The 57,671-nt window shown below is 59.1% G+C and carries 50 protein-coding genes, 4 tRNA genes and 1 pseudogene (2 of these 55 cut by a window edge); 37 read left to right on the top strand and 18 right to left on the bottom strand.

What is annotated here, in order from left to right; translation table 11 throughout:
• Positions 1-593, top strand: the 3' portion of a protein-coding gene (locus tag V6607_RS10295; protein ID WP_256351171.1) for a hypothetical protein. The gene continues 49 nt to the left of window position 1, outside the view; only the last 593 of its 642 coding nucleotides appear in the window; its start codon lies beyond the left edge, outside the window; its stop codon occupies positions 591-593.
• 86 nt (positions 594-679) lie between these two features.
• Here V6607_RS10295 and V6607_RS10300 read toward each other — a convergent pair whose 3' ends face one another.
• The gene (locus tag V6607_RS10300; RefSeq protein WP_023659022.1) at positions 680-1,159 is read right to left on the bottom strand and encodes a hypothetical protein; all 480 of its coding nucleotides are present in this window, start codon (positions 1,157-1,159) and stop codon (positions 680-682) included.
• Between the two features lie 174 nt (positions 1,160-1,333).
• Positions 1,334-2,956: a PLP-dependent aminotransferase family protein gene (locus V6607_RS10305; protein ID WP_102605782.1), complete on the bottom strand. Its 1,623-nt coding sequence runs from the start codon at positions 2,954-2,956 to the stop codon at positions 1,334-1,336.
• Between V6607_RS10305 and V6607_RS10310 the strand changes: the two genes are divergently transcribed.
• The 16 genes from V6607_RS10310 to V6607_RS10385 all read left to right on the top strand — a co-directional run bounded on the left by V6607_RS10310 (position 2,955) and on the right by V6607_RS10385 (position 23,626).
• A complete protein-coding gene (locus tag V6607_RS10310) occupies positions 2,955-3,617 on the top strand; it encodes an FMN-binding negative transcriptional regulator (RefSeq protein ID WP_102605781.1) in 663 nt (220 codons plus the stop codon). The genes V6607_RS10305 and V6607_RS10310 overlap by 2 nt on opposite strands.
• A complete protein-coding gene (locus V6607_RS10315) occupies positions 3,602-4,366 on the top strand; it encodes a sulfite exporter TauE/SafE family protein (RefSeq protein WP_102605780.1) in 765 nt (254 codons plus the stop codon). Before V6607_RS10310 ends, V6607_RS10315 begins: the two co-directional genes overlap by 16 nt.
• An 883-nt stretch (positions 4,367-5,249) precedes the next feature.
• A complete protein-coding gene (locus V6607_RS10320; RefSeq protein ID WP_102605779.1) occupies positions 5,250-6,452 on the top strand; it encodes an EAL domain-containing response regulator in 1,203 nt (400 codons plus the stop codon).
• A gap of 142 nt (positions 6,453-6,594) precedes the next feature.
• The gene (locus V6607_RS10325; protein ID WP_102605778.1) at positions 6,595-7,221 is read left to right on the top strand and encodes a response regulator transcription factor; all 627 of its coding nucleotides are present in this window, start codon (positions 6,595-6,597) and stop codon (positions 7,219-7,221) included.
• Between the two features lie 12 nt (positions 7,222-7,233).
• Positions 7,234-10,860: a transporter substrate-binding domain-containing protein gene (locus V6607_RS10330; protein ID WP_256579832.1), complete on the top strand. Its 3,627-nt coding sequence runs from the start codon at positions 7,234-7,236 to the stop codon at positions 10,858-10,860.
• 193 nt (positions 10,861-11,053) lie between these two features.
• Positions 11,054-11,599: a fimbrial protein gene (locus tag V6607_RS10335; protein WP_102605776.1), complete on the top strand. Its 546-nt coding sequence runs from the start codon at positions 11,054-11,056 to the stop codon at positions 11,597-11,599.
• A gap of 61 nt (positions 11,600-11,660) precedes the next feature.
• Complete coding sequence (locus tag V6607_RS10340; RefSeq protein ID WP_102605775.1) at positions 11,661-12,401, top strand: fimbria/pilus periplasmic chaperone; 741 nt, start codon at positions 11,661-11,663, stop codon at positions 12,399-12,401.
• A 34-nt stretch (positions 12,402-12,435) separates the two neighbouring features.
• A complete protein-coding gene (locus V6607_RS10345) occupies positions 12,436-15,033 on the top strand; it encodes a fimbria/pilus outer membrane usher protein (RefSeq protein ID WP_256579831.1) in 2,598 nt (865 codons plus the stop codon).
• Positions 15,033-16,133: a fimbrial protein gene (locus V6607_RS10350; protein ID WP_102605774.1), complete on the top strand. Its 1,101-nt coding sequence runs from the start codon at positions 15,033-15,035 to the stop codon at positions 16,131-16,133. The genes V6607_RS10345 and V6607_RS10350 overlap by 1 nt, the downstream gene beginning before the upstream one ends.
• 234 nt (positions 16,134-16,367) lie before the next feature.
• The gene (locus tag V6607_RS10355) at positions 16,368-16,916 is read left to right on the top strand and encodes a fimbrial protein (protein WP_102605773.1); all 549 of its coding nucleotides are present in this window, start codon (positions 16,368-16,370) and stop codon (positions 16,914-16,916) included.
• Positions 16,917-16,982: 66 nt separating this feature from the next.
• Entirely contained in the window at positions 16,983-17,717 is a 735-nt protein-coding gene (locus V6607_RS10360) for a molecular chaperone (protein WP_102605787.1), read from the top strand.
• A 77-nt stretch (positions 17,718-17,794) separates the two neighbouring features.
• On the top strand, positions 17,795-20,308 hold the full coding sequence (locus tag V6607_RS10365) for a fimbria/pilus outer membrane usher protein (RefSeq protein WP_102605772.1): 2,514 nt from the start codon (positions 17,795-17,797) through the stop codon (positions 20,306-20,308).
• Positions 20,309-20,351: 43 nt separating this feature from the next.
• Entirely contained in the window at positions 20,352-21,392 is a 1,041-nt protein-coding gene (locus tag V6607_RS10370; protein ID WP_102605771.1) for a fimbrial protein, read from the top strand.
• A gap of 164 nt (positions 21,393-21,556) precedes the next feature.
• Entirely contained in the window at positions 21,557-22,765 is a 1,209-nt protein-coding gene (locus V6607_RS10375; RefSeq protein ID WP_102605770.1) for an EAL domain-containing response regulator, read from the top strand.
• Positions 22,762-23,169 carry a chemotaxis protein CheY gene (locus V6607_RS10380; protein ID WP_102605769.1) on the top strand — a complete coding sequence of 136 codons (408 nt, stop codon included), beginning with the start codon at positions 22,762-22,764 and terminating at the stop codon, positions 23,167-23,169. The genes V6607_RS10375 and V6607_RS10380 overlap by 4 nt, the downstream gene beginning before the upstream one ends.
• Positions 23,170-23,392: 223 nt before the next feature.
• Positions 23,393-23,626 (top strand): hypothetical protein, encoded by a 234-nt coding sequence (locus V6607_RS10385; protein WP_008438825.1) that lies wholly within the window; start codon positions 23,393-23,395, stop codon positions 23,624-23,626.
• A gap of 22 nt (positions 23,627-23,648) precedes the next feature.
• On the opposite strand, the pseudogene V6607_RS10390 reads toward V6607_RS10385, so the two are convergent.
• From V6607_RS10390 to V6607_RS10410, 5 genes and pseudogenes are all read right to left on the bottom strand, one after another.
• A pseudogene (locus tag V6607_RS10390) lies at positions 23,649-23,886 on the bottom strand (DUF6124 family protein).
• A gap of 104 nt (positions 23,887-23,990) precedes the next feature.
• Entirely contained in the window at positions 23,991-24,428 is a 438-nt protein-coding gene (locus V6607_RS10395) for a hypothetical protein (protein ID WP_134326060.1), read from the bottom strand.
• An 81-nt stretch (positions 24,429-24,509) separates the two neighbouring features.
• A complete protein-coding gene (locus tag V6607_RS10400) occupies positions 24,510-24,746 on the bottom strand; it encodes a hypothetical protein (protein WP_083853257.1) in 237 nt (78 codons plus the stop codon).
• Positions 24,747-24,917: 171 nt separating this feature from the next.
• Positions 24,918-25,244, bottom strand: coding sequence for a DUF6124 family protein (locus V6607_RS10405; protein ID WP_134326061.1), 327 nt, complete (start codon positions 25,242-25,244; stop codon positions 24,918-24,920).
• A gap of 324 nt (positions 25,245-25,568) precedes the next feature.
• Entirely contained in the window at positions 25,569-25,697 is a 129-nt protein-coding gene (locus V6607_RS10410) for a hypothetical protein (protein WP_256346977.1), read from the bottom strand.
• Between the two features lie 114 nt (positions 25,698-25,811).
• Between V6607_RS10410 and V6607_RS10415 the strand changes: the two genes are divergently transcribed.
• The 5 genes from V6607_RS10415 to V6607_RS10435 all read left to right on the top strand — a co-directional run bounded on the left by V6607_RS10415 (position 25,812) and on the right by V6607_RS10435 (position 28,881).
• Positions 25,812-26,411: a hypothetical protein gene (locus tag V6607_RS10415; protein WP_134326062.1), complete on the top strand. Its 600-nt coding sequence runs from the start codon at positions 25,812-25,814 to the stop codon at positions 26,409-26,411.
• A 48-nt stretch (positions 26,412-26,459) separates the two neighbouring features.
• Positions 26,460-26,852: a hypothetical protein gene (locus tag V6607_RS10420; RefSeq protein ID WP_134326063.1), complete on the top strand. Its 393-nt coding sequence runs from the start codon at positions 26,460-26,462 to the stop codon at positions 26,850-26,852.
• 124 nt (positions 26,853-26,976) lie between these two features.
• Positions 26,977-27,417 (top strand): TspO/MBR family protein, encoded by a 441-nt coding sequence (locus tag V6607_RS10425; RefSeq protein WP_076016149.1) that lies wholly within the window; start codon positions 26,977-26,979, stop codon positions 27,415-27,417.
• A gap of 147 nt (positions 27,418-27,564) precedes the next feature.
• Positions 27,565-28,464 carry an alpha/beta hydrolase gene (locus tag V6607_RS10430; RefSeq protein ID WP_102605764.1) on the top strand — a complete coding sequence of 300 codons (900 nt, stop codon included), beginning with the start codon at positions 27,565-27,567 and terminating at the stop codon, positions 28,462-28,464.
• A gap of 33 nt (positions 28,465-28,497) precedes the next feature.
• Complete coding sequence (locus V6607_RS10435) at positions 28,498-28,881, top strand: cytochrome c (RefSeq protein ID WP_134326064.1); 384 nt, start codon at positions 28,498-28,500, stop codon at positions 28,879-28,881.
• A gap of 115 nt (positions 28,882-28,996) precedes the next feature.
• Here the strand turns inward: V6607_RS10435 and V6607_RS10440 are convergent, their stop codons facing one another.
• Genes V6607_RS10440 through V6607_RS10450 form a run of 3 tightly spaced genes read right to left on the bottom strand, consistent with a single transcriptional unit; the run spans position 28,997 to position 32,115 of the window.
• Entirely contained in the window at positions 28,997-30,208 is a 1,212-nt protein-coding gene (locus V6607_RS10440; protein WP_134326065.1) for a YeeE/YedE family protein, read from the bottom strand.
• A 22-nt stretch (positions 30,209-30,230) separates the two neighbouring features.
• On the bottom strand, positions 30,231-31,436 hold the full coding sequence (locus V6607_RS10445; RefSeq protein WP_134326066.1) for an arabinose transporter: 1,206 nt from the start codon (positions 31,434-31,436) through the stop codon (positions 30,231-30,233).
• Positions 31,437-31,458: 22 nt separating this feature from the next.
• On the bottom strand, positions 31,459-32,115 hold the full coding sequence (locus V6607_RS10450; protein ID WP_134326067.1) for an O-methyltransferase: 657 nt from the start codon (positions 32,113-32,115) through the stop codon (positions 31,459-31,461).
• Between the two features lie 129 nt (positions 32,116-32,244).
• Between V6607_RS10450 and V6607_RS10455 the strand changes: the two genes are divergently transcribed.
• Positions 32,245-32,883 carry a TetR family transcriptional regulator gene (locus tag V6607_RS10455; RefSeq protein ID WP_102605762.1) on the top strand — a complete coding sequence of 213 codons (639 nt, stop codon included), beginning with the start codon at positions 32,245-32,247 and terminating at the stop codon, positions 32,881-32,883.
• A 33-nt stretch (positions 32,884-32,916) separates the two neighbouring features.
• Here the strand turns inward: V6607_RS10455 and V6607_RS10460 are convergent, their stop codons facing one another.
• On the bottom strand, positions 32,917-34,308 hold the full coding sequence (locus V6607_RS10460; RefSeq protein WP_134326068.1) for an aldehyde dehydrogenase family protein: 1,392 nt from the start codon (positions 34,306-34,308) through the stop codon (positions 32,917-32,919).
• Between the two features lie 104 nt (positions 34,309-34,412).
• On the opposite strand from V6607_RS10460, the gene V6607_RS10465 reads away from it, so the two are divergent.
• On the top strand, positions 34,413-35,288 hold the full coding sequence (locus V6607_RS10465; RefSeq protein ID WP_003214475.1) for a LysR family transcriptional regulator: 876 nt from the start codon (positions 34,413-34,415) through the stop codon (positions 35,286-35,288).
• A gap of 530 nt (positions 35,289-35,818) precedes the next feature.
• On the opposite strand, the gene V6607_RS10470 is transcribed toward V6607_RS10465, so the two are convergent.
• Together V6607_RS10470 and V6607_RS10475 are read right to left on the bottom strand one after the other, a co-directional pair.
• On the bottom strand, positions 35,819-36,028 hold the full coding sequence (locus tag V6607_RS10470; RefSeq protein WP_134326069.1) for a hypothetical protein: 210 nt from the start codon (positions 36,026-36,028) through the stop codon (positions 35,819-35,821).
• A 310-nt stretch (positions 36,029-36,338) separates the two neighbouring features.
• Positions 36,339-37,535, bottom strand: a complete 1,197-nt coding sequence (locus V6607_RS10475) for an amino acid aminotransferase (RefSeq protein ID WP_134326070.1) — start codon at positions 37,533-37,535, stop codon at positions 36,339-36,341.
• A 343-nt stretch (positions 37,536-37,878) separates the two neighbouring features.
• Here V6607_RS10475 and uvrB point away from each other — a divergent pair, with 343 nt between their 5' ends.
• On the top strand, positions 37,879-39,894 hold the full coding sequence (gene uvrB, locus V6607_RS10480) for an excinuclease ABC subunit UvrB (RefSeq protein ID WP_134326071.1): 2,016 nt from the start codon (positions 37,879-37,881) through the stop codon (positions 39,892-39,894).
• A 174-nt stretch (positions 39,895-40,068) separates the two neighbouring features.
• On the opposite strand, the gene V6607_RS10485 is transcribed toward uvrB, so the two are convergent.
• Both V6607_RS10485 and V6607_RS10490 read right to left on the bottom strand, forming a co-directional pair.
• The gene (locus tag V6607_RS10485; RefSeq protein WP_102368517.1) at positions 40,069-41,619 is read right to left on the bottom strand and encodes an MDR family MFS transporter; all 1,551 of its coding nucleotides are present in this window, start codon (positions 41,617-41,619) and stop codon (positions 40,069-40,071) included.
• Positions 41,609-42,655 carry an HlyD family secretion protein gene (locus V6607_RS10490; protein ID WP_008438770.1) on the bottom strand — a complete coding sequence of 349 codons (1,047 nt, stop codon included), beginning with the start codon at positions 42,653-42,655 and terminating at the stop codon, positions 41,609-41,611. The genes V6607_RS10485 and V6607_RS10490 overlap by 11 nt, the downstream gene beginning before the upstream one ends.
• Positions 42,656-42,851: 196 nt before the next feature.
• On the opposite strand from V6607_RS10490, the gene gltX reads away from it, so the two are divergent.
• The 9 genes from gltX (at position 42,852) to V6607_RS10535 (ending at position 48,085) form a co-directional block, all read left to right on the top strand.
• On the top strand, positions 42,852-44,333 hold the full coding sequence (gene gltX, locus V6607_RS10495; protein ID WP_003214464.1) for a glutamate--tRNA ligase: 1,482 nt from the start codon (positions 42,852-42,854) through the stop codon (positions 44,331-44,333).
• A 147-nt stretch (positions 44,334-44,480) separates the two neighbouring features.
• Positions 44,481-44,556 (top strand) — tRNA-Ala (locus V6607_RS10500).
• Between the two features lie 79 nt (positions 44,557-44,635).
• Positions 44,636-44,711, top strand: a tRNA-Glu gene (locus V6607_RS10505).
• A gap of 50 nt (positions 44,712-44,761) precedes the next feature.
• Positions 44,762-44,837, top strand: a tRNA-Ala gene (locus tag V6607_RS10510).
• 80 nt (positions 44,838-44,917) lie between these two features.
• A tRNA-Glu gene (locus V6607_RS10515) sits at positions 44,918-44,993 on the top strand.
• A 184-nt stretch (positions 44,994-45,177) separates the two neighbouring features.
• On the top strand, positions 45,178-45,717 hold the full coding sequence (locus tag V6607_RS10520) for a TetR/AcrR family transcriptional regulator (RefSeq protein ID WP_003214462.1): 540 nt from the start codon (positions 45,178-45,180) through the stop codon (positions 45,715-45,717).
• Between the two features lie 28 nt (positions 45,718-45,745).
• A complete protein-coding gene (locus V6607_RS10525) occupies positions 45,746-46,579 on the top strand; it encodes an alpha/beta fold hydrolase (RefSeq protein ID WP_102368520.1) in 834 nt (277 codons plus the stop codon).
• Positions 46,580-46,629: 50 nt separating this feature from the next.
• Complete coding sequence (locus V6607_RS10530; RefSeq protein ID WP_102606274.1) at positions 46,630-47,079, top strand: thioesterase family protein; 450 nt, start codon at positions 46,630-46,632, stop codon at positions 47,077-47,079.
• A gap of 40 nt (positions 47,080-47,119) precedes the next feature.
• A complete protein-coding gene (locus V6607_RS10535) occupies positions 47,120-48,085 on the top strand; it encodes a tRNA-dihydrouridine synthase (protein WP_003214454.1) in 966 nt (321 codons plus the stop codon).
• A 176-nt stretch (positions 48,086-48,261) separates the two neighbouring features.
• Here the strand turns inward: V6607_RS10535 and V6607_RS10540 are convergent, their stop codons facing one another.
• Complete coding sequence (locus V6607_RS10540) at positions 48,262-48,468, bottom strand: hypothetical protein (protein ID WP_134326072.1); 207 nt, start codon at positions 48,466-48,468, stop codon at positions 48,262-48,264.
• A 162-nt stretch (positions 48,469-48,630) separates the two neighbouring features.
• Between V6607_RS10540 and V6607_RS10545 the strand changes: the two genes are divergently transcribed.
• The 3 genes from V6607_RS10545 to V6607_RS10555 all read left to right on the top strand — a co-directional run bounded on the left by V6607_RS10545 (position 48,631) and on the right by V6607_RS10555 (position 53,119).
• Complete coding sequence (locus V6607_RS10545) at positions 48,631-49,902, top strand: adhesin (RefSeq protein WP_177437394.1); 1,272 nt, start codon at positions 48,631-48,633, stop codon at positions 49,900-49,902.
• Between the two features lie 78 nt (positions 49,903-49,980).
• Entirely contained in the window at positions 49,981-50,934 is a 954-nt protein-coding gene (locus V6607_RS10550; protein WP_218167347.1) for a hypothetical protein, read from the top strand.
• A 220-nt stretch (positions 50,935-51,154) separates the two neighbouring features.
• Positions 51,155-53,119, top strand: coding sequence for a hypothetical protein (locus V6607_RS10555; protein ID WP_134326073.1), 1,965 nt, complete (start codon positions 51,155-51,157; stop codon positions 53,117-53,119).
• A gap of 369 nt (positions 53,120-53,488) precedes the next feature.
• On the opposite strand, the gene V6607_RS10560 is transcribed toward V6607_RS10555, so the two are convergent.
• Entirely contained in the window at positions 53,489-56,794 is a 3,306-nt protein-coding gene (locus V6607_RS10560; RefSeq protein ID WP_102606278.1) for a bifunctional diguanylate cyclase/phosphodiesterase, read from the bottom strand.
• 64 nt (positions 56,795-56,858) lie between these two features.
• Positions 56,859-57,671, bottom strand: partial view of a LysR family transcriptional regulator gene (locus V6607_RS10565; protein WP_102606279.1) — the 3' portion only. It continues 78 nt past the right edge of the window; only the last 813 of its 891 coding nucleotides appear in the window; its start codon lies beyond the right edge, outside the window; its stop codon occupies positions 56,859-56,861.

The raw sequence follows: 57,671 nt of genomic DNA on the forward strand, positions 1-57,671 counted from the left end.
TTGTTTCGCCAACCGTAGAGTCACTTTTACAGCCGTTAGGATTCGAAGTTCAGGGCCCGCTGTCCTGGCTTCGTAGCGTCGATGCTCCGATTCGCCAACTCTTTCGCCTTGAACAGTGGAAAGGCGGCGCGCTAGCGCCGTCATGGGCTCTGTCACTGGACTTCGTTCCCCACCTTTCCGGCAATGAAATCAAATGGCACAGGACGTCAAAATCAGCACGACCTGATCTGACTTTCGATGTGCGCGATCGAGCGTTTGATATCTCATGCAGCTACGGACCTGATGCCATAGCAACCAGCGCACCCAATATCCTCCGGGCTGCCATTCCAAAAGCTGAATCGTTTTGGGACGAGGCTCGTTCGATAGCCGACCTGCCTGGTGCTTTCGAGCGGGTCAAGCAGCATTTGTCGACGGGTGGCCTGGGTTTCTACAACTACATACAACATCCTCTTGCATACGCGTTTGTATTGGCCATGAACGGCAAGCCCGACACAGCCGAAGAAGAGTTTCAACGCTATTCACAGCGTCTTTCAGAGGCGGCTCGAAAAAAACTCCGCAAGCTATTCATTGATGCAGGCGGTCACCTTGGCTAAGCGAGTACGGCTTTTTCAACAGAATCGGCCAGAAGCGGCCGCTCATGACCGACCGCTTCCGCCCCAACGCAGCCATCCGCTCCTGACTATTGGGTTAATGCACCCACGTCATTCACCAGTGTGCGCCAGCCATCCTTTGCCTCCTGCTCCGAGGTAAAGACTTGCACTTTGGGATGCCAGAACGCCCCCTCGATTACGATGCATTCCAAGGTAGAGTCCTGAAACGTAAAGACATAGTGGATAGCATCTTTCATGAACCGCTGTTTGTCGTGTCGAGGATGAATGGCGTTCCTTTGCTCAAGCTCTGCTAACCAAGGCGAATTATCTATTCGATGAATTTGGTAATGCTTTAGGCCAAGTCCAATGAGCGGATGGCCGCCCAAAGCTTCGTCGTTTGGCGAACCGAATTGGATTTTCTTTACTAGCGGAAAATGAACCACAGCTATTTCTTCTCCGGTGGTGTAATACCGTAAACATAGTTGCGTGTCCGTGGCGAACACCACTGGTTCAGGCGACGTACTTGGCTGTGGCCAGGAGTCGAGCAGCACTACGGTCGCTAATGACATGCGGGAACCTGATGAATGAATGGGTTATAAACAGAGTGCGAGAGCGACTCGTTGTCGTCAAACCTTTCTGATCGCGACCGACTGCTTCTGGCCGATTTCTGCCTTTCGTGACAAGCAGCAATCGGCCAATAGCGGTGCATTCGTCCAGAACCAGTTTCCACCCTTAGCAGTCACTCAAGACGACCACTTTTTCTTATTCGCCTTATCTCTACCTTGTAAATTTGCTCGAGTCCGAAGCTCTTTAATCTCCCGAATCACGCTGCCAAGAATGCCGATCCCTTCATGAATCTGCTGCGTTGTCAGGCCGGCATAGCCCAAAATGAGCCCTGCCGGTCGCTCGTATTCTACCGACGTGGGTTCGGCAAACAGCGGCGAAAGCGGATATACGCCAACCCCGCGTTCGAGCGCTATAGCCTGCAACGTCGGCTCATCCTGAGCGCGAAGCGTGGGTAGCGTTAATACGCCGTGTAAGCCCGCCGCCATGCCGGCCAGTTGCCCATATTCCGCCAGATGCTGTTCAAAAGCCTCCAGTAATGCCCTTCGCCGCAGTTCATTCTCCCGCCGCAGGCGGCGAACGTGACGCTCATAGGTTCCACTTTCTATCAATGAGGCGAGCACGTTTTGCTCCCAGCGCGGAGAGTGTCGATCGGTCAGCCGTTTTGCTTCACGGAAAACGTGAACCAACTCGCGTGGAAGAACCAGATAACCCAACCTGAGTTGCGGTGAGAGTGCCTTGGAGAACGTTCCGACATAAATGACGCGAGCATCTGCGTCCATGGATTGCAGTGCGTCGATGGGCCGCTGGCCATAGCGAAACTCGCCGCCGTAATCGTCCTCAATGATCCACGCGCGATGTCGCCTCGCCCAACTCAGCAGTTCGAGGCGACGTGCGACAGGAAGCACCGCCCCCATGGGAAACTGGTGCGACGGAGTGACAAAGGCCAGGCGCACGCGATCACCTTCCGGCAGAGCACTGGTATCCAGTCCAGAGGCATCGACGGGTATGGGCAACGCCGTCGCGCCCGTGGCCTCAAAGCAATATCTGGCCATGCGGTAGCCAGGCTCTTCGAAGACGAATGCATCTTGCGGGTTCAGCAAAAGCCGGGCGCACAGGTCAAGTCCTTGCTGCGAGCCATGCACGACGAGTATTTGATCCGCATCGCACGCCAGACCGCGTGCGCGTCGCAGATAACCTTGCAGCGCATTGCGCAAGCGCTCTTCCCCTTCGGGGTGGCCGTAAGCGAGGCTCGGTTGACGCTTGACTAGTTCGGAACGGTAGGCGCGCTGCCAACCCAGCGCCGGAAAATCCCTGGTAGCGACCGAGCCGTACCTGAAATCGATGCGGGCTTGGGGTGACGCCATGTTGTACGGCTTCATGATGGCCACTCGTTGCCCGTAAAGGGAAAGCACTGGCGGCAGTTCCTTTTGCTGCGCCGAGTCCCCTTGGGCATGCCCGGATTGAGTGCTGATTATGCTCGCTACCGTGGCGGCCTTGCCCACTGATGTCAGGACAAAGCCTTCGGCCGCCAGTTGCTCGTAAGCCGCCGTTACCGTGGTTCGCGACACGCCGAGTTCGGCCGCGATTGCCCGCGTCGACATGAGCCTCGTGCCGGCGGCAAGCGTGCCGTCTTCTATCTGCGCGCGCAGCCTGGCATAGATCCGACGTTGCGCGCCGCGGGAAAATGCATCCGGATTGGCTGAAAACTGGCCCATGGAAAAACCTCGAAACTGGCACTTTCGATGATGCAGGTCGTGGTCGACATTATGGACTCCCAACAATCCGTAGTGAAATCCCATGTACATTCCCGAACACTTCGCAGAGCACCGCCCGGAACAGTTGCACCGAATTATCCGCGACAATCCGCTGGGCATCCTCGTGACTGAGGGTGAATCCGGCATGGATGCGGACCACATTCCCTTTGAGCTCGATACCGGCCACGGAACATACGGGTTGCTGACCGCTCATGTGGCCCGCGCCAATCCTGTGTGGCAACGTTGCGCCGGCGGCACGCCTGTCATGGTGATCTTCAGGGGGGCAGAAGGCTACATTTCGCCCAACTGGTATGCGTCCAAGCACGAAACGCATCGCCAGGTTCCCACATGGAACTACGAGGTGGTGCATGTGCATGGCGTCATGCGCGTGATGTCGGAAGAAAAGCTCCTGCGCCGCACCCTGGCCCAGCTGACTCGCCACCAGGAGTCCAAGGAGATCAAGCCCTGGAAGATGGGCGATGCGCCGCGTGAATATCTGGACGAGATGGTGTCGAGAGTTGTCGGTATCGAGATCGAAATGCAGTGCGTTGAATGCAAGCGCAAGCTCAATCAAAACAAGTCGCACGCTGATCGCTTGTCTGCGATCGCGCACTTGCGCGAGCGCGGGCGCGTTGAGCTTTCTTCGATAATGCTGGCCAACCTTGAGCAGCCGGATCAGGGGGCAGCACCGTGGACCTTGAGTTGACCACCACCACGATTCTGGTGACCTTCGCCGGAGTTTTTTTGATCTGCTTTATGAAAGGTGCCTTCGGTGGAGGCTTCTCCATTGTCGGCATTCCGCTGCTGTCGCTGGTGATGGATCCGCTCACAGCCGGCGGTCTGCTAGCGCCGTTGTTTATCGCGATGGACCTGTTCGGCCTGCGTTACTGGAAGCCATCCACTTGGTCTAAACCCGACCTGGTGCTGTTGTTACCCGGTCTGATTGTCGGCATCGGTGTCGGCTATCTACTCTTTCGCGTCATGGATCACCGCGCAGTCGCCTTAGTGATGGCAGCGGTTACCCTGATTTTTGTCGGCCTCTGGTTCAAGACCGGCGGCGAAATCAGGATCAGCCAGCGCTCATCGCTCAAGGCGGTGTCCGCAGGCGTCACCTCTGGGATCACGACTATGGTCGCGCATTCTGGTGGGCCACCATTAGCGATGTACCTGTTGCCGCTCGGTCTAAGCAAGAAAACCTATGCCGGCACCACCAGCATGTTCTTTACCGTAGGCAATCTGCTCAAGGCAGTGCCCTGGCTGCTGTTAGCCAGGCCCACAGGTAACGTGCTAGGCCTGATGCTCATCTGCCTGTTAGCAGTTCCAAGTGGTGTCTGGCTGGGCTGGCGACTGCACACCAAGCTGGATCAACGCCAGATGTACCTTGCCTGTTACTGCCTGCTCGTAGTCACGGCGGTAAAACTTCTGTGGGACGGCATAAGTGGCTATATCGTCTGAAAATGCCTCACCACTATGAGGCCCAACGTTACGGCCATTATCCGACTGGCTGCCAACGGAATGTTAGCGGTGAATCGCCCCTGATTTCATAGGCGCGTTCAATTGCCTGACTTTTGCCAATTAGCCAGTTATGAATGACGGAAGCGGGTCGGAAGCCGCCTGACCCGACCGGCGGCTTTTGGCCGATTTCTGCCGCTAGTGACGGGCAGCAATCGGCCAAGAGCGGTTGAGCGCAGGTCATGCGCTTACCAGTACAAGGGGCTTGCTCCAGAACGCCGCTACACAGACCAGTCACAGCTTTATCGTGCCTTTCGTCGTATTGACAAAGGTCGATGTTAATCATGAGCGCGCAATCCGTAGCGATCCGACAAACCTTTCTACTAGCTGAAAGCTTTCAACAGAATGGCATCACATCCCCACCATACCAAGGTCGCGCGCATCGAAGGCTTTGTCAGACCTACTTGAAAGGATGTATCAAAATCAGCTAGCACTGGAGGCGGCGCTAATGGAGTTGATACTCCATGCAGAGAAGCAGGGATCAAGCGAGAAGGGCGAAAATGTCCGAGGAGCTTTGCATACGATTAGCGAAAACGCAGGCCACATCAAGCAAGGCTTAGCGAGACTCAGATCTGAAAATCTCTGATGAAAGCAGTTATTGATCTCTCATTGCGTTTTTGAATTGGCCGATTTCGGTCAAAAACATTCACTCTCGCCCCAACCTCAATCGTATCGCCGCCCACCCTAGCTACATCAGGATCCACGAAGTTAACGGGAGCCTTGCTGCTTGGGAAATTTCCTACACAACATAAGGCCATTTCCTTCCTTTACTCAGCCTGCTCACGTCCACTATCAGATTCTTCGTACCTGAAAGTGGTTGATAAGCATGGCCCACCCCCGCGTCCTGGTTCTGGAGAACCAACGATTCCAGCGCAGCGTCTTGATCAAAATGCTTGATCACTTAGGCGTGCGCGATGTGGTTCAAGCGAGTAATGGCGAACAGGCCCTGGAGCAGATTCAGAAGTCAGGTGGTGTCGACATCGTGCTATGCGATCTGGCGGACCGCAGCTTGGATTGCCTAGGCTTCCTGCGGAGCGCTGCCCGGTCGGGCATGGTGCGTGCTGTGGCATTGTGTAGCGAACTAAGGCCGGAGCTTCGCCGCTCCTTGGAGCAGATGGATTCGCTCTCAGGTTTACAACTGCTGGGGGTCATGAAACCACCGGTGCAAATCAGTGCGCTTAGCAAGATGCTTCATCGTTATGCCCATCGACGTGCCCCTCCTGCCCTCCAACCATCGGTCCTGCCTCTGCCCAGTGAAGAGGAGATCCATCGCGGATTAGCACTCGGTGAGTTTCGTGCCTGGTTCCAACCCAAATTTGAGTTGGATACCGGCGAGTTGGCTGGAGTTGAAGCCTTAGCTCGCTGGGAGCACCCCGCCAAGGGCCTGCTACTGCCGGCGGACTTTCTCGCAGCTGTCATGGCCTATGACTTGATCGACCAGATGTTCAAGCAACTTCTGGAGCAGGGCCTGAATCTTTTAGGGGTATTACGTCGGCAAGAGGTGCAACTGGAGCTCTCGTTCAACCTGCATGCTTCCCAGCTCATCAGCGATCAGTTGGTCGAGCATATTCAGTGGGCTCTGGGACAACATGACTTTCCAGGTAATACCTTGATGTTCGAATTGGCGGAAAACGGTTTGCTGGATATTTCGCCACGAATTCAGGACAACTTGCTGCGTCTCCGGATGTTGGGCTGCGGCCTCTCCGTCGATGATTTTGGTATGGGTTTTTCGTCCCTCAGGTTGCTATGCCAGCTGCCGTTCAATCAGCTCAAGCTTGATGGCGAGATTGTCCGAAATATACGCGAGCCTCGCAGCCAAGCGATGATTGCTAGCACGCTAGCATTGGCTCAGTCTCTGGATATGAGCCTAGTGATTGAAGGGGTCAGTAGTCAGCGCATTCGCGACACAGTCACGAAAATGGGTTGTAAGTTTGGCCAGGGGTTTTATCTGGCTCGGCCGATGGAGGGCTACCGGCTTTTGCCTTGGATCGAGGCCCATGAAGCAGGCTTGGAGGCTTCCATCAATTAGTGCTGTAAGTTTTATAAATTTCCTACAATTGAATAGCGTTCGTGTATTTTAAACGACGCGTAGACAGGTCAGTTTCGCCATGGCTTTTACGCCATATATTTTTAGTCAGCGGCTGAATCTGGTGTGTCACACAGGAGCTCCTATGCATAAAGCCTTAGTTGTGGACGATCATCCTTTTATTCGCTCCTCGGTCAAAATGCTACTGACGGGAGAGGGCTTTGAGGTAGTGGGCGAGGCCGATAACGGCGCGGACGCGTTGCAACTGGCGCGGGAACATGAACCAGACTTAATTGTGCTGGACATTGCTATGCCCAAGCTGGACGGGCTGGAGGTCATCGCGCGGATATGTGCCTTGGGTCTCAAGTGTAAGATTGTAGTGTTGACCTCCCAGTCACCGCTGTTCTATTCCATGCGCTGTATGAAAGCCGGGGCCGCGGGGTATATCTCCAAGCTCAACGACCTCAGCGAACTGGTCAAGGCGATCAAGGCGGTAATGGGCGGTTATACCTTTTTTCCCAATTTAGCCAGTAGTTCGGTGCGGCGAAGTGATGCCGAGACCACCGATCTAGAATTGATCCAGAAACTGTCTGACCGAGAGCTGATGATCCTGCAACAGCTGTCTCAAGGACTGAGCAATAAGGAAATCGCTGACACGATGTTGCTCAGCAACAAGACGGTTAGTACTTACAAAACTCGCTTGATCGAAAAGCTCAACGTGAAATCGGTGGTTTACCTCGCCGACTTTGCCAAACGCAATAAACTGGTCTGAATGAGAACATCCTTGCGTAGATGGTTGATGGCAATCGTGCTGGTCGGCACCTTTAACGGCACGGTTCTGGCTGATGGGCCGGTAGAAACCTATCAAGTACTGGGCCGCTCACATGTGGAGGGTTACGGTGCTTCCCTATCGGAACAGGACTGGAGTTGGCTGAGGAGCAAGGGCGTGCTGGTGCTTGGTGCCTCTGCGCCCGACTATGCGCCCTTTGGTATCACCAGTGACGGCCATGACTATGAGGGCCTCACTGCCGACTATGCGCAACTGTTGAGCGAGCTGTTGCGTACCCGCATCGAGGTGCGCCGGTTTGCGTCCCGTGCCGAGGTGATCCAGGCCCTGAAGAATGGCAGCGTGGACTTCTTGGGCACCTCCAATGGCTATGAGGAAGCCGACGCCGACCTGTTGATGTCGACGTCGTACGCCGAGGACCAACCAACTCTGGTCACCCAAGTTGCCAACAGCCAGGCCCTGACGCCGGACCTGGCAGGCAAGAAAATCGCCATGCTATATCACTACCTGCCTCCCGAGGCGGTCAAGGCGTTTTACCCCAAGGCCACCTTGCAGCTCTATCCCTCGACCCTAAGCGCGATCGGCGCCGTGGCGTTTGGCAGTGCCGATGTGTACCTGGGCGACTCCATCAGCGCGCACTACCTAATTAATAAGAACTACCTGAACAACGTGCAGCTCGCTGACTTTTCCCGCATGGAAGTCAGTAACTTTTCGTTTGCCCTGGACCGTAGTAATGAGCGCCTTTTGCGCATTATCAACAGCGCCCTGGCGACGATTCCCTCCGTTGAACGCATGACCATCCTGCGCCGCTGGAGCGCCGGCGGCGCCAGCATGCCAGGACGCACGGTGTTGAACTTCAGCGCCAATGAGCAGCGCTGGATGAATGCTCATCCACGGCTGCGTGTGGCGATCGATGAGACCTACCTGCCAGTTTCGTTCTTCAATCAGGAGGGTGAGTTCCGTGGTATTAGCGCGGATGTGCTGGCCAAGGTCGCCCTGCGTACAGGTTTGAAGTTCGATATTCAGCGCACTCACTCGGTGGCGCAAATGCTCGAGCAGGTCAGGACTGACAAGGCTGACCTGCTGATCTCCCTTACGCCCAGTGCCGCACGCGAAGGGTTGCTGCGTTTTACCCGGCCCTACTTAAACACTCCCTACGTTCTGGTCAGCCGTAATGCATCCGGCAGCCCGGCGACACTGGACGAGATGGCCGGCAAGCGCCTGGCCTTGATTCATGGCAACCCGGTGCGTGACCTGTTGATCGAGCAGTACCCCAACATCATTCTGGTAGACGCGAGCAATGCCCAGCAGGCGATGGCCCTGGTGGCCAATGGTCAAGCGGATGCCGCGGTCAACTCGTTGATCACTGCGCACTACATGATCTCTCGCCAGTACCGTGACCAATTGCGCGTAACCAGCACCGTCGGCACTCAATCAGCGCTCACCGCGTTCGCCACTCCTCGTGGCTCTCTGGAACTGTATTCGATCCTCGAAAAAGCCCTGCTCAGTATTCCTCCGGAAGAAATGGACGAGGTGACCAACCGCTGGCGCAGCGAAATTGCTGTAGATGAGAGTTATTGGCTGCGTAATCGCACGGTAATCCTGGAGGGCTTCGCTATAGCGGCCGTTTTGTTGGTGATAGCTCTAGGCTGGATCGCCTACCTGCGGATGCTGATGCGCCAGCGCAAACAAGCGCAGCTGGCCCTAAATGACCAGATGGAGTTCATGCGGGTATTGATCGATGGCACGCCACATCCGATCTACGTGCGTGACCGCCAGGCCCGCCTGATGATTTGCAACAGCGGCTACCTCTCTGTGTTTGGCGTGGAGCGCGAAGAAGTGCTCGGTAAAACCGTGGTGGAAGGTGTGCTGAAGAATGCCAGCGAGGCAGCGGCTTACCACGAAGACTACTTGCAGGTCATGGAGGAGGGAGTGCCGAGAGTGCAGGACCGCTCCCTGACCATGCGGACCGGCAATGTACTGACCATTTACCACTGGATGCTACCGTATCGTGACAGCGATGGCGTCGTCACTGGCATGATCGGTGGCTGGATCGACATCAGCGAGCGCCAGCATTTGCTTGAAGCGTTGCGTGAGGCCAAGGAAGGCGCCGATGATGCCAGCCGTGCCAAGACCACGTTCCTGGCAACCATGAGCCATGAAATTCGCACACCGATGAACGCCATCATCGGCATGCTGGAACTGGCCCTAAAAAAGGCCGATCAAGGCTTTATGGATCGGTTTTCTATCGAGGTCGCATCCGGAGCCGCCCGGGGTTTGCTGGATCTGATCGGCGACATCCTCGACATTGCTCGTATCGAATCCGGTCGGCTTTCGCTGGCTCCGGAACGCGCCAACCTGCGTGAGTTACTGGAGTCGGTGGTACGGATTTTCGAGGGGCTGGCGCGACAGAAGCAATTGCGCCTGATCCTCGACCTCGACTCCACCGTAAACCGTGATGTGCTGGTTGATCCGCTGCGCTTCAAGCAAATCGCGTCCAACCTGTTGAGCAATGCTATCAAGTTCACCAGCGAAGGGCAGGTGCACCTGCGGGTCGTTGCCGAGCCAAACAGTAATGACGAGCGCCTGGCGGTGTGCCTGCGGGTCGAGGACACTGGGATAGGTATTTCCAATGAAGATCAGCAGCGCCTGTTCAGTCCGTTTGCCCAGGCGAGCAACAACGCACAATCAGCCCGGGGCGGTTCGGGGTTGGGCTTGATGATCAGCCGCACACTGAGCGAAATGATGGGCGGCACCTTGGTGCTCAGCAGTGTGCTGGGACAGGGCACTCAAGTGGAAGTGCGGGTCAGCTTGCCAACCTTAATGACGTTGGAGGAGCCGGCCGCTGCTGATGTAACTCAGCCCGTTACACCACAGGTCTTGAATATCTTGGTAATCGACGATTACCCGGCGAACCGGCTTTTGTTGGCGCAGCAACTCAACTATCTCGGTCACCGGGTTACCGACGCAGAAGACGGCGCCCACGGGCTACGTGCTTGGCGAGGTCAACATTTCGACGTGGTGATCACTGACTGCAACATGCCGCTGATGAATGGCTACAAACTAGCGCGGGCGATTCGGGACGAGGAACTCGCCAGGGGCTTACAACCGGGGCTGATTCTCGGCCTGACTGCCAATGCCCAGCCAGAAGAGAAAGACCGCTGCATCGAGGCAGGGATGGACGATTGCCTATTTAAACCCATCAGCCTCCAGGACCTCAGTGCGCGGCTCGCTCCCCTGGCCCCTGACACTGTGCCTGTGCCCACCGAGGAAGAGCGTCGCGAAACCCTCGACGATATTGACCTGACTAGCCTCGAACAACTCAGCCGTGGCGACGCAGCTTCGATCAAGAGTCTGCTCCAAGACCTCGCAACCAGCAATCAGCAAGATATGTCGCGGTTGATGCAACTGTTTACCCAACATGATCTCCCCGGTCTGGGAGACCTTGCCCATCGGGTCAAGGGTGGGGCGAGAATCATCAAGGCCCGACGGCTAATCCATACCTGTGAAGAACTGGAGACCGCCTGCAAGGGGCTGAACTCGGCATTGCTGACCGAAGCGGTGGATAACTTGCAGCAGGCTATGGAGCAATTGGATCAGCGATTGGAGGAGTATCTGGCTTGACAGCTGACTGACGCGCCTTCGGAAACTTCCTACACGCCCGAGGGATTGGTACTACATGACTCAAAACTCCATGAAAGGAAGATAAACCCGTCGCACACAGCAGATGCTTTGTTTATTCCAGCGCGCATTCAGCACCTGGCAACTCATCAGCGCTTAGCGACCGTGTTTAAAACTTTCCCATTGGAGTTGCACCATGAAAACTAAAGCCCTCACGCTTGCTGCACTGGTTTGCGCTTCTGGCGCTCAGTTCGCCAACGCTGCCGACGGCACCATCAATTTCAACGGTGAATTGGTTAACCAGACCTGCACCATCGCGGTAGACGGCGTGGTCACCCCTGCCGTTGCCACCGTGACCCTGCCAACCATCTCTACCGGCCTGCTGACTGCTGCCGGCCAGGCTGAAGGCCGTACCGGTTTCAATATTCAACTGAGCAACTGTGTTGGCACCGCCGCCACCGCGGCCGCTTTCTTCAACTCCGGCGCTACAGTCGACCCAATCAGCGGCAACCTGAACAACATGACTGGCACCGCCACCAACGTGCAGTTGCAATTGGTTGACGCCCAAGGCGGCGCGGTGATCCAGGCCGGTAACACCAACCAGCGCACCAAGACCACCCGCAACACCATCGACGGTAATGGCGCAGCCAACATGCCTTACGCCGTGCAGTACTTCGCTACCGGCGCCACCACCCCAGGCACTGTGGTCAGCTCCGTGACGTACAACGTCGACTACCAGTAAGCCGCGTTCACGTCAGCGCGCCGCGACCCGGCGCGCCGATGTCGGGCTGATGAGGTGTTTTATGTCCTGTCTGAAAAATCTTTGTCGCAGCGCGTGGTTAGTGCTGGCCACGCTGGTCTGTTCCCAGGCCATGGCCGGTGTGGTGATCACCGGTACCCGCTTGATTTACCCGGCGGGCCAGAAAGAAATCACCGTCAAATTGAACAACAACGGCTTGCACCCCGCGCTGGTGCAGGCCTGGGTGGATACCGGGGACGTGCAGTCCAGTCCTACCAGTTCCAAGGCACCGTTTGTGCTGTCGCCGCCGGTCTCGAGGATCGACCCGAGTAAGGGCCAGAGCTTGCGCCTGATGTTTACGGGGGCGGCACTGCCAACGGGCAAGGAGTCAGTGTTCTGGCTCAACGTGCTGGAAATTCCGCCCAAGGCCGAGGGCCCGGTGGACCTGAATGTGCTGCAAATGGCCTTTCGTTCGCGGATCAAGATTTTCTATCGACCCGACGGCCTGCCGGGCACAGCTGCCGAGGCGCCATCGCAGGTGCAATGGAAGGTTATCCCCCAGGGCCAGGGTTATGCGCTGCAATCATTCAACCCGACGGCGTTTCACGTCTCTCTGGTGGAGTTGACCCTTGCCGTCGGCAACCAGCGCTTTGAGAGCGACAACGGCATGATCAACCCCGGCGAGAACCAGGTGTTTGCCTTGCCGGGCCTCAAGTCGCTGCCAGGTGCCGCTGCCCAAGTGGAGTTCAACGCGATCAATGACTACGGCGCGCTGATGCCGATCAAGCAGGCGCTCAAGCCCTGATCCACCCGCGAATGTTCTAGCGCACGAGTGATTTATGACGACTATCCCACGCCTGGGCCACTGCCCGCAGGTGAGCCGCCGCTTTGCCCTAAATCCGCTGACGGTGCTGATTCTCAAGACTTTGGCCGTAATGCCGGGTGTATGCCTGGCTCCGTTGGTCTGGGCTGAAGACGTGCAGTTCAACGATGCCTTTTTGCCTGAGGACTCTCGCAGCCTGGACCTGACTCAATACGAAAAGGGCAACCCCGTGCTGCCAGGTGATTACCGGGCCGATGTTGCGGTCAATGGCAAGCTGGTCAGTCGCCAGGACATTCGCATCAATGCCGCCGAAGACGGTAGCCATCCGGTGGTGTGCTTCAGCCGTGGCTTGCTGGAGCTCATTGGCGTGGACCTGCACAAGCTGTCGACCCAGGCCACGGCCGAGCTGGAGAGCGGCGCAAGCTGTCTGGACCTGAGCCAATTGATCGAGGGTGCTACGGCAAGCTTTTCGCCTTCCAGCCAGCAACTGGATATCAGCATCCCGCAAATTGCCCTGCGCCGGGATGCACGTGGGTATGTCAGCCCTGAACTGTGGGACCGTGGCGTCACCGCCGGGACCTTGAGCTACACCTTCAACGCCAACCACAACACCACCAACACCGGCAATTACGACTCAGCCTACCTGGGCCTGAACGCCGGTTTGAACCTGGGGGACTGGCGCCTGCGTCATAACGGTTCGTTGAACTGGCAGAAGGATACGGGGCAGAACTACCAAACCCTTAATACCTACGCCCAGCGTGACGTTACCTCGCTCAAGAGCCAGTTGACCGTCGGCGAAGCCAATACCAGTGGCGAGATTTTTGACACCCTGGCCTATCGCGGTGTGCAACTGGGCACCGACGACCGCATGTTGCCCGAATCCCAGCGCGGTTATGCCCCGGTGATTCGCGGGATCGCCCGCACTGCCTCACGGGTGGCGGTGCGCCAGGCCGGTAACCTGCTGTATGAGACGACAGTGTCGCCGGGGGCCTTTGTCATCGACGACTTGTATTCCACCGGCTACGGCGGCGACCTGGAAGTGACCGTCTATGAGGCTGACGGCAGCGAGCAACGCTTCATAGTGCCTTACGCGTCCACCGCACAGTTGCTTCGCCCCGGCACTTCGCGTTTCAACGTTACTGCAGGTGAAACCCGCAATAACTACATCGAGCGCCAGGCCAAGCTGGTGCAAGGTACCTACCAACTGGGTCTGAGCAATATCTTCACCGGATATGGCGGTGTTCAGGGCAGTGATGATTACCGCGCGCTGCTTGGCGGCCTGGCGTTCAGTACGCCGATTGGTGCCATGGGGATCGACTTGACCCAGGCCCAGACCGACCTCAAGAGCGGCAAGGCCAGCGGGCAGAGTGTGCGCATGAGTTACAGCAAAAACATCCTCAGTACCGGAAGTAACTTTGCCGTGGCGGCGACGCGGTTTTCCACCGAGAACTACCTGGATTTCAGCAACGCGATGCAGTTGCTGGATGCCGAGCGCAACGGCCTGGACACCAGCCTTTACGGGCGCCCGCGTAGCCGATTGACCCTGACGGCCAACCAGAGTCTGGGGCCCTGGGGCCAGGTGGCGTTCAGTGGTTTTACCCAGAACTATTGGAACCAGCCGGGACGGGACGTGCAGTACCAGTTCAGCTACAACAAACAGGTACGGCAGGTCAGCTATGGCATCAGTGCCAACCGCAGCCGCATTGGCCTGGGCGAGATGGACAACAGCTTGCTGCTCACCGTTAGCATGCCACTGGAGTTCGGCGGTTCGGTCAACTCGCCGCAATTGTCGGGTCGTGTACTGCGTGATACCCACGGCAGCTACAGCGAACAAACGACTTTAAGCGGCACGGCCGGTGAAGACCGCCAGTACAACTACAGCCTGACCGGCAGCCATGAAGGCGCCAGCCGCACCAACAATACCTCGGTCAACGGCCAGTATACCGGCCCTAAAGCCATTGTCGGCGCCACCGTTAGCCAGGGTGATGGTTATAACAGCCTGTCCCTGAATGCCAGCGGCAGTGTCGTGGCACACCCCAGCGGAGTGACCTTTACCCCTTATCGCGGTGAAACCATGGCGGTGGTCAGTGCGAAGGGGGCTGAGGGTGCCAAGGTGGTGGGCTTCCCTGGCTTGCGCCTCGACGGTCGCGGCAATGCCGTGGTGCCGTACCTGCGTCCTTATGAATTGAACGAGGTAGCCATCGATCCGCTGGGCACGTCCCTGGACGTTGAATTGACTGAAACCAGCCAGCAAGTCGCGCCTCGGGCCGGTGCCGTGGTGGCGCTCAAGTACGGCACCAGTAATGGTCAGGCCCTGCTGCTTAACGTGACCCTGGCTGATGGTAGCCCGCTACCGTTTGGCGCCAGTGTTGTGGATGACCGAGGCGTATCGGTGGGCGTGGTCGGCCAGGGCGGTCAGCTCTATGCCCGGGTGAAGGAAGATGCCCGGCGGTTGTTGATCAGTTGGGGCACGCAAGCGGGGCAGCAATGCTCGTTGCCATTGCCTGCGGGGAAAAGTGACGGCAAGACATTGCGCCAAGTGGATGCGGTGTGTGCGGTCGATCAATTGGATAGTCGCGTTGCCTCAGTGAGCAACGCACGGGAGAGCAGATAATGAAGTGGATAAGGGGGCTGAAAGCCGGTGTGACCGTGATAGGGCTGTCGTTGGTGACAGGGATGGCTATGGCGGATTGCAACTTTTACAGCGATACGGCCCCGATGATTCGCACTCAACCGCTTTTGGGCGGCAATCTTACTGTCGGCAGGGATGTACCGTTAGGTGCGGAGATCTATCGACAAACGTTCACGCAAGTTTCACCCGTCAGGTTCGGCTGCTCACCTGGGATTTACAACATCGAGACCAGGCGTTGGCCGTCTGTCACACCTATGCCTTTGTCCAGTTGGGTGGGTGTTCCTTACGGGGGCAAGGTTTATGAGTCCGGGGTCAAGGGCATTGGCGTCGTTGTCTGGTACGCCGGCAATGCTATGCCCACCTCAACCAGCATTGGTAATTGTGGCAACAATGAAGTTGAGTGTGTGTGGACCATTTCAAACACGCTGACATTTGATCTTTCGTTCATAAAAATCGGTGAGGTCACAGCGGGCACTATCCAGGGAGCCTCGCTGCCGACGGTTTCGCAGAACTGGATCTCCAGCAACAGTCTTGAGGTTATGAGGGTCAACTATTCCGGAAGCATCAACATCGTCTCGCGTACCTGTTTAACCCCGGACGTAAACGTACCAATGGGCACGCATCTGACCAACGAGTTTTCCGGCAAGAACACCTTCACTCAGTGGAAGGATTTCAATATCGCACTGAACAACTGTCCTGCATTCAATGGCTATTATCAGGATACCGGACCGCGTTGGGCGGACGATGGCTCCAGCAGCAATCTTGGCTCACGTAAGAACAACACTCTGCAAGTACGTATTGATCCGACTCTGGCCGCTATCAACCCATCCCTGGGCATCTTAAGCCTTAACCCCAGTGCTCAAGGCAACTCGCCCGCAGCCACAGGGGTAGGCCTGCAAGTTGCTGATAGCCGTGGTTCTCCGTTGTCATTAGCTACGTTGCATGCCAGCGGTATCACCCCTCTTACTCAAGAAGGCGCCAGCTACAGCATTCCGCTCAAAGCCCGCTACATCCAGACCGCAGACAGCATCACCGCCGGCCCGGCGAATGCCACCGCGACCTTCACCATCAATTACTACTAGCCCTTCACGACGTCGCGTTCAGCCGCGTTTCCTGCACCTGGAAACGCCGCCGAAGGCTGGAAAAATCACTGGGAAATTTCCTACAAATCGAATAGCTGCTTCCTACATTTAGTCCTTCCTCCAATTCCGATAATGAACCCGTTGAAGCGAAAAACCTGCCACCGGCAGCGCTACCAACATGAGGTCAAGGCCCCAGCGGGCCGACTCCCTACCACTTATTATCTGGATACCGTTATGAACAAGTTTGCTCTGAAAAGTCTGGTTGCCGCTGTAGTCCTCGCCGCAGGTTCCCAAGCCGCGATGGCCGCCGATGGCGAAATCAATTTCATCGGTAGCGTCACCGATAACACCTGCCCGGTAGTGGTCAGCGACCTGAACGGTTCGGCCGGCGCCGGTGATGTGAGCCTGGGTAACGTACCTGCCACCTCCCTGGCAAAAATAGGCGACATCGCAGGCGGCGGCGCCTTTAGCCTGACCATCGACACGTCGGCCCCTGGCTGCACCGTTGCCGGCAAGAAAGCCGTGGTCAAGTTCCTGTCCCTGAGCGGCAACGCTGGTGCCAGTGGTCAATGGGTTGGCATAGCCCCGGACGCCGGCGCAGCCACCAACGTCGCGGTACAGATCAAGGACGCCCAAGGCAAGGACGTGCAACTGGGCCTGGATTCCTCGCCCTACGCCGACCTGACCCAGCCACTGCGTTTCACCGCCAACTACATCGCTACCGGTGCTTCCACTGCGGGTCCGGCCAACGCCAAGGCAGCGTTCACCATCGACTACCAGTAAGCCCCTCGATGCACAGCCGGGTCAACGCGCTCCGGCTGCCATCCCAACGGCAAGAGGATGATCGACATGAAAGCCTTTCCCTTCAAAACTCTGTCCCTGGCGGCACTGCTGGTTGGTGCGAGCTTGCTCAGCAGCGTCAGCCAGGCCGGCATCATGCTCGGCGGTACACGGGTAGTGTTCGATGGCAGCAAGCGTGACGCCGCCATCACGGTGAGCAACACCACCTCCCAGCCGTATGCCGTGCAAACCTGGGTTAACACCGAGGCAGATGACAACAGCACCCCGACGCCGTTTGTGGCGACCCCGCCGCTGTTTCGCCTCGACCCACGTAAAGAGCAAGTAGTGCGCATCCAGAAGGTGCCGGGCAACCTGCCGGCGGATCGCGAGTCGGTATTTTATTTCAACGCCCAGGAAATCCCGGTGGCGAGTGCCGGCGACGAGAACACCCTGAAGATTGCTATGCGCACCAGGATTAAGCTGTTTTATCGCCCTGTCGGCCTCAAGGGTTCGGTACTGGACACGCTGCCGAAGTTGCAGTGGAGCCTGGTGCAGACGCAGGGCAAGCCGGTGCTGGTGGTCAATAACCCGTCGGCGTTCCATGTGTCGTTTATCGGCGTGAAGGTCAACGCCAGTGGCCGCTCGGTCGAGGTCAACGAGCCGACGATGGTCGCGCCAATGAGCAGCCAGCGTTATTCGCTACCGGGTTTTACCGGCACCAGCGGTGAGGTCGAGTTCAGCGCCATCAACGATTACGGCGGCTACACCGACCCACAAAAAGCCCCGCTGGGCAGCCCCCGCTAACACGCTCCATCCCTTTTACCTGCGAACGAAACCGCGTGCCGCCTGTGTGGTGCGACGGGCTCGTATTGAGTATTGCCATGCGAATCCATATCCCGAGTATCAGCCATTCAAACGTGCCTTTTGCACCTTTGCCGCTGTGCGTTGCTGTCCTGGCCGCGTTTGTCGGCAGCCTGGCGCAAGCGGGGGAGCCTGCGAAGTTTGATTCCAGCTTCATGCAGTCGTTTGGCGGCACCAGTGCCGGCCCTAACCTCGACCTGGACGCGATCGCCAACAGTGGCAGCATCGGCCCCGGCACTTACCCGGTGGCGGTGCGCCTGAACCAGAGCTTCTTTGGCCGCCGCGACATGACCTTTGCCAAGGACGCCGATAGTGGTGACGTGAAGGCTTGCCTGTCTGAAGACTTCCTCAAGGAACTTGGGATCAAGCTTGATGGCTTCGTCACCCCAGGTGAAATCCTGCCGGAATGCGTCAACCTGGAAAGCCTGATTGACGGAGCCTCGGTAAGTTTCGATGCGAGCCGCTTGGTCTTGGATATCAGCGTGCCCCAGATCGCCTTGCGCCGCGATGCCGCCGGCTATGTGGATCCGCAGGAATGGGACCGCGGGATCAATGCCGCAATGCTCAATTATCAGTTCTCGGCTGCGCAAACCAGCAGCGATGCCCGGGGCAGCGGCCACCAGTACAACCTGTATGCCACCGGCGGTTTTAACTATGGCGACTGGCGTTTTCGCTCCAGCTCCTCGTTCCGCCAGGATGACCAAGGCGGCCGCGACTGGCAGCGCAGCAACACCTACGCCCAGCGCGACCTGACTGCCATCAAGGGCACCCTGACCGTCGGTGAAAGCTTCACGCCTGGCGATGTGTTCGACAGCGTGCCTTTTCGCGGTATGCAAGTGGCTTCGGACATGGGCATGTTGCCCGACTCGATGCAGGGTTATGCGCCGATCATTCGCGGTATTGCCGAAACCCAGGCCAAGGTGGAAGTGCGTCAGAACGGGTATTCGCTGTATACCACCTACGTGGCGCCCGGTGCCTTTGAGATCGACGATTTGAACTCGGCCTCCGGCAGTGGCGACCTGGAAGTGATCATCACCGAAGCCGATGGCCGTGAGCGTCGCTTCACCCAGCCTTATGCGACTCTGGCCAACATGCTTCGGGAAAAAACCTGGCGCTACAGCTTCACCGCTGGTCAATACAATGCCGCACAGGGCGGTGAACACCCCGCGTTTGTCCAGGCGTCGCTGGCCTACGGTTTGCCATTCGATCTGACCCTTTACGGAGGCGCCCTCGGCGCAGATTTTTATCGTGCCGGTGTGGTGGGTGTCGGCAAGAGCCTGGGCAGCCTCGGCGCGGTATCTGTGGACGTGACTCAGGCTCAGACCGACATTCCCAACGCGCGGTCGGCCAAGGCGGGCAGCGAGAAAGGCCAGAGCGTCAGCGTGCGTTACGGCAAGGCTTTTGAGACCGGCACATCGGTGCGGTTCGCCGGCTATCGCTACTCCACTGAAGGCTACCGTGACTTCTCCGAAGCGGTAAGCCTGCAACAGCCCAACGACTACGCCAACATCTCCAAGCGCAGCAAGGTCGAGGCAAGCCTCAACCAGGCACTGGACAGCTACGGCTCGCTGTACCTAAACGTGAGCCAGCAGAACTATTGGGGCTCGTCCCGTGTAGACAAACAGATGCAACTGGGCTTCAACACTCAGGTCAAGGGTGTGACCTACGGCGTCTACGCCAGCAAGACCCTGACCGACAACTATGGCCAGAGCAATCAGGTGGTGTTCACCGTATCGATGCCTCTCGGCCAGACCCGCAGCACCGGTACGTTCAGCGTCACCCGCAACAACGATGGCAGCCTTGATCAGCGTGCCGGCATCAGCGGTCGCAATGGCGAGATGACGTACAACGTCGACGCCAACCGCGTGGAAAACACCGGTAACAATGGCTCGGCCCTGATCGGCTACCGCGCACCGTTTGCTCAGTTGGGCGCCGGCGTGAGTGTTGGCCAAGGTTACAAGCAAGCTTCGATCAGCGCCTCGGGTTCGGTACTGGCCCACAGCGAAGGCATTGAGTTCGGCCAGACCCTGGGCGAAACCGTGGCCCTGGTGGAGGTCAAGGATACCCCGAATGTTGGCGTGCAGAACGCTCCGGGCATCCTCACCAACAAGCAGGGCTACGCCTTGGTGCCGTATGTCACGCCGTACCGCAAGAACCGCGTGACAGTGGACACCAGCGAGCTGGACACCAACGTCGACATCGCCGAAGGCGTGACCAATGTTGTGCCGCGTCGTGGCGCCGTGGTGAAAGCCAAATTCGCCGCGAGCCGTTCGGAGAAAGTCGTGCTCAACGTCCGCATGCAAGACGGTTCACTACTGCCGTTTGGCACCACTGTCGAGGACGACAAGGGCACCAGCGTGGGCGTGGTAGGACAGGGTGGACAGGTGTTGCTGTCGGCAGGCGAGGGCAAAACCTACAGCATGAAGTGGGGCGAGAAAGCCTCGCAACGCTGCGAGATTCAACTGGATATCAGTCAGGCGCCGATCACCGATGGTTATCGCGTGATGGAAGCGCTGTGCCGGGTTGCGCCTTGAGCCCCCCGTTCTCTATCAATGACAGCATCTTTGTGAGGTTGTGATGAACAAGTATTTGGCTTTGATCTTGTTGGGTGTTTTACAGATGTGTGTGGGCCAGTTGGCTTGGGCGGAATGCGACATAAACCCTTCGACGCTGACCTACAACGTTGGGGCTTTGTATATTCCCCAGGATGCGCCGGTTGGCTCGACCATTGGTATCCGGAAGTATTCAGTCAACAAAGGCGTAACCTGCACGACCTCCACACTCTTTACCGCGCAGGGAAATGTCTTGAGCGCGAAGGTCGGCAGTGTACCGGTGGCCGTTGGCAAGGGCCTGGGTGAGTCGGTGTACAGCACCAATATTCCGGGGGTAGGCGCCATAGTCAATTACGATGGTGGGGTCGGTTACTGGTGCCGCGTCGGCGATAGCACCTTTCCCATCAGCATTGAAAGCTGTGGTCCCGGAGGGTCTTGGGCGGTCGCGGGCATCAGCATCTTCCTGGTCAAGACCGGTCCAATTGGTGCGGGTAGTCATGACTTCAACGGACTGGAGATCTACTCCTTTGACATCAACAATGGCAGCGGTCCCGAGCGCTGGGCCACCGGCGTCTTGAATGGCAGCATCACCGTAGCCGGCTGTAGCCTGCCCCAGGAGACCGGCAACATCGTTGACGTGCCCATGGGCACCTGGGAGCGCAGAGTATTCAACGGTCCTGGCACCACCACCACTACCCAGAACTTCTCCATCACGTTGAATAACTGCCTGGCCGGCACTTACGTCTCGGGCCAGGCCTGGAACTACTTCCAGGGCAACAACGCCAATATCCGCCTTGAAGGCGTCCGCGGTTCGGCAATCGTTGACGCAGGGAATGGCGTGATGGGTCTCAACGCAGAATCGACCGCCAAGGGGGTTGCCGTACAAGTGCTCAAGCAAGATGGCACGCCGCTGCCATTGGGTGTGGATACCCCGGTAATGCCAGTACGCGACGGTGTTACCACCCTGCAGTTCGGGGCTCGTTATATTCAGACCGCCGGCAGCACCATTGGCCCTGAACCAGGCGTAGCCAACGCTACCGCGAATTTCACGATTACCTACAAGTAGTTCATCTGGTAAACCGCGCCGGACTGTGTCCGGCGCGGTTTTTTTGTGTCTGAAGCAGAAGATCCTTTGGGAAAATTCCTACAAAAACTCAGCCATTTTCCACGCTAATCCTAGAGGTCAATCCTCGAAAATGGGCGTATTCCTTTGTAGCCGAGTGAACCAAAATGCCTAGCCTGCCACTTCGTGTCCTGGTGCTTGAAGACCACCTGTTCCAGCGCTCCGTAGCGGTCAGCTTGCTGAAACAATTGGGCTGCGCCGAGGTACTGGAGGCCGGCAATGGTGTGGAAGCATTGACCCTCTTGCAAGCGGTTGGCTCTGTAGATGTAGTGTTGTGCGACCTGCAAATGGAAGGTATGGATGGCCTTGAGTTCATTCAGCGTGCTGGTACCGCCGGGCAACTGGGCGCCGTCTTGATCAGCAGTTGCATGCCAAGTGATGTGCGTCGCGCAGTGAGGCAGATGGGCTCACTGTTGGGGCTGAATATGCTCGGTGATGTTGCCAAGCCTTTGCACGCAGATATTTTGCGTCAGTTTCTAGAGGCGTATCTGAGCGGGCGGCGGTCCGCGCAGTCCATCCCGGCGTGTGTAGAGGAGGCGAGCGAAGAGCAGGTACGACATGCTTTTATCGATCAGCAACTGGAGCCCTATTATCAACCCAAATTCGATTTGCGGACCGGCGAGGTATTGGGGGTGGAAGTCCTAGCGCGCTGGAATCACCCCACCAAGGGCCTGCTCGCGCCCGCTGTGTTTCTGTCGACGGTTGAGCGTTGTGGCTTGATCGATGAACTGCTGTTCAGCCTGATGCGTCAGGCGCTGAGCTTGCAGTGGCAGATCAGGAGCCAGGGCGCGGCTCTGGACCTTGCGTTCAACCTTCAAGCGAGCCAACTTGCCAGTGTTGAGCTGACGTCGCAGATCAAGCGGATATTGGCGTCAAACCAGACTCCGGGCTCAAGCTTAACCTTCGAATTGACCGAGAGCGGATTACTCGAAGTACCGGCGATGTGCCTGGAAAACCTGATACGGCTGCGCATGATGGGGTGTCGCTTGTCGATCGATGATTTCGGTGCAGGCTTTTCCTCGTTGCAGCGCCTGTGTCAGTTACCGTTTAACGAAATCAAGCTCGACGCTGAGTTCGTCCGTGGCCTCAATGATGAGCCCCGTTGCCGAGCTGTGATCGGGAGCACCCTAGCCTTGGGGAGCACCCTGGGCATGTCCGTGGTAGTCGAGGGCATTGAAACCGCCGAGCAACATCGAGAGCTTTTGGAGCTTGGCTGCACCCAGGGTCAGGGTTACTGGCACGCCCGGCCAATGGACGGCGCCGACCTGCTACGTTGGCTACAGCGAACGGCGCAGGTCGCTAGGAGCCTCCCATGACCAATAAAGCCTTGCGTATCATGATTGCCGATCCGCAACACTTTCAACGTTTGCGGTTGGAGCGAGACTTCAACTACCAGGGCTACTACGCCATAGCACCTGTATCGAGCTTGGAAGAAATGCTAAATCTACTGGAGTACGGCGACAGCGTTTTCGACTTGGTAATGATAAATGCTAGCTTGGCGACAAGCTTTCGATTCAATCTGTTGGCGTTTTGTATGGACCATCCCTTGATCCGGCAAGCCTTTATCTACGACGTGCCGGAGCGGCGACTGGCGAAGCTGAGCACCGAGGTCAAGGGCCGGATTATCTTCAGCTCCGTGCAATTGCCCGAGGGTGTACCGATCAGACGCTTATTGCATACAGTCGATCCGTCGCCCCTGGATGGCACAGTTAGGCAATGACGATGAGACTCTAGCGATACTCAAAATTTCATCTACCCCATCGGTCAAAGCGTGGGCAACCGACAGGCAGCTTTTGGCCGAAACCAGCCCTTTAATTCCCATACCGGTCTACCATGGCCCCCCCGGCAGTGGTTCCACGCGCTACCGACCTCAATCTCAAGGTATCGCCCATGACCTCTTCACCCCGCATCACCCCATCCCGCACCTCATCCGAGGCATCCCAATGAGCATCGACCAAATCAGCCTCCCAAAAGGCGTAGGCCCTCACGCCATCAAGCTCCTCGACGCCATCACCGGTGCTGACACCAAAGAAGACCTCAACCGCGCAGGCGGGAAGGCTGAAGGTTTTGTATTGGGTCTGGAAAGCGCCAAGGCTATCAAAAGCCAAATCGCCGAGTCGCTGTATGTGGCATACGACGACGCGGCGAGTAATCGGTTGAGTGAGTTGAAGGGCTAGTCCCGCTGGACCGCGTTCGGCTTTAGCTTCGAGGTGTTTCGCGGTCCATCAGTTTGCGATCAGCAATTCGCTCAATTCGTTCAGTTGGTGGATGGTCAGTGCCGCATCGCGGTCTGTCCGGTCAGTTCGTCGGACAGCTCGAGCAGCAGGGCACCGACTGAGCAAACGGTTTTGTGTTTGTTGGCTATCAGAATTTCGCTGCTGACGCCGGAGAGTGCGCTGAAAAGGGCGGTCGTCTCTGGGACGGTAGCGGGATTCAGGCCGTGATCAAGAAGGAAAAGAAGTCTGGTTTTTTAATCGAAAAAATAAAGCCCCTTTCTGTTCAGCGTGGTGCCGGGTTATCCAGGCATATCAAGTCATTTCATTACCTGTCGGGCCAGGAAATATCATCAGAATTCAACCATGTTATCCGAGCTGATTTAACTCTCGGATTCTTTAAAAAATCTTCCACCGCTAACCATGCTACATCGGGCTTTAAAAATGAGCCTTCAGGTACGAACTGATCATCACCACAATTCTTAACGACATTAATTTTATTCAGTGTACCCACTGAATAAAACTCAGCGCCTGTTCGTTCTCCGGATATTCGGATGTTGTATCTAACTGAAATACCTAACTCTTTATTCTCTAGCACTGATAGCTCGGACTTGTCACCTTCGTCACTAATATAGCTAAATACTCCATCACCGGACCCTTTCTGCCACTTTGAAGATTGATAGTTCAAGAAGAACTCAGCGTATGCCTGAGGATCTGGATTAATATCAACGTCATGATCAAGAAAGAAGCATTTTAATTCAGGCATAACACGCTCGCTAAAATTGAGTTAGGCAACCATCACATACAGTCTTTTAGAAAAGACGTGAAGTGATTCTGACCACATCAATCAATGACATTTGCGGCTTTGCCATTCACTCCAGCAGTTCTCCGCAACTATATCCGGATAGCCGCGTTCCCTTTCCATATCAAGCGCCACGCTGAATGGCAGGGTAATACAAACCGCCTGGTCTCGAATATTGCAGACCTCAGCCTCGGTAAGAGGTGAACCCTTTCTGTCTTCAGCGGCGGTGAGAACGGCTACGAGGGCTGGTACAAATACTAGGCATAGCGGATCCGCGTCCATGAATCACCTGTTGGGTTTCGACTAGGCCCATTACAACGAACCAGGCGGGGTTCAGCAATGGCTGAATGCACCGTGCGCCTCTCGCCGCGTCGCTGTATATGACATACGACGACGCGGCGAGTAATCGGTTGGGTGAGTTGAAGGGCTAGTCCCGCTGGACTGCGTTGGGCTCTATGCCCGAGGTGTTTCGCGATCCATCAGTTTGCCGATCAGCAGTACGCTCAATTCGCTCAGTTGGTGAATGGCCAATGCCACGTCGCGGTCTTTGCCGGTCAGTTCGTCGGACAGGTCGAGCAGCAGGGCGCTGACGGAGGAAACGGTTTCGTAGCTGTTGGCGATCAGGATTTCGCTGCTGACGCCGGAGGTGACGCTGAAGAGGGCGGTTGTCTCTGGGACTGTCTCGGTGCCGGGATTGAGGTAGTGATCAATGGCGCGCTGGGCAGCCTGGTGGAGTTTTAGATCCGGTTTATTCGGAGGATTCGGCGTTACTTTGAACATGGTGCAATTCCTGAATGGGGCCGACACCCTTTCGCTACTACACAAGAGGGTGGCAGCTGTACGCAGGTTAGTAGACCGGGGAATTACACAAAGCCGGCGCACCCGAAGGCGCCCTACGCACAGCCACCATCAAGCACAGACAGGAACGTCTGATAGATGCAGCTCATGCACTATGTGTAATTGACCCTAGGGCTACTAAACCCGATCACTGAGTTTTCAGCGACCGAGCAACCTTAGAGATGACCAACCAGGTGCACAAGCCGGCGGATTCTGACGCAAGCGTAGGCAAAGGAGCAAGGTGCTACGGCCTACGCAAAGTCTCCTTTATCCCGCAAATGCAACCACCAGCCCATCGGCCTTTACGGTCCATTCACCTTTCAAACCGTGCTCCAACACTTCGGCGGTGGCCGCGAACAATTGCCAGTCGGACGTTTCCGAAATCTGTATTTCCATAAAGTTTCGCCGAAAGGTACTTGTCGTAGAATGTGACAAAACCTGCGCAGCTTTCAAAGGAATGACCCCCTGGCAACGCGCGCAACGACCTGCCGTGCCCGTTATGGAAAACCTATGCGCTCTTATCGCCTGTTGTACGTGTTACTGGCCCTGATCCTCAGCGGCTGCAGCATTCCGTATCAAACACCCGAAGCCCGGCAGCAAATCGAGCACGACCTACAGATTGCCCCCGGTTCGGTGCGGGCCCTGAGCCAGACCAACTGGTGCTACTTGCCCTACGGCTCGGAGAATGGCGGCGATGGCCAGTGCCGTGCCACTCAGGGGCTGGGCGTTCTGGTGGACGATGGCTTGATTCTGAGCACCTATTCCGGTGGCCGTTATCAGCGCTTTATCACACTGCGTACCCGCGATGTGCTGTGCGTGAAAACCTTCCGCAGCCGTGAAGCCGCCGCGGCGTTTTTCGCGTTCACTCGGGCGGGGGCTGCTCAGATCATTCCGCTGACGGCCGAGGGGCAGTTCAATACGCCGGTGAAAATCCAGTTTCTGGATTACCTGCTCGGTGAGAACCAGCCGGGCGATCTGACCACCGACAAGACCTATGTGCGTGAAACCGGCAAAAATGCCTACTCCGTCGGGATCATTCCAGGTACGAAAATTCCGTATGTGTCTGCGGTGGCGGCGACGGAAGTGTTCAATCCCTGTCCGGAAAAGTAGTCGCCGGCAGTAACCCAGCGCGTATGAATCACTATCAAGGAGAGCGACATGGCGGGTGGCGAGATTGGGTGTGGTTCGTTTCAGGGCAGCGACAAGTCGGGGTCGGCCTTTGAGGCGGTGCTGGACGCGCTGCCGTTGCAGGCGCGGGACTGGGTCGAGGCGGCCAGGCAGCAACTGGACTCGGCTGACGTTGTGCTGCTGGAGGTTGATCATGCGCAGGGCTTGCTTCCCTTTTTGAAGGGCTACCAAACACGCTTGATCGCCGAGATCGGCCACGATGATTGGGAGCGGGCCACGCGGGATGAAGCGGCATCCCTTGATGATGTGGCTGCCAAGTGGGGCGTGGGCAAGGGCTGGCGACTTTATTGTGTACGGGATCTGGTGCGTGCTTGTGAGCAGTCGGCGGTGGAGCAGGAGCCTGTTTACATCGCGTTCAGCTAGGGCATCTGTGGCGGGGCACGGAGCAAAGAAAAATACACTTTTTGCTGCGCGGGGCGTCCAACCCTGAAACCGCCGTCAAGGCTTTTATCTCCAGGCAGCTGCTCTCAGCTAAGGACCGGTTATGGTGACGTTGTTTATTTTTCTTCTGGCCTGCGGTGCCGCTGCGAGCACCGGCATCATCTTCAAACCGGGCGACTGGTACGCCACCCTGGTCAAACCCAGCTTCACCCCACCCAACTGGCTGTTCCCGGTTGCCTGGACGATCATCTACCTGCTGCTCGCCTGGGCCGGCTACCGCCTGACTCTGATCCCCGGCAGCGAAATCGTGCTGGCTCTATGGGCTGCGCAGATCGCACTCAACACCCTGTGGACGCCCGTGTTCTTCGGTGCCCACCGGATTTTCGCCGGGATGGTGATCATCACGCTGCTGTGGCTGGTAGTGGCCGCCATGGTGCTGCTGACGGTGCGGCTGGATTTGATCACCGGGCTGATCCTGTTCCCGTACCTGGTGTGGCTGAGCGTTGCGGCAGCGTTGAATTTCTCCATCCTGCGCAATAACCGCTGAGCCTGGCGACGTGGGCAGAGGGCGGAAACATCATTGCCATGATGCCCACGCACACTGGCCAAGGTGAACATCTCTTTCAGAGATAGAGGGAATATCGAATTGGGAACTCACACGCTGTGGCCTGCTGAAGAACATGAACTGGCGCAAATGCAGCGCTTTAACCAGAAGCTCGCCTGGATGCCGCGCTTTCGCATCCGCAACCGCGTGACGCCCCGGGTGATCCAGGCGCTGTTGCGCTCCAGCCAGATGGTGGCCGGCAACAAGTTGCTCAAGCATGGCCTGCAGGCTGAAAGCCGGCGGGTGGGCTCGGTGCCGGTGCGCATCATCCGGCCGAAGGGCAAGGCCAAAGGCGTGGTGCTGGATATCCATGGCGGCGGCTGGGTGATCGGCAATGCGCAGATGAATGACGACCTCAACGTGGCCATGGTGAATGCGTGCGAGGTGGCGGTGGTGTCGGTGGATTACCGGCTGGCGGTGAATACACCGGTCGAAGGGATTCTGGAAGACTGCCTGGCCACGGCGCGCTGGTTGCTCGGGGACTGTGAGGAGTTCGCCGGCCTGCCGGTGATCGTTGTCGGCGAGTCTGCCGGGGGGCACCTGGCGGCGGCCACGCTGCTGGCGCTGAAGCAATCGCCCGAATTGCTGGCGCGGGTGAGCGGGGCGGTGCTGTATTACGGCGTCTACGATTTGACCGGTACACCGAGCGTGCGCACGGCGGGGCGGGAAACGCTGTTGCTGGACGGGCCGGGCATGGTGGAGGCGCTGCGCTTGCTGACGCCGGGCCTGAGTGACGAGCAGCGTCGGCAGCCGCCGTTGTCACCGTTGTATGGCGACCTTGCCGGGCTGCCGCCAGCGCTGATGTTTGTGGGGGAGCTGGACCCGTTGCTGGACGACACGCTGCAGATGGCCGAGCGGTGGGCGGGGTCCGAGGTGTTTTTGTTACCGCAGGCGGCTCATGGGTTTATTCATTTTCCGACGGCGATGTCGGGCCGCGTGCTGGCTTACAGTCGCGATTGGATCACGGGTCGTTTACGCTCGGTTGGTTGATATTGGATTTTTACAACAAGGCCACATGGAAAGATGAAAATAAGAAAGTCGTTCATCGCGTCGCTGGGGATTTTATCGCTGGTTCAAACATCACTGTCCTTTGCGGACAACGCTAACGGGAAAAACATTTATCTGCAGCGCTGCGCCATGTGCCACGGCGCGGATATCAAAGGCACGGGACCCTTGGCGAATAAAAGCAATCCGCCTACGCCTGACCTGACAACGGCTACTTTCAAAAAACGCTTGAGTGATTATCCGGGCGTTATCGTGTCGTCCGTCATTCTTCGTCCAAATGGCGACCTGATTCCCAGAACGTTGCGGGAGAACGGTGTGAAGTTGTCACCGTTCACCTGGAAAGTTCAGGACTTCCGCGATTTGAACGAGTACATGAGCGGAGTGATTTCAAAAAGCCGATGATGCTGCTCGTTCCCACGCTCCGCGTGGGAATGCATCCCGTAACGCTCCGCGTCACCAACAGCGGGACGCAGAGCGTCCCCGGCGGCATTCCCACGCGGAGCGTGGGAACGATCAGTCAGCAACCGCTCAACGCTACCTGCGGACGCTCACCTGCAAAGAAGAACGGCCGCAACCGCACGCCCACGCTGTTGCCGATAAACGCCGCCACCAACCACACCCAGCCATGCAGGCTGCCCGAGGCAATCCCGCTGAAGTACGCGCCGATATTGCAGCCATACGCCAGGCGCGAGCCGTAACCCAGCAGCAGGCCGCCGATCACCGCCGCAAACAGCGAGCGTGCCGGAATCTTCAGGCTTGGAGCGAAACGCCCGGCCAATCCCGCAGCCAACAGCGCACCGAGGATGATGCCGATGTCCATTACGCTGGTAACGTCTTCCCACACCGGCGCCGCCAGGGCCTTGGCATTGCCCGGCATTTGCCAGAACGCCCAGCTGCCTACGTCCACGCCCAACCCGCCGGCAACCTTGGCGCCCCACAGGGCGAACGCCGAAGTGATACCCCATGGCCGCCCGGCCAGTGCCAGGGTGGCGTAGTTGAGCAGGGCCAGGCCAATCGCGCCCCACACCAATGGCCATGGCCCGCGCAGGAAGCGGCGCAGGCCCTGGTGTTCGCTGGTCACGCCGGCTTCGAGTTGCCCGTGACGGCCTTTTTCCAGGCGCACGGTGACTGCCGCGATGATGCCAAATACGGCCAGGCTCAGCAGCAAGGCCGGCACCACGCCGAAGCTTTTGACGATGGAAACCGCCGGGAACGAAGGCAGCGAGAACCACCAGTCGACGTGGTGAGTCGCAATCAACGAACCACAGATAAAGAAGAACAGCGTCACCAGCATGCGCGCGTTACCACCGCCCACAGTGAACAGGGTGCCGGACGCACAACCGCCGCCCAGCTGCATGCCGATGCCGAAAATGAATGCCCCGAACACCACCGAAACCCCGGCCGGTGCCACCAGCCCGACCACGGGCTGGCCGAACAGGGTGCCGGCCCCCAGCGCGGGGAAGAACAGCACCACGGCAATCGCCAGCATCACCATCTGCGCACGCAAGCCCGCGCCACGCCGGTCGGTGATGAACACTCGCCAGGCCGAGGTGAAGCCGAAAGCGGCGTGGTACAGCGTCAAACCCAGTGCGGCGCCGACCACCAGCAACAGCACCTGGCGCGAGCCGACGCTGTTTTGCAGGAAGACGGCGCCGAACAGCAGGATGGCAAACGCCAGCAGGGGCGCGAGCGGCTTGCGCGCAGGGGTTGTAGAGAGGGAAAGGCTCATCGGGTATCTCGGGTGATGTGGGTTAAGGGCGAGGTGGCGAAGTATAAACCTCGCGCTCTGCCACTGGCGCCTTGAAAAGCAACGCCAGCGCCACGATCACCGACAGCGCCACGGCCACCGCGCCCGCCAGGTACACCGATGCCACTCCGGCCACGCCGGCCAAGGCGCCGATCAGCGGGGTGCTGACCCCCAGCGAAATATCCAGGAACGCCACATACGCACCCATCGCCAGGCTGCGGGATTGGGGCGGCGCGCGCTTTATCGCCTCCACCCCAAAGCCGGGAAACGCCAGGGAGTAGCCGAAACCGGTCAGCGCCGCGCCCAGGTAGGCGGTCAAGGCGCTGTCCGCGCCCCAGATCAACAGCTGACCGGCGGCTTCGATTATCACGCACACCAGCGCGACCTTGGCACCGCCGATCTTGTCGGGCAGGTGCCCAAAGAAAATCCGCGCGCCGATAAACGCCAGGCCAAAGGCGGTAAACGCCAATGACGCATTGCCCCAGGCCTTGGTGGCAAACAGCAGCGCGATAAACGCGGTAATCACGCCAAACCCGACGCTTGCAAAGGCCAGGCCCAACCCCGGTACCCACACCGAGCGCAGCACCTTGAAAAACGAGGTGCGCCGCTGGCTGGTGGGCGCAACGCCTTGCGCTCCGGCGACGATGGCCAGTGCCAGCAGCGGAATCACCATGGTCCCGACGGCGATCCCGCTGAAACCCCACTGGCTATTCACCGCCACCCCGAGGGGCGCGCCCAGGGCAAACGCGGCGTAGATTGCGATGCCGATCCAGGCCATGACCTTGCCGGTATTTTGCGGCCCCACCAACCCGACACCCCAGCCCATCGAGCCGGTCACGATCAGGCTTTCCCCCAGCGCCAGCACCACGCGCCCGGCGAGCAACACCCACACCGAGACCACCGGCGACGCCACAAACGCCAGGGACGCGAGGTAGATCAAGCCGGAGCTGGCCGCCACCAGCATGCCCGCGAGCATGGCGCGCTTGGGGCCGCGCATATCGGCAAAATTGCCGGCCCAGGACCGCGACAACAGTGCCCCGGCAAACTGCGCACCGATCACCACGCCCACCACCAGCGTGTCCATGCCCAAGGTGTTGTGCAGGTGCAGCGGCAGCACCGGCAGTTGCATGCCGATGATCAGGAACCCGACAAACACCGCCAGGGTGATGGGCAGTAATTTCAGTACCACTGGGCTTACCAATCCAGACATGAGTTGAATCCTCTGACGGGCATCAGCCCAGGCGAACGGAAAGCTCGACGTCGTCACCGATCGGCACCGACAGGTAGCCGTTTGCTGGCGAACGCACCCGGGCCAGGTAGTCGGGGCAGTAGTCGGTGTTGTCGGCAATGATCAACGCGCCGGGCTTGAGGCGGCTTTCCACCAGGTTCAGCACGTCGCCATACAGCGCCTTGGCGCCGTCGAGCAGCAGCAGGTCGACGCTGTCGGGCAGGCCGTTGGCCAGGGTAACCAGGGCATCGCCTTGGCGGATCTCCACGAGGTCGCTCACGCCGCCTTGCTCCAGGTGTTGCCGGGCGAGAGCGATCTTCGAGGGCTCGAACTCGCTGCTGATCAGCGTGCCGCCGCCGTTGTCCCGCAGGGCGGCCGCCAGGTGCAGGGTGGACAGGCCGAACGAAGTACCGAACTCGACGATGGCCTGCGCTTTGCTGCTGCGTGCGAGCATGTACAGCAGGGTGCCGGTGTCGCGGGAGACGGGCAACCACAGGTCTTTCAGCATGCCGTAGAGTGCCAGGTAGTCGGTCTTGCTGCGCATCAGGCGGTCGCGTTCTTCGTGGGTCACTGTGTTGATGACGGGGCTGGTGGCGGCATCGGCCTGTGTGTACAACCGTTCAATCAGGGCCGCCATCGGGGCCGAGGTAAGCGTATTCATGGGGATGTCCTGCTGCAGGTTGAGCGCCGTGAGGCGCCGGGCTAGTATGCGAATGATTCGTCGCATTTAAAGTATGCGAACAATTCGTCACATTCGCTATTCGCATTCCAACGGCAGCAGGAAGGCCCCATGACCGATCGCCAGACCTCGCAGATTTCCTCACGCAAAGAGCCCAAACAGGCGCGATCCACCGGGTTGGTGACGGCCATTCTCGAAGCGGCTATTCAGGTTTTGGCCAAGGAAGGCGCCAGCCGTTTCACCACCGCCCGTGTCGCGGAAAAGGCCGGTGTCAGCGTGGGGTCGGTGTACCAGTACTTTCCCAACAAGGCGGCCATCCTGTTTCGGCTGCAGACGGATGAGTGGCAGCAAACCTCGCAGATGCTCAGCCGCATTCTGCAGGACGTAAGCCAGCCGGCCCTTGAGCGGTTGCGGGCGTTGGTGCATGCGTTTATTCGTTCGGAATGTGAGGAGGCGCAGATGCGCGTCGCCCTGAGCGACGCCGCGCCGCTGTACCGTGATGCGCCCGAAGCCCATGAGGTTCGCGCAGAAGGGCAACAGATTTTCCAGGCGTTCATGCTGGAACTGCTGCCGCAGGTGCCTGAAGCCACCCGTGCCCTGGCCTGCGATTTGATCGCCACCACCTTCAGTTCAGTGGCAAAGGAATTCTCGGGAAGCCCGCGCACCGAGGCGCAAATCACCGCCTATGCGGACGCCATGGCGGATATGTTCGGTGCGTACGTGACGGTGCTGAACCAGACAACACGATGACCCGCAGGGCGGGCCATCGTTTGCAGCGCTTGCTTAGCGGCGGTTCAGCCACACGGTCTGCGCGTTGCAGAATTCCCGCACACCGAAGTGCGACAACTCCCGTCCAAAGCCGCTCTTTTTCACACCACCAAACGAGACCCGGGGATCGGACACGCTGTAGGCGTTGATAAAGATCCCGCCGGTTTCCAGTTGGTTGGCGATGCTGCGTGCCTTCTCTGGGTCGGTGGTGAACACACTGGCGGTCAGGCCGAACTCACTGTCGTTGGCCAGGGCCACGGCGTGGTCCGCATCGCGGGCGGTGATGATGGAGGCGACCGGCCCGAACAGTTCCTGTTTGAACGAGGTCATCTGGTCGGTGACGTTGGCCAGCACGGTGGGGGCGTAGTAGTTGCCCGCGCCTTCGACTTTGTTGCCGCCCAGCAGAAGGGTGGCGCCTTCGGCCAGGGTGGCCTGGACCTGGCCGTCGAGTTCGTCCCGCAGGTCGAAGCGGGCCATCGGCCCGATGTAGGTCTCGGTGGCGGTCGGGTCGCCCATCACCAGGTTGCGGCTGGCTTCGAGGAATTTGGCGGTGAAGGCTTCCACCACGCCTTCTTCGATGATCAGGCGCTTGGCGGCGGCGCACACTTGGCCGGAGTTCTGGAAACGGCCGATCAGGGCGGCTTGCACGGCTTCGTCGAGGTTTGCGTCGTTGAGCACAATGAACGGGTCGGAGCCGCCCAGCTCCAGTACGCATTTTTTCAGCGCGGCCCCGGCCTGGGAACCGATGGCCATGCCGGCGCGCACGCTGCCGGTGAGGGTCACGGCGGCGATGCGCGGGTCGGCGATGGCTTTGGACACGCCGTCCTTGGTGACGTTGATCACTTCGAACAGGCCATCGGCAAAGCCGGCGCGCTGGAAGGCTTGTTTCATCAGGTACGCGCTGCCCATTACGTTAGGCGCGTGCTTGAGCACGTAGGTGTTGCCGCTGAGCATGGTTGGCACCGCGCCGCGCAGCACTTGCCACACCGGGAAGTTCCACGGCATTACAGCGAGGATCGGGCCCAGCGGGCGGTATTCGATCTGGGCGGTGCCGTTGTCCACCAGGGTGGCTTCCGGGGCCAGCATGGCTGGGCCGTGGGCGGCGTACCACTCAGCGAGTTGCGCGCATTTTTCGATTTCGCCACGGGCCTGGGCGATGGGTTTGCCCATTTCCAGGGTGATCATCTGGGCCATTTCTTCGGCCTGGTCGCGCAGGGTGCTGGCCAGGGCCAGCAGTAGTTCGGCGCGCTGGGCGACGGGGGTATTGCGCCCGTTGCGGAAGGCGTTGATCGAGCGGGTGAGGGCGGCATCCAGCTGCGCCTCGGTTTCGTACGGGTAGCTGGCGACCGTTTCACCATTGGCGGGGTTAATCGACAACGCGTGGGTCTGGGAGGAAATGGAGTTCATGGCACCGTCCTGCGCAGTGAATGGGATGGAGGCCAGCGTACGGGGCTGTATCTTTTTCGGAAACTGAATAATATTAAGCAATACGTTCACGTTTGGAGAATGACTTGGATCTGGTCCAGCTGGAAATTTTCAAAGCCGTTGCCGAGCAAGGCAGCATCAGCGCTGCCGCGCAGCTGATCCATCGGGTGCCGTCGAACCTGACCACGCGGATCAAGCAATTGGAGCAGGACCTGGGCGTGGACTTGTTTATTCGCGAGAAGAGCCGGCTGCGGTTATCGCCGGCCGGGTGGAATTTCCTCGGGTATGCGCGGCGCATTCTCGACCTGGTGCAAGAGGCCCGGGCGACGGTGGCGGGGGAGGAGCCCCAGGGCGCGTTTGCGTTGGGCTCGCTGGAGAGTACGGCGGCGGTGCGCATCCCGGCATTGCTCGCGGCGTATAACCAGAAGCACGCCAAGGTTGAGCTGGACCTGACCACCGGGCCGTCCGGCACGATGATCGAGGGCGTGTTGTCGGGGCGGCTGGCAGCGGCGTTTGTCGATGGGCCGGTGTTGCACGCGACGCTGGAGGGCGTGGCGGTGTTCGAGGAGGAGATGGTGGTGATTGCGCCGTTGCATCACGCGCCGATCACCCGGGGGCGGGATGTGAGCGGGGAGAGCATCTACACGTTTCGTTCGAACTGTTCGTACCGGCATCACTTCGAGCGCTGGTTTTCACAGGATGGCGCGGTGCCGGGGAAGATCTTTGAGATGGAGTCCTACCACGGGATGCTCGCGTGTGTGAGTGCCGGTGCCGGGTTGGCGCTGATGCCGCGGAGCATGCTGGAGAGCATGCCGGGGTTTACGGCGGTGAGTGTGTGGCCGCTGACCGATACGTTCCGGATTCTGAATACCTGGCTGATCTGGCGCCGGGGTACGGTGTCGCAGAGTCTGAACAGTTTTGTGCAGTTGCTGGAAGAGCGTGGCCTGGCCCTGGCATCGTAGCCGTAGCAGCTGTCGAGCCCCGGCGAGGCTGCGATGGCGTCGGCACAGTCGACATTGATGGTGCCTGACCCACCGCTATCGCGGCCTCGCTAAAGCTCGACGGCTCCCACATTTGGTCTTTGTCAGCCGCCAAATTGCAGGGGGACTGCTTGGATCGAGTTGAACCAGCCACACGAGCGCGGACTGAAGGCGGGAGTAGATCCCCTGTGGGAGCTGTCGAGCTTCAGCGAGGCTGCGAAGGCGTCGGCACAGTCGATATTGATGGTGCCTGACCCACCGCAATCGCGGCCTCGCTAAAGCTCGACGGCTCCCACATTTGGTCTTTGTCAGCCGCCAAATTGCAGGGGGACTGCTTGGATCGAGTTGAACCAGCCACACGAGCGCGGACTGAAGGCGGGAGTAGACCCCCTGTGGGAGCTGTCGAGCTTCAGCGAGGCTGCGATGGCGTCGGCACAGTCGATATTGAGGGTGCCTGACCCACCGCTATCGCGGCCTCGCTAAAGCTCGACGGCCCCCACATTTGATCTTTGTCAGCCGCCGAACTGGAAGGTGCCCATGGCCAGCTTGGCCATCAGGGCGCCGGCGCCCAGTTGCACCAGCCACAAGGCCAAACCGCCTAGGAATACGCCGAGGGCGATTTGCAGCACCAGGCTTTTCTGGCGCTTGGCGGGTGGTGGGCGCGGGGTGAAGTGGTCCAGTTCGTCGCGGTCGGCACGCAGGTCCAGGTCGTCGTTTCTCATAGGATACTCAAGGGGAAGGGACTGTCTTGCTGTCAGTCTAGGGGCAGCGGACTGAAAGCAGCGAATTTTTAGGGGCTGAACACCCGCTCTTGAAGGCAAACCACCCACCCTGTGGCGAGGGAGCTTGCTCCCGCTGGGCTGCGCAGCAGCCCCAATTCAGGCACCGCATTCATTCATAAAGTTCACGGTGGCAGGTTTTGGGGCCGCTTCGCATCCCAGCGGGAGCAAGCTCCCTCGCCACAGGGGGCGCGGTTTTCAGAATGAAAAAGGGGAAGCCATTGGCTTCCCCTTTTTTTGCATCACAACAGGCTTACAGCACCTGAACGATGGCCTTGGTCACTGCATCAATGTTTTTCTGGTTCAACGCCGCCACACAGATACGGCCGGTATCCAGCGCGTAGATACCAAACTCGTTGCGCAGGCGTGTCACTTGTTCAACGCTCAGGCCGGAGTAGGAGAACATCCCGCGCTGGCGACCGACGAAGCTGAAGTCGTGGCCCGGAGCAGCCTTGGCCAGGTCAGCCACCATCTGCTCGCGCATGCCGCGAATGCGCAGGCGCATTTCCGCCAGTTCCGCTTCCCACTGGGCGCGCAGCTCAGGGTTGTTCAGCACCGCCGCCACGATCGCCGCGCCGTGGGTCGGCGGGTTGGAGTAGTTGGTGCGGATCACACGCTTGACCTGGGACAGGATGCGCGCGCTTTCTTCCTTGGAGTCGGTGACGATGGACAGGGCGCCCACGCGCTCGCCGTACAGCGAGAACGACTTGGAGAACGAGCTGGACACAAAGAAAGTCAGGCCCGACTCGGCGAACAGGCGCACCGCAGCGGCGTCTTCGTCGATGCCGTCGCCAAAGCCCTGGTAGGCCATGTCGAGGAACGGCACGAGGTTTTTCGCCTTGACCACGTCCAGCACTTGTTGCCAGTCGGCCGGACTCAGGTCGACGCCGGTCGGGTTGTGGCAGCAGGCGTGCAGCACGACGATGGACTGTGGCGGCAGGGCGTTGAGGTCTTCCAGCAGGCCGGCGCGGTTTACGTCGTGGGTGGCGGCGTCGTAGTAACGATAGGTCTGCACCGGGAAGCCGGCTTTTTCGAACAGCGCCTGGTGGTTTTCCCAGCTCGGGTCGCTGATGGCGACGACGGCGTTGGGCAGCAGTTGCTTGAGGAAGTCAGCGCCGATTTTCAGGGCGCCGGTGCCGCCGACCGCTTGGGCGGTGATGACGCGGCCGGAGCTGATCAGCGGCGATTGCTCGCCGAACAGCAGCTTTTGCACGGCCTGGTCGTAGGCGACAATACCGTCGATCGGCAAGTAGCCACGAGCGGCGTGTTGCGCCACGCGAATGGCTTCCGCTTCGGCAACGGCACGCAAGAGTGGAATCTTCCCCTCCTCGTTGCAGTAAACGCCCACGCCAAGGTTCACCTTGGTGGTTCGGGTATCGGCGTTGAATGCTTCGTTGAGGCCCAGGATTGGATCGCGTGGTGCCATTTCGACAGCGGAGAACAGGCTCATTTTTGCGGCAGCTCTATAGAGAGTGGAGGGACGTGTCGCGCTCCAGCCGAATGCACTAGAGCGGTGCACAAACGGGGAGCTAGTATAGAGGCCATCACTGCTCACGGCGACAGCCGAAACGGCTTTTCGGCCAAGTTTTTCGGTTTATTTACCGACCGTTAGTCTTATTGCAACATGGGTGACCAACGGCATGTAGGACGATTGCCTTGAAACCCGTCACATTCGCCTCCACTTCTACAGCTATCATGGTTTTTTCCTGCAACCTGCGCCGAACAGTCGCGGGTCGCGGTCTTTTTCGTCCCCGTTGCTTTTTCCGGCCCCGGGGTGACTCAAGAGGTACGTTATGTCGGATTTCCAGCTAGTCACCCGCTTCGAGCCTGCCGGCGATCAACCGGAAGCCATCCGCCTGATGGTCGAAGGCATTGAGGCCGGCCTCGCGCACCAGACCTTGCTCGGGGTGACCGGCTCCGGCAAGACTTTCAGCATCGCCAACGTGATCGCCCAGGTGAACCGCCCGACCCTGGTGCTGGCGCCGAACAAGACCCTGGCCGCGCAGTTGTATGGCGAGTTCAAGGCGTTCTTCCCGAGCAACGCGGTGGAGTACTTCGTTTCCTACTACGACTACTACCAGCCGGAAGCCTACGTGCCGTCGTCCGACACCTTTATCGAGAAAGACGCCTCGATCAACGACCACATCGAGCAGATGCGGCTCTCGGCGACTAAGGCGCTGCTGGAACGCAAGGACGCGATCATCGTCACCACGGTGTCGTGCATCTATGGCTTGGGCAGCCCGGAAACCTATTTGAAGATGGTGCTGCACGTCGACCGCGGCGACAAACTCGACCAGCGCGAACTGTTGCGTCGCCTGACGAGCCTGCAATACACCCGCAACGACATAGACTTCGCCCGGGCGAGCTTCCGCGTGCGCGGCGATGTGATCGACATCTACCCGGCGGAATCCGACCTGGAAGCGATCCGCATCGAGCTGTTCGACGATGAAGTCGAGAGCCTGTCGGCCTTCGACCCTTTGACCGGCGAGGTGATCCGCAAGCTGCCGCGCTTCACCTTCTACCCGAAAAGCCACTACGTGACCCCGCGCGAAACCCTGATGGGCGCCATCGAGGGCATCAAGGCTGAGCTGGTGGAGCGCCTGGAATACCTGCGTTCCAACAACAAGCTGGTGGAAGCCCAGCGCCTGGAACAGCGCACCCGCTTCGACCTGGAGATGATCCTAGAACTGGGCTACTGCAACGGCATCGAAAACTACTCGCGCTACCTCTCGGGCCGCGAGTCCGGGCAGGCGCCACCTACCTTGTTCGATTACCTGCCGGACGATGCCTTGCTGGTGATCGACGAGTCCCACGTCAGCGTGCCGCAGGTGGGCGCGATGTACAAAGGTGACCGTTCCCGTAAAGAGACCCTGGTGGAATACGGCTTCCGCCTGCCATCGGCGCTGGATAACCGGCCGATGCGTTTTGACGAGTTCGAAGGCATCAGCCCGCAGACGATTTTTGTCTCGGCCACGCCGGGTAACTACGAGGCCGAACATGCCGGGCGTGTGATTGAGCAACTGGTGCGCCCGACCGGCCTGGTGGACCCGCAAATCGAAATCCGCCCGGCGCTGACCCAGGTGGATGACTTGCTCTCGGAGATCACCAAGCGCGTGGCCCTGGAGGAGCGGGTGCTGGTCACCACGCTGACCAAGCGCATGTCCGAAGACTTGACCGATTACCTGGCCGACCACGGCGTGCGCGTGCGCTATTTGCACTCGGACATCGACACCGTGGAGCGCGTGGAAATCATCCGCGACCTGCGCCTGGGGGCGTTCGATGTGCTGGTGGGGATCAACCTGCTGCGTGAAGGCCTGGATATGCCGGAAGTGTCCCTGGTGGCGATTCTGGATGCGGACAAGGAAGGCTTCCTGCGGTCTGAGCGTTCGTTGATCCAGACCATTGGCCGGGCGGCGCGCAACCTGAATGGCCGGGCGATTCTGTATGCGGACCGGATCACCGGTTCCATGGAACGGGCGATTGGCGAGACCGAGCGTCGTCGCGACAAGCAGATTGCCTACAACCTGGAACATGGCATCACGCCGAAGGGTGTGTTCAAGGACGTCGCCGACATCATGGAAGGCGCAACGGTGCCGGGCTCGCGCAGCAAGAAGCGCAAGGGCATGGCCAAGGCTGCGGAGGAGAATGCCAAGTACGAAGCGGAATTGCGTTCGCCGAGCGAGATCACCAAGCGTATTCGTCAGTTGGAAGAGAAGATGTACCAGCTGGCGCGGGATCTGGAGTTTGAAGCGGCGGCGCAGATGCGCGATGAGATCGGCAAGTTGCGGGAGCGGTTGCTGGCTGTGTGATGATCGTTCCCACGCTCTGCGTGGGAAAGCAGCCCGGGACGCTCTGCGTCCCAAGAGCGGACGCGGAGCGTCCAGTGAGGCATTCCCACGCAGAGCGTGGGAACGATCTTCAAGCTCTTTGTGGCGAGGGAGCAAGCTCCCTCGCCACAACAAGCTCCCTCGCCACAGGTTATTTCAGTGAGCTTCCCCAGCCTTAAGCCCCGCCGGCAACGCCTTGGTCAACAAGATCGCCACCATGCTGATCCCCAACGCCAACCCTACAAAATGGAACGCATCGTTGTAAGCCATGATCTGCGCCTGCTGATGCGCTATCTCACTCAACTTGCCCAACGCCGCCGTCTCACTCCCAAACGTCTCCGTCAGCCTGGCCATGCGCTCTGCCACCTGTGGATTGGTCGGCACAATCGCCTCACGCAGGTAATCAAAGTAGGTCTTGGTGCGCGCATCCAGCAGCGTCGCCAGCAACGCAATCCCGATCGCCCCGCCCAGGTTTCGCAAAATATTGAACAGGCTCGACGCCGACCCCGCGTCCTTCTGCATGATGTATGCCGTGGCAATCAACGAAATTGTCACCATGATCAACGGCTGCCCCAACGCACGGATGATCTGGATGCGGTTGAACTGGTCGCCGGCAAAGTCCGGGTTCAGCACCCCCGATGAAAAACTCGCCAACCCGAACAGCCCGAACCCCAGGGTGCACAGCCATTTGGGCGACACGTACTTCATCAGCTTGGGCACCAGCGGAATCAAAAACAGCTGCGGAACCCCCATCCACATGATCACTTCGCCGATTTGCAGGGCGTTGTAGTTCTGGATCTGCGCCAGGTACAGCGGCAGCAGATAAATCGAGCCATACAACCCCACGCCCATCCCCAGGCTCGAAATACTCGATAGCCCGAAATTGCGATTGCCGAGGATGCGCAGGTTGATCAGCGGGTTGGGCTTGGACATCTGCACGATCACAAAGGTGATCAAGCTCAACAGGGCGACGGTGCCCAGGCTGACAATCAGGCTGGATTCCAGCCAATCCTTGCGATGGCCTTCTTCCAGAAACACCTGCAAACACCCAAGGCCTACGGCCATGGTAAGGATGCCGAGATAGTCGGTGCTTTTGAGCAGGTCCCAGTTGGAGTCCTTTTTCTCCAGGCCGTACAGCAGCCCGGCGATCATGATCAGGCCCGGTGGGATGTTGATGTAGAAGATGTATTCCCAACCCCAGTTTTCCGTGAGCCAGCCGCCAATGGTCGGTCCGATGGACGGGGCGAAGGTGGCGGTCATGGCGAACATGGCCATGCCTTTGGCGCGGTGATGTTCGGGCAGCTTGATCAGCGTGAGGGTGAACGCCAGGGGGATCAGCGCGCCGCCGGTAAAGCCCTGCAGCGCGCGGAATACGATCATGCTTTCCAGGCTCCAGGCCATGGAGCACATCAGCGAGGCGATCAGGAACCCGCCCGAGACCCACACCGCCAGCCGACGCGCCGACAGCAGCTGCACCAGCCAGGCGGTGAGGGGGATCATGATGATTTCGGCCACAAGGTAGGAGGTGGAAATCCACGAACCTTCTTCCAGGGTGGCCGACAGCGCGCCCTGGATGTCCTTGAGGGACGAGTTGGTGATCTGGATGTCGAGCACTGCCATGAAGGCGCCGAGCATCACGCTCATGACCGCGATCCAGTCGCGCCGGCTCGGTTCGCCTACCGGCGGCAGCAGTTGATCACCGGCCATCGTGCGGGTCTTGGATGTTCACTTTGACCGTCACCGACATGCCCGGGCGGATTTTGCCCTGCAGCGGGTTGTCGGTGGCGAAGGTCAGTTTGACCGGAATCCGTTGTACGACTTTGGTGAAGTTGCCCGTGGCATTGTCCGGCGGCAGCAGGCTGAATTGCGCGCCGGAAGCGCCGAACAGGTTGGCCACGCGGCCTTCGATTGGAGTATCGCTGTAGGCGTCGAATGTCAGCTCGGCTTTTTGCCCAGGCTGCATATGGCCGATCTGGGTTTCCTTGAAGTTGGCCTGCACCCAGATGTCCTGGTCCGGGACGATCGACAGCAGGTAGGCGCCGGCCTGTACGTATTGACCGTTGCGCGCGGCACGCTGGCCGATCAGGCCGCTGATGGGCGCGTGGATTTCGCTGCGGGTCAGGTTCAGTTCGGCCTGGGCCAGGTCAGTCCTGGCGTTGGCGATCATCGCGTCGAGGCGCTTGATCTCGGCGTTCAGGGCGTTGACCTGCTGGCGCTGGCCCTGCAGGTCGGCCTGGGCCATGGTCACCTGGGAGCGGGCGATGTGGTTGTCGGCGTCGAGGGTGGTGACCCGTTCTTCGGAGACATAGCCGGGTTTGCGCAGGGTTTGTGCGCGGTTCAGGTCGATCTGCGAGCGGCCGAGGGTGGCCTGGCTGGACGAGACCTTGGCTGCACCGGCGGCGATCAGGCTGGCTTGCTGGGTCAGTTTGCTCTGGGCCTGCACGCGCTCGGCTTCGCGCATGGCCAGGGCGGCGTTGGCGCGGTCGACGGCGAGGTGGAAGTCGTCGCCTTCGAGCTTGACCAGCAGTTGGCCTTTTTCCACGTGCTCGTTGTCGCCCACCAGCACCTCGACGATGCGCGCACCCAGTTGGCTGGAGACCCGGGTGATCTCGCCCTGGACGTAGGCGTTGTCGGTGCTTTCATAAAAACGGCCCTTGAAGAACCACTGAGCGAAAAAGCCCCCGGCGATCAGGACCACGATAAACAGGAAGATAAACAGGCGGCGTTTGAGCGGGGCAGGCATGGCAATAATGTCGTCGACAAAAGGTAATGGAATATAGCCAGCGAACGGTCTGGCAAATAGCCATGTCGAGACTTGAGACCGGAGCTTGTCTCATATGCCCTTTGTTCGCCTCCCCACGCTGGAGCCCAAGGGCTTGGGGCTGTTACCATTCGCCCCTTGTTTCATTTTCAGTTTTATCGCCAATTCGAGACCCGCCATGACCACCGTCCGCACGCGCATCGCGCCATCGCCTACTGGGGATCCCCACGTAGGTACTGCTTACATCGCCTTGTTCAACTACTGCTTTGCCAAGCAGCATGGCGGTGAATTCATCCTGCGGATCGAAGACACCGATCAACTGCGCTCCACGCGCGAGTCGGAACAGCAGATTTTCGATGCGCTGCGCTGGTTGGGCATTACCTGGGCCGAAGGCCCGGACGTCGGCGGCCCCCACGGCCCGTATCGCCAGAGCGAGCGCAGCGACATCTACAAGCAGTACACCCAGCAACTGGTCGACATGGGCCACGCCTTCCCGTGCTTCTGCACCGCCGAAGAGCTGGACCAGATGCGTGCCGAGCAACAGGCCCGTGGTGAAACCCCGCGCTATGACGGCCGCGCACTGCTGCTGTCGAAGGAAGAAGTGGCCCGGCGCCTGGCTGCCGGCGAGCCGCACGTTATCCGCATGAAGGTGCCGAGCGAAGGCGTGTGCGTGGTGCCGGACATGCTGCGCGGTGACGTCGAGATCCCGTGGGACCGCATGGACATGCAAGTGCTGATGAAGACCGACGGCCTGCCGACGTACTTCCTGGCCAACGTGGTGGACGACCACCTGATGGGCATCACCCACGTACTGCGTGGCGAAGAGTGGCTGCCATCGGCGCCGAAACTGATCCTGCTGTACGAGTACTTCGGCTGGGAACAACCGCAGCTGTGCTACATGCCGCTGCTGCGTAACCCGGACAAGAGCAAGTTGTCCAAGCGCAAGAACCCGACCTCGGTGACCTTCTACGAGCGCATGGGCTTCATGCCCGAAGCGATGCTCAACTACCTGGGCCGCATGGGCTGGTCGATGCCGGACGAGCGCGAGAAGTTCTCGTTGCAGGAAATGGTCGATAACTTCGACCTGTCCCGTGTGTCCCTGGGTGGGCCGATCTTCGACATCGAGAAACTCTCGTGGCTCAACGGCCAGTGGCTGCGTGACCTGCCGGTGGAAGAGTTCGCCAGCCGCGTGCAGCAGTGGGCGTTGAACCCCGAGTACATGATGAAGATCGCGCCGCTGGTGCAGGGCAGGGTGGAGACCTTCAGCCAGGTCGCACCGTTGGCGAGTTTCTTCTTTGCCGGTGGCGTGAACCCGGACGTGAAGCTGTTTGAGTCGAAGAAACTCTCGGGTGACCAGGTTCGCCAGTTGATGCAGTTGATCCTGTGGAAGCTCGAAAGCCTGCGCCAGTGGGAGAAGGATGCGATTACCGCGACTATCCAGGCGGTGGTTGAATCCCTGGAACTGAAATTGCGCGATGCGATGCCGCTGATGTTTGCCGCGATCACCGGGCAGGCGAGTTCGGTGTCGGTGCTCGATGCGATGGAAATTCTGGGCCCGGACCTGACTCGCTTCCGTCTGCGCCAAGCCCTTGATTTGCTTGGTGGTGTGTCGAAGAAAGAAAACAAGGAATGGGAAAAGCTGCTGGGCGCTATCGCTTAAGCACGCTGTTGTAACGGCCAAACCCCGGTTTTCCGGGGTTTGCTCGGTAAGTGATTGTTATCTCGGCAAAAAATTTTGAAAATTGTTGAAAATAAATTTGACACGTTTCGAATACGCCATTAAGATTTGCCCCGTCCTCACCGACGAGGGGCTATAGCTCAGCTGGGAGAGCGCTTGCATGGCATGCAAGAGGTCAACGGTTCGATCCCGTTTAGCTCCACCAATTTACAGGTTCAAGGTCTGGCCACACCGTCCTTGAATTCGATCAGACTCAGCCTGATCACGTTGTATAGAAGGTTTGTGTCCCCTTCGTCTAGTGGCCTAGGACACCGCCCTTTCACGGCGGTAACAGGGGTTCGAGTCCCCTAGGGGACGCCAGTTTCAACAAGCAGTTCGAAAGGTCTGCTGCGCCGCGAGGCGAAAAATCCGGGGCTATAGCTCAGCTGGGAGAGCGCTTGCATGGCATGCAAGAGGTCAACGGTTCGATCCCGTTTAGCTCCACCAATTTACAGGTTCAAGGTCCGGCCACACCGTCCTTGAATTCGATCAGTCCTCAGCGCTGATCAGTTGTACAGAAGGTTTGTGTCCCCTTCGTCTAGTGGCCTAGGACACCGCCCTTTCACGGCGGTAACAGGGGTTCGAGTCCCCTAGGGGACGCCACGATTACCCGCTCTGCGGGATTTTTAAGGGTCATTCAATTATTGAATGGCCCTTTTGTTTGTCTGGCGTTTAGCCAATCCTCCTTCCTTTTTCCCTGAATGTTCTTCTGACCAATGGTCATGCCTGTGGCTTGCGAAATATTATTATGGTAATAATATTCGAAGCATGAGATTCGGAGGCAACGATGAACGATAAAAAAGCGCAAACCCGCGAACGCATTCTGCAAGCTGCCGGCGCCGCCCTGGTACAACGCGGCCCGGCCGAGCCGAGTGTGGGCGAAGTCATGGGCGCGGCGGGGCTTACCGTCGGCGGTTTCTACGCGCACTTTGAAAGCAAGGACGCACTGATGCTGGAGGCCTTCACCGAGTTGCTGGCCCGGCGTCGCGCCGCCGTCGATGACATGGACTCCTCGCTGACCGGTGAAGAGCGTCGCGCGCTGGTCGCAGCGTTCTACCTGTCGCGTAAACACCGTGACTCCACCAGCCAGGCGTGCCCGATCCCGTCCACCGTGGGCGAGATGAGCCGCCTGCCGGACGAATTTCGCCAGGCCTTGAACGAACACTGCGAACTGATGGCGGCACAGCTGGCCGCCAGTCCGGAAGACACCGACAAGGCCCTGGCCGACATGGCACTGATGATCGGTGGCTTGTCGCTGGCCCGCGCCCTGGGCCCGGGTGAGTTATCGGATCGTGTATTGCGTGCGGCCAAGTCCGCAGTGCGTTAAGAACGGCTTCTGGCCTGAGGGATGAGCGATGGGCACGTTGAAATGGATTCGTGGCGTCAATGGCACCTTGGGCCGGCTGGCGCCGCAAACGGTGGCCAGCAAGATGCGTCGGGTGTTCATGACGCCTCGCGATTTGCCGCCACGTGACTGGGAGCTGCCGCTGCTGGCGCAGTCCGAGCGCATCACTTTGCGTTTCGGCCTGTCGGCGCTGAAGTGGGGCCAGGGCCCTGCGGTGCTGTTGATGCACGGCTGGGAAGGGCGCCCGACGCAATTCGCCAGCCTGATCAGCGCATTGGTGGACGCGGGTTATTCGGTGGTTGCGCTGGACGGCCCGGCCCACGGGCGTTCGCCGGGGCGCGAAGCCCATGTGCTGCTGTTTGCCCGTGCCATGCTGGAAGCGGCTGCCGAACTGCCACCGCTGCATGCGGTTGTCGGTCACTCCATGGGTGGGGCCAGCGCGATGTTGGCGGTGCAGTTGGGCTTGCGCACCAAGGCGTTGGTCAGCATCGCCGCACCCTCGCGGTTTCTCGACGTGCTGCGCGGTTTTGCCGGCATGGTCGGTTTGCCGGCGCGAGCGCGTTCGGCGTTTATCCAGGAGGTCGAGCTGACGATGGGCATGCCTCTCAAGCACCTCGATGTCGCCCACTATCAAATGAATATCCCGGGCCTGATCGTGCATGCCGAAGACGATACCTTCGTCTCGGTCAAGGCTTGCCAGGTCATCCATGACGCCTGGTTCGACAGCCGCCTGCTGCGCCTGGAGCAGGGCGGGCACCAGAAAGTGCTGGCAGATCCTCGCGTGATCGAAGGCGTCCTGGCGCTGCTCGCCGGCCGCCACGTGCCGGAGCGCCAAACCGCCTGAACCATGGGTTACACTGCTCGCCGCCGACATTAATCGACCGGGAGCACTGCATGGGCTGGGATTTGGCAACGCCGTTTATCATCGATCTTCAGGTCGGTGCCGAAGACATCGACGGCCTGGGGCACGCCAACAACGCGGTCTATGTGTCCTGGCTGGAACGCTGCGCCTGGCGCCATTCCCAGCGCCTGGGGTTGGACCTTACCGAGTACCGCCGGCTGGACCGCGCCATGGCCGTGGTGCGCCATGAGATCGATTACCTCGCCGCCGGTTACGAGGGCGATGAACTGCAGTTGGCGACCTGGATCGTCGACTGGGACCAGCGCCTGAAAATGACACGACGCTTCCAGCTGGTACGCCCGCGTGATGGCGCTACCTTGCTGCGAGCGCAAACAACCTTTGTCTGCATCGAACTGTCCAGCGGCAAGCCCAAGCGCATGCCGTCGGAATTTCTTGAGGGTTATGGCCCTGCGCTGCAAGGCGGATTACCTGCCAGCGTCTGAAACCAGTAAACTGCGCCACGTTTTTCGTTGAGTGTTTTCCATGCAAATTGCTTTGGCGCCCATGGAGGGGTTGGTCGACAACATCCTGCGGGACGTGCTGACCCGGGTCGGTGGTATTGATTGGTGCGTGACCGAGTTCATCCGGGTCAACGACCGCCTGCTGACGCCTGCCTATTTCCACAAACTCGCCCCTGAGTTGCTGCACGGTGCCAAGACCGCTGCCGGCGTGCCGCTGCGTGTGCAGTTACTCGGTTCAGACCCGGTGTGTTTGGCGGAAAACGCCGCCCTGGCGTGTGAGCTGGGCTCTCAGGTGGTTGACCTCAACTTCGGTTGCCCGGCCAAGACCGTGAACAAGTCCCGTGGCGGTGCGGTGCTGCTCAAGGAGCCGGAGCTGCTTAACCAGATCGTCGAACACGTACGGCGTGCGGTGCCGGCACATATTCCCGTCACGGCCAAGATGCGCCTGGGCTTCGACAGCCCCGACGGTGCCCTGGTGTGCGCCACGGCCCTGGCCGAAGGCGGCGCAGCGCATATCGTGGTGCATGCCCGCACCAAGGCTGACGGCTACAAACCTCCGGCGCACTGGGAGTGGATCCCGCGTGTGCAAGAGGTGGTCAAGGTGCCAGTGTTCGCCAACGGTGATATCTGGAGCGTTGAAGACTGGCGGCGGTGTCGCGAAATCAGTGGTGTCGAAGACATCATGCTCGGTCGCGGCCTGGTGGCCCGTCCCGACCTGGCCCGGCAGATTGCTGCCGCGCGGGCCGGGGAAGAGGTGGTCGAGATGACTTGGGCGCAGATGCAACCCATGCTCCAGGAATTCTGGCGGCAATCCGTTGAGCAATTGACCGAGCGCCAGGCGCCGGGACGCTTGAAGCAATGGCTGGCGATGCTGACCCGCAACTATCCCGAAGCAGTTGAACTATTTACGCTGATGCGGCGGGAAACCGACCTGGAGCAGGTAGGACGATTGTTGGGGGTGCCTGATTCGGTTGCGCTGCAAAATTGAGTACATATATATAAGCGTTTCAATCCAGTAGGAAAGGGTGCCGTGGGCGCCCTTTTTTTTGCTTGAAATAAGGCCTCGGATCGTTAACAGCGAGTGTTTGTGGGCACGTGACTAGAGCTTTTTGATTGCTTTATATATGTGAGCAAGTTTCTTGTTTGCTACAGAGTCTTGCGGTGTCAGCGGCGCATATTTTTAAGTTTTGTTAGTTGGAGTATGAGGGGCGCGCGCAATAACACAGATATGAATGACTGGCGTGGGTGAGTGATTTCATCAATTTGCCTTAACGGCTGACTGTTGCCTGATATATCCATTTTGCCCACGGCGACCACCGGGTAAGCATGATGTTTTACGGAAAGTCCATAGGATAAAGTCTCTATTTTCATTTGATTTCCTTATGTGAAGGCCGATTTTCGGAACCCGATGCTCGCAACACCCACGAAAGTAGGGAGTGTGCAGCACTCGGGTTTGTTTCCAGTCCAGAACCTGGACGGTCTGTTTGCAGACCGCTGAAGGAGTTTTGGCAATCACTGAATAAGGATTTGTTTATGTCTAATTTGTCGGTCAATAATTTCCCTCGCTTGACTAATGACTTCAATCAGCAGAATGCAGACCTGCCAAAGTCTGTCGACAAGAGCGCCGGCGAAATCCGGGCGAATACGCCCGGCACAGTATTGAAAAACAATCCCGCCGTGGTGACGGATGGAACCGTCACCTTCAACAAGGATGCACTCGAGAAGTTGTTCGAGTTGTTTGAATATGCATTCAAGGCCATACGGAACATGCTGTCCGGACAGGGCGGGATGCCCAAGTTGGTACCCGATGCTGGCCCGCTGCCTAAACCCGAAAAGAGTAGCGATACTCCGGTGAAGGATAAGGCGGACAGTAAGTCGAATGTGCCGGACACTGCGGCCAAGGACAAGGCGGGGACTGACTCGCAAGTGCCGAACACTGTAGCCAAGGACAAAGCCGAGACCAACTCGCCGGTATTGAACACTGCACTCAAGGACAAGTCCGGGACCAATCCTGAGGTGTCGGTACAGAAAGACAAGCCAGCAAACAATCCAGCGGTCCCGAGTTCCGAGGTTAAGGTAACGCCTAAACCCCTGCCAGATCCCCGCAGGCCAGACCCTGCATCGGGCAAGGACGTGCAGCCGAACAGCCGGAGCAGTTCCGACGTGAACGTCACGGTCCAAGTGATGAACTGCCATTGTCCTCACCCGGATGCAACGAAGCCGGTCCCGCCTAAGCCCGATGCACCGGTCCCGCCGAAGCCAGACGTGCCAGTTCCGCCTAAGCCCGATGCACCGGTCCCGCCGAAGGCCGACGTGCCGGTTCCGCCTAAGCCCGATGTGCCGGTTCCGCCGAAGCCAGATGCACCGGTTCCGCCGAAGCCGGACGTGCCGGTTCCGCCTAAGCCCGATGCACCGGTCCCGCCGAAGCCAGACGTGCCGGTTCCGCCGAAGCCCGATGCATCGGTTCCGCCGAAGCCAGACGTGCCGGTTCCGCCTAAGCCAGATGCACCGGTCCCGCCGAAGCCGGACGTGCCGGTTCCGCCGAAGCCTGATGCACCGGTTCCGCCGAAGCCAGACGTGCCAGTCCCACCGAAGCCCGATGCACCGGTTCCGCCGAAGCCAGACGCTCCGGTCCCACCGAAGCCGGATGCGCCTAAACCAGATGCTCCGAAGCCGGATAAGCCGGAGCCGGACATCACTTCGCCAGGGCCGTCTGAGGATTTCTTTGAGTTCGAAACCAGCGGCAGGCGTCGAGCGTTCGACAACGACTGGCGGTTTAATCCCGGCCGCCGGATAAGCAGGTAAGTCGGCCACTTCCTCAGTTTTTTTCAACAAGGCGCTCCCGATCAAAAACGTCGGGGGCCCTTGATGAAGGATGGTTATATGTCTTGTTCAGAAATCAATAATGCGGGCGCGGTCAGAAACTATTATCAACATTCGCAAACCGGCAACACACCAGGACGATCGGTTCCCGTGCAGCCGGTATTCGTTAATAACCAGGTCCTCTCATCGTTCGGTAATAACGATCAAAGTACCGTAGGGAACACAGCCAGCGACACCCCGCTGTTAGCAAAGCTCCTCGAACTGTTCACCCAGTTTTTTACACAGTTGCAAGGCCTGCTGGCGGGCAAGGAACTGGCGAATACAGTGGCGACCAAGGTAACGCCTGCGCCCCCGCCGGCAGTGCTGCCCAAGCCGGATGCACCCCTGCCGGATCCAGCACCGCAGCCGCTTCCTGATCTGTCCGATAAGCGCAACGGCGCCAAGCCGGCAAATATATGGAACGGTTTTCGCCAGGGCCCTGACGGTAATTGCGTGACCATTTCGGCGATCAAGGCGGCGATGGCGAAGTTCGGTCAAAGCCCGACCGATATCTTCAAGTCTGTTCAAGCCAAGGGTGATGGCTATCACATTGTCATGCGTGACGGGTACGCGCTGGATTTGAGCAAGGATGAATTGGCCCAAGCCAGGCGTGGCTCGAAGTTTGTCCCGATGCGCGATCCCGGCATGCTCAAGGATGCGCACTTTCTATTTGCCGTCAGCGCCAAGCGAGCGATGCTGGAAAACAATGACGGGACTGCAGGCAGGAGCTTTCAATCCGCGATAAACAGCCTCAACGACGGTGAGGACGAAACGGGGCCCGGGGAAGGCTTCAAGCGTCTGGGCTTGCGCCAGCATATGAAAGAAGTTCCGGTCAGTGCGTTTGCTGATAAATCATTGATCGGTATGGTCAACAGGAGCAGGCACTCTGTAGCAGTGGTTGATGGGTGTGAGGAGATGTATGGGACTAAAGCGGGAAGACCGCGGTTTGGACGGGCTATTGCATTGGTTGGCTAACGGGCTGTCCATAAAACAATAAGAAGATGATCATTGCTGCGCAACACGTTAAATCTATAACTAGATCTTGTTGAAATTATTATCTGACTGAGTGCAGTTCATCGCGTGCAGAAAATACTGTATGCCGTGTTCATGCACTTTCTTTTTATGCCTGAACGCAACGTGCAGGTGGCAGCGTTTACCACGGGCTATTGTGTGTTCGCCCTTTAAGGAGTGCTCCATGATTACGATGAATACGGGTTATGCAATGAGTACGGCGGTCCATCATCCTGCGCGTGTATACGGGGGTGAAAATAAATCCGTCGACAGTGTAAGTACTTTGAATTCTACCGAGCGACAGTTCGGTGAGCATTTTGATACGAGCAGCCATTCTGCTGTTATCCAGATGATGATATCGACCTTCGGTCCTGCGCGCGCTGATCTATTTGATGAAGTAAAGCGCGTTGGCTCGGGGTATGACGTTACGCTGAAAGACGGTTATAAGTTGCATGTTTCCGATCATGAAGTGCATGGCACTGCCTCAGCGTCGAGATTTGTCGGTGGTGATGCCAGTACAGTGGAAAACGCGAATTTCGCATTGGCTGTCTTCGTCAAGCGCAAACAATTGTCCAGTTCCGACAGCCGTATCAGCAGCAGCTTTAACGCGGCCTTGACCATGTCCTTACAGGGTGAGACTGCATCGAACCTGCTCAAGGGCATGGGCATGGGCCGGTTTATGCAGCAGATCCCTTCGGAGCAACTCGTCGGCAAGAACTCCGTCGGCGTCATGGAGGCGCATAACTTCGGTGCCGCGTTGATTCGGGATGGGGTGGCGCATCGGTTTGACCGTCAATATCGCCCCGACCGTCCCTACGTCTACGTGCTGGACAAGGAGGGGCAAACGGCTAAGCCGGTCAAGCGAGATGTGCCGGTTGCTCCGGTCGATGGTCCCCTCGTCGATACGCCGTCCACCCGGCGTGGCCGCAAGCCCGTTGACATTCTCAGCGGATTTAACGCGGCCGAGCGAGGATTCGGTGAGGTTGTTGATGGCAGCAGCCATGCCTGCGTCATAAAAATGATGATGATGAGGTTTGGTCCAGACGCCACGGATATGTTCGAGAAAGTCACCCCGGCGGGAGACGGGTATGACATCACGATGAAGGACGGTTTCGAACTGCATTTTTCCCGGCAAGAGTTGCAGCAAGCGACCACGGCCTCGCGATTCGCTGGGAACAACCCCGACGCGGTGAAGCAGGCCAACTTCATGCTGGCGGCGTACACGAAGCGCAAGCAGATGACCCGCGGTGACCAGGACCCTGGGGCATCGTTTGAAAAGGTTTTATCGAACACGCTCAAAGGCGATACGGAATACCGCGTGTTGAAGGGCTTGGGCATGACTGGCTTCTTGCGCATCGTGCCACCCGCCAAGATGCAGGAGCAGGGCGCGGTGGGGGTGGTCAGTACTTTTGGCTATTCGAGTGCCTTGGTACTGGATGGCCTGCAGCACAGCAATGGTGACAAGCCATCGATCGTCAAATCTTATGGCTACATGCTCGCCGAGGAGGTACCGGACGGAGTGCCCGTTGGTTCAAGCACGCGGCCCCCACCTATTTCCAATGTACCGGTCGGGGTCAGGCCTGGGAATATCTGGAGTGGATTCTATCAAGGTGTCGAGGGGAACTGTGTCACGGTATCGGCGATCAAGGCGGCGATGATGAAGTATGGGCAAAGTCCCCGGGGCATCTATAAAAACATCACCGAGACCCGCGACGGTTACACCGTGACGATGCGCGATTCCAGCAAGGTCAGCTTGACCCATGCAGAACTGAAAACAGCCCGGGAACACTCGAATTTCAAAGGCGCCGACGCCGGCCTGCTCAAGGATGCGAATTTCCTGTACGCCGTCAGCGCCAAGCGGGCGCAAATGGAGAACCACGAGTTTCGTGCCGGCGAGAGCTTTGAAGCGGCGATGAGCACGCTCAATGATGGCGAGACCCCTGGTGATGCACTGCGGCGTCTGGGTTTGTTCGCCTTTACCCGAAGCAGCAGCGTCCAGGCGCTGGCAGATGGTGCAACCGGCACGTTGGCGAACTTCATGCATTCTGTTGTCGTCGTTGATGGGGCTTTTGATGATTACGGGTATAAACACCCACTGAAATCATCAAGCTGGATGGATGAAGAGGGCACGGCGCTAACGCTGGTTTAGGTTTAAAGGTGCAGAGTTTGAGAAACACAGGCCACGAGATCTCGTGGTCTTTTTTCTGCGCGCAGAAAAGACAAGTCCGATGGTGGCCGGCTGCATATGCCTTGCAATCTGTGTCCGCATACGTAGTTGGCCTCGGCTACTCTCATCCACTCTGGAACCTCCTGGTCATGGATGAAATTCAACAGCATTGGCTGTATGCCCTGTCTGCTCCCATGGTGTCCATCAACCCTGGCGCCGGTTATCTCGAGGCGCCGCCTAGCAGCGCCGGGGAGTGCTTTGCATACTGCATGGTAGGTGTGCCCGAAAATGGAAAGCACTTGAACCTACAGGCTCAAAAAGCAGCTGCCCATCAGGAAAATCCGGTGCAACTTATTCCGATGAAGTGGCCTGGGGCATTCGCTTCAGTACCTGCCTGAACCCTTCCACCGGCAAGGGCCGACTGTGCAGATACCCCTGATACAAATGACACCCAAGCCCCTGCAAAAACGCCAGTTGCTCAGGGGTTTCCACTCCTTCGGCAATGACGTCCAGGTTCAAGCTGCGCGCCATGGCCACAATGGCGCGGATGATCTCCGCATCGTTGGGGTCATGGGTGGCGTCGCGCACAAACGACTGGTCGATCTTCAGCGCATCCACCGGCAGGCGCTTGAGGTAGGTCAGCGACGAATAGCCGGTGCCGAAATCATCCATCGCAAAACTCACGCCGAGCTTTTTCAGGCGGCGCATTTTGCTGATGGTGTCGTCCAGATTCTGGATCACGATGCCTTCGGTGATTTCCAGCTTCAGCAGGGTATAAGGCAGGTGGTGGGTGCGCAGGCTGCGTTCTACCCGTTCGACAAAATCATTCTGGCGAAACTGCCGCGGGCTGATGTTGACGCACAGGCTGAAGTTCAGCGGGTCTACCAGGCCCTCGGCAATCAACTGCGCGAAGGTGCTGCAGGCTTCGTCGAGGATCCAGGTGCCGACTTCAAGGATCAGGCCGCTGTCTTCCAGGACCTTGATGAATTCCGTCGGGGACTGTGCGCCCAACTGCGGATGTTGCCAGCGCACCAGGGCCTCGGCGCCGACGATGGTGTTGCCGCGCGCATCCACCTGGGGTTGGTAATGCACGCTGAACTCGCCGCGGGACAGGGCCAGGCGCAGGTCGGTTTCCATGCGCAGCCGCTCGCTGGCGGTTTTCTGCATGCTGTTGTGGAACATCTGGATGGTGTTGCGCCCTGAATCCTTGGCCCGGTACAGGGCGATGTCGGCGCGCTTGAGCAAATCTGCCGGGGTTGAGCCGTGATCGGGGATCAGCGCCACACCGATGCTCGGGGTGACTTGCAGGCGGTGGCCATCCAGGAACATCGGTTCGGATAACAGTTCGCGCAGGGTATCGGCCAGCTCCTGGACCTGAGTGCTGACTTGCGGGCGCGTGCCTTCCAGGCCGCTGAGCAGCACCACAAACTCATCGCCGCCCAGGCGTGCCACGGTGTCTTCCATGCGCACACTGGCTTCAAGGCGTGCAGTGACGATCTTCAGCACCGTGTCGCCGACCGGGTGGCCGAGGGAATCGTTGATGTGCTTGAAGTGGTCCAGGTCAAGAAACAGCAGGGCGCCCCGCAGGTTGTGGCGCTTGAGCAGGGCGATCTGCTGGCTCAGGCGGTCCATCAACAGGGCGCGGTTGGGCAGGTTGGTCAGCGGGTCGTGATAGGCCAGGTGGCGAATCTGCGCCTGGGCGTTTTTCAGCAGGCTGACGTCCCGGGCGGTCAGCAACAGGCAGGGGGTTTCATTGAGGGTGATGGGCTCCACCGACACTTCAACCGCCAGCACTTCACCGCGCTTGTTGTGCCAGAGCATTTCCAGGTGATGAATGCGGCCCTTGATCTGCAACTCGGCCAATAACGCCGCGCGCTGGTTTTCATCGGCCCAGATGCCGATCTGGTACAGCGTCAGGCCGATCGCTTCTTCGGCGCGGTAGCCGGTGAGGCGGCAGAAGCCGTCATTGACCTCCACGTAGCGCCCGGTATCGCGCTCGGTGATCGACACCGCATCGGGGCTGGAATGAAAGGCCTTGGCGAACTTCTCTTCGCTGGCCTTGAGCGCCGCTTCCGAGCGCTGTTGTTGGGTGATGTCCCGCAGGGTGGTGACGATGCAGGGTTGGTCGCTGACCTGGATCAGGCGGCTTGATATCACACAGTTCAGGGTCTGGCCGTTCTTGTGATGAACGGTGATTGCCACGTTGCTCAGGGATTGTTCGCGGATCACCTGCTCGATGCGCTGCAGGCGTTGGCTGGACTCCTCCCACAAGCCGATCTGCTCGGCGTTGTTGTTGAGCACCTCGGCGGCGGTCCAGCCGAAGGTCTGGGTGAAGGCCGGGTTGATCTCGATAAACTGGCCGGTCTCCAGGCGCGTCACGCAGATCGGGTCGGGGCTGGCGAGGAACAGGCTGGCGAATTTTTCTTCGGATGCGATCAGGCGCTGCTCACGTTCAACCTGGTCGGTGATGTCGAGCAGGGTCCCGGCCATTCGCAACGGTACGCCCGTGTCATCGCGATACAGGCGGGCGCGGCTTTCCAGGTAGCGCGAACTGCCGTCTTCCAGTTGCACGCGGTAGGTCAGTTGGTAGTTGCCCGCCGGGCCTTCGCGCAGGGTGCGGTAGGCGTTGCGCATGCTCTCGCGCTCTTCCTGGGGCATGCCTTCAAAGAAGGCCTCGAAGGATTCGTGGAACGGTTGGGGTTCCAGCCCGTGCAGTTGGGCGGCGCGGGCCGAGCCATAGAGCATGCCGCTGGGGATGTGCCAGTCCCAGGTGCCCAGTTGCGCCGAGTCCAGGGCCAGGTCCAGGCGTTCCTGGCTGTCCTTGAGGGCCTGCTCGGCATTCTTGCGCTCGGTGGTGTCGAGGAAGGTGCTGATCAGGTAGTCCTCGCCGTCCAGCTCGACTTTCTGGGCGCTGAGGGTGCCATTGTGGACCTGCCCGTTGCTGGCGCGAAACTGCACTTCCATGGTGATGGGGGCGCCTTTGCGCTGGGTGGCCTTGACCAGATGCGTGCGTTGTTCCGGGTGTACCCAGAGGCCCAGCTCCAATGTGCTGCGGCCAATGGCATCGGCCAACGGCCAGCCGAACAGGCTCTCGAAATACTGGTTGGCTTCGCTGATCAGGCCGTCCGCCTGGCGGGTCAGCAGGACCATCAGCGGGCACAAATGGAACAGGGTGGCGAAGCGCTTTTCCGAATGGCTGAGGGCGTGTTCGCGCTCGCGCTGGTGGGTGATTTCGCGGATCACCCCGATCATTCGCCGACGCCCGGCCTTGTCCGGTAGCAGGCTGCCGTTGATTTCCAGCCAGTGCAGGCTGCCATCGGGCCATTGGATACGGTGGTGCATGGCCTGGACAGCGGGTTCGCCGGCCAGCACCGCATGAAAGGCCCGGACCACCTTGGCGCGGTCCTCGGGGGCCAGCAGGTCCAGGTACTCCAGGTCTTCAGGCAGCGGCTGGCGCGGGTCGAAGCCGAACAGGGCCTGAGTGCCTCGGGACCAGCTGATCCGGCCGGTATCGATTTCCCAGCTCCAGGCGCCCAGCCGGGCAGCGTTGAGCGCCGCGAGCAGTTGCGGCGCGCTGTCCCAGCTTTGCTCCGCCTCCTGTGGGTCCAGGGCGTAGATGCGGGGCAGGGGTGGCACGGTATCGACGGGGTTGCGCATTATCAAAGGGCCTTGGCTCGATGGGCGTTCGGCGCGGGTTCCACGGTCTACGGGCCACGGCGATTCAAGCCTGATTCCCTGGCAGATCGACCTGTGCATCCAATAGGCTCATGAAAGCCCGCGCAGCGTTCGACAGCGTCCTTTCGGTGTGCACGATATAGCCTAGCTGGCGACTGAGCTGTATGCCCGGCAAAGCGATGCGTGCCACCTGGTCATCGAGCATGGTGCGCGGCAATACGCTCCAGGCAAGGCCAATGGAGACCATCATCTTGATGGTTTCCAGGTAGTTGGTGCTCATGGCGATGTTTGGCGTCAGGCCCTGGGCCTCGAACAGCCGCTGCACGATATGGTGGGTAAAGGTGTTGCCGCCGGGAAACACCGCCGGGTGCCGGGCGATGTCCGCCAGGCTGACGCTGCCGTTGCTGATCAGGCTGTGTTCCGGCGCCACCACGAAATCCAGCGGGTCGTCCCACACCGGGGTGGCCCGCACCAGCGTGTGGGGCTCCGGCGCCAGGGTGATTACGGCCACTTCGGCGCGGCCATGGAGGATTTCTTCGTAGGCCACTTCCGAATCGAGAAACTGAATGTCCAGCGCGACATTCGGGTATTCCCGGGTGAACGTGCGCAGGACCGGTGGCAAGCGGTGCAGGCCGATGTGATGGCTGGTGGCCAGAGTGAGGCGACCGCTGACCTCGCCGGTCAGGTTGGTCAGGGCGCGGCGGGTGTCGTCCAGTACATTGAGAATCTGATACGCCCGGGGCAGCAGCGCCCGTCCGGCTTCGGTGAGGCCGACTTCACGCCCCAGCCGGTCGAACAGGCGCACCTTTAATTGTTGCTCCAGGCCGGCGATGCGCTTGCTGACGGCCGGTTGGGTCAG

The sequence above is a fragment of the Pseudomonas sp. KK18 genome, from assembly GCF_037094675.1.
In the GTDB taxonomy this organism is placed as follows: domain Bacteria; phylum Pseudomonadota; class Gammaproteobacteria; order Pseudomonadales; family Pseudomonadaceae; genus Aquipseudomonas.

Bases quoted from the DNA above. Each gene is read 5' to 3' on its own strand.
- V6607_RS10380 (WP_102605769.1), top strand. From the start codon at position 22,762: ATGACCAATAAAGCCTTGCGTATCATGATTGCCGATCCGCAACACTTT.
- V6607_RS10475 (WP_134326070.1), bottom strand. From the start codon at position 37,535: ATGAGCCTGTTCTCCGCTGTCGAAATGGCACCACGCGATCCAATCCTG.
- V6607_RS10540 (WP_134326072.1), bottom strand. From the start codon at position 48,468: ATGAAAATAGAGACTTTATCCTATGGACTTTCCGTAAAACATCATGCT.
- V6607_RS10345 (WP_256579831.1), top strand. From the start codon at position 12,436: ATGACGACTATCCCACGCCTGGGCCACTGCCCGCAGGTGAGCCGCCGC.
- V6607_RS10395 (WP_134326060.1), bottom strand. From the start codon at position 24,428: ATGCCTGAATTAAAATGCTTCTTTCTTGATCATGACGTTGATATTAAT.
- V6607_RS10400 (WP_083853257.1), bottom strand. From the start codon at position 24,746: ATGGACGCGGATCCGCTATGCCTAGTATTTGTACCAGCCCTCGTAGCC.
- V6607_RS10355 (WP_102605773.1), top strand. From the start codon at position 16,368: ATGAACAAGTTTGCTCTGAAAAGTCTGGTTGCCGCTGTAGTCCTCGCC.
- V6607_RS10305 (WP_102605782.1), bottom strand. From the start codon at position 2,956: ATGGGATTTCACTACGGATTGTTGGGAGTCCATAATGTCGACCACGAC.
- V6607_RS10375 (WP_102605770.1), top strand. From the start codon at position 21,557: ATGCCTAGCCTGCCACTTCGTGTCCTGGTGCTTGAAGACCACCTGTTC.
- V6607_RS10450 (WP_134326067.1), bottom strand. From the start codon at position 32,115: ATGAATACGCTTACCTCGGCCCCGATGGCGGCCCTGATTGAACGGTTG.
- V6607_RS10430 (WP_102605764.1), top strand. From the start codon at position 27,565: ATGCAGCGCTTTAACCAGAAGCTCGCCTGGATGCCGCGCTTTCGCATC.
- V6607_RS10370 (WP_102605771.1), top strand. From the start codon at position 20,352: ATGAACAAGTATTTGGCTTTGATCTTGTTGGGTGTTTTACAGATGTGT.
- V6607_RS10535 (WP_003214454.1), top strand. From the start codon at position 47,120: ATGCAAATTGCTTTGGCGCCCATGGAGGGGTTGGTCGACAACATCCTG.
- uvrB (WP_134326071.1), top strand. From the start codon at position 37,879: ATGTCGGATTTCCAGCTAGTCACCCGCTTCGAGCCTGCCGGCGATCAA.
- gltX (WP_003214464.1), top strand. From the start codon at position 42,852: ATGACCACCGTCCGCACGCGCATCGCGCCATCGCCTACTGGGGATCCC.
- V6607_RS10420 (WP_134326063.1), top strand. From the start codon at position 26,460: ATGGCGGGTGGCGAGATTGGGTGTGGTTCGTTTCAGGGCAGCGACAAG.
- V6607_RS10470 (WP_134326069.1), bottom strand. From the start codon at position 36,028: ATGAGAAACGACGACCTGGACCTGCGTGCCGACCGCGACGAACTGGAC.
- V6607_RS10405 (WP_134326061.1), bottom strand. From the start codon at position 25,244: ATGTTCAAAGTAACGCCGAATCCTCCGAATAAACCGGATCTAAAACTC.
- V6607_RS10520 (WP_003214462.1), top strand. From the start codon at position 45,178: ATGAACGATAAAAAAGCGCAAACCCGCGAACGCATTCTGCAAGCTGCC.
- V6607_RS10560 (WP_102606278.1), bottom strand. From the start codon at position 56,794: ATGCGCAACCCCGTCGATACCGTGCCACCCCTGCCCCGCATCTACGCC.
- V6607_RS10410 (WP_256346977.1), bottom strand. From the start codon at position 25,697: ATGGAAATACAGATTTCGGAAACGTCCGACTGGCAATTGTTCGCGGCC.
- V6607_RS10440 (WP_134326065.1), bottom strand. From the start codon at position 30,208: ATGAGCCTTTCCCTCTCTACAACCCCTGCGCGCAAGCCGCTCGCGCCC.
- V6607_RS10310 (WP_102605781.1), top strand. From the start codon at position 2,955: ATGTACATTCCCGAACACTTCGCAGAGCACCGCCCGGAACAGTTGCAC.
- V6607_RS10320 (WP_102605779.1), top strand. From the start codon at position 5,250: ATGGCCCACCCCCGCGTCCTGGTTCTGGAGAACCAACGATTCCAGCGC.
- V6607_RS10360 (WP_102605787.1), top strand. From the start codon at position 16,983: ATGAAAGCCTTTCCCTTCAAAACTCTGTCCCTGGCGGCACTGCTGGTT.
- V6607_RS10325 (WP_102605778.1), top strand. From the start codon at position 6,595: ATGCATAAAGCCTTAGTTGTGGACGATCATCCTTTTATTCGCTCCTCG.
- V6607_RS10525 (WP_102368520.1), top strand. From the start codon at position 45,746: ATGGGCACGTTGAAATGGATTCGTGGCGTCAATGGCACCTTGGGCCGG.
- V6607_RS10385 (WP_008438825.1), top strand. From the start codon at position 23,393: ATGAGCATCGACCAAATCAGCCTCCCAAAAGGCGTAGGCCCTCACGCC.
- V6607_RS10365 (WP_102605772.1), top strand. From the start codon at position 17,795: ATGCGAATCCATATCCCGAGTATCAGCCATTCAAACGTGCCTTTTGCA.
- V6607_RS10530 (WP_102606274.1), top strand. From the start codon at position 46,630: ATGGGCTGGGATTTGGCAACGCCGTTTATCATCGATCTTCAGGTCGGT.
- V6607_RS10350 (WP_102605774.1), top strand. From the start codon at position 15,033: ATGAAGTGGATAAGGGGGCTGAAAGCCGGTGTGACCGTGATAGGGCTG.
- V6607_RS10300 (WP_023659022.1), bottom strand. From the start codon at position 1,159: ATGTCATTAGCGACCGTAGTGCTGCTCGACTCCTGGCCACAGCCAAGT.
- V6607_RS10340 (WP_102605775.1), top strand. From the start codon at position 11,661: ATGTCCTGTCTGAAAAATCTTTGTCGCAGCGCGTGGTTAGTGCTGGCC.
- V6607_RS10485 (WP_102368517.1), bottom strand. From the start codon at position 41,619: ATGGCCGGTGATCAACTGCTGCCGCCGGTAGGCGAACCGAGCCGGCGC.
- V6607_RS10490 (WP_008438770.1), bottom strand. From the start codon at position 42,655: ATGCCTGCCCCGCTCAAACGCCGCCTGTTTATCTTCCTGTTTATCGTG.
- V6607_RS10545 (WP_177437394.1), top strand. From the start codon at position 48,631: ATGTCTAATTTGTCGGTCAATAATTTCCCTCGCTTGACTAATGACTTC.
- V6607_RS10455 (WP_102605762.1), top strand. From the start codon at position 32,245: ATGACCGATCGCCAGACCTCGCAGATTTCCTCACGCAAAGAGCCCAAA.
- V6607_RS10460 (WP_134326068.1), bottom strand. From the start codon at position 34,308: ATGAACTCCATTTCCTCCCAGACCCACGCGTTGTCGATTAACCCCGCC.
- V6607_RS10435 (WP_134326064.1), top strand. From the start codon at position 28,498: ATGAAAATAAGAAAGTCGTTCATCGCGTCGCTGGGGATTTTATCGCTG.
- V6607_RS10415 (WP_134326062.1), top strand. From the start codon at position 25,812: ATGCGCTCTTATCGCCTGTTGTACGTGTTACTGGCCCTGATCCTCAGC.
- V6607_RS10555 (WP_134326073.1), top strand. From the start codon at position 51,155: ATGATTACGATGAATACGGGTTATGCAATGAGTACGGCGGTCCATCAT.
- V6607_RS10445 (WP_134326066.1), bottom strand. From the start codon at position 31,436: ATGTCTGGATTGGTAAGCCCAGTGGTACTGAAATTACTGCCCATCACC.
- V6607_RS10550 (WP_218167347.1), top strand. From the start codon at position 49,981: ATGTCTTGTTCAGAAATCAATAATGCGGGCGCGGTCAGAAACTATTAT.
- V6607_RS10335 (WP_102605776.1), top strand. From the start codon at position 11,054: ATGAAAACTAAAGCCCTCACGCTTGCTGCACTGGTTTGCGCTTCTGGC.